We start from the raw sequence: 56,835 nt of genomic DNA on the forward strand, positions 1-56,835 counted from the left end.
GTATCGATCACTTTGATGCGGCTGGCTTTCTCAAAAAGTTCCTTGCCTGTTTTGTCATATGCGGAATCGGACAGATTACAGGCACCAAGCAGCCTGCCGATGTCTCTTTGCTTTCTGATGCCCCGCTTGAAGAAAAGCACGTGGGCTATAACGTCATTGTCAAAGCCTGATTCACGCATGGCGGTTCGGATGGCCTCCGGGCTTTTGCCTTTCCATAAAGAAGAGGAAACGGGGATATTCTCCTGCGGCGATTGCCCGGCAATAATCTCTGAAGTTTCTGCGGCTTTTATGACGGTTTCCACAAGTCGGCGGGTGATGCCTTTTACCTCTCTGCCGAACGGAAAATTTTTGTGAACAGACAAGTGGCGTATGGCTGCTTGTGTATCCACGGCAATCGTATCAGGATAAATTCTTAAAAGAATATTGGGAGCGGAGAGCTGGATGGAAATATCCTTTACCCGTTTTGTTCTTCTGTAATCGACTATTCTTCTTTCCGCCTGAATGAGACTGTAAAAAATATATTCTCTTTCATTGTCAGACAGATAAGATTTATCGTTGTAGCTTGCTTCGAGGATATAATCGAAGCCTTTTTCAAGTTCTTTGACGGGGACACGCCGGGCCATCTCAAAAAAGAAGTCTGTCATCAGTGTCGCATAGCTATCCACTGGAAAGAGAGCTGTGGAGGCGGGCGCATATTCCGGGAAAGGGGGATTCTCCGCTCCACACTGAACCGTACATTCAGCGGCGGGTTTTTTCCAGAAAAGGGAATAGGCTTCATGCCATACCGCACAGGGGAAGATGCCATGCGGTGAAAGCGCATTCAAAAGAGCCTGCGCCTCATGTTCATTCAGGTCATAGGCTTGTCTGACTCTGTACAGCGATATTTTTTGCGGCTCTGCCATGTTTTTTGGATATAATGGAAGACAGGGAGATGGCAAGAAGGAGAAGCGGTGAATTTTGTGGATCTGACACATTGCCTTGCCACAAAAATTCACCGCCTGTTCAATTCTTAATTATACCATGCATTGACCATATCAATGCCGTCATAGCCCTGATTCCGCATTTGTTCTCTTTGTGCCTCACTCCAGCCGGTATCCTTTTCCCGGACTTGGCTCTGTGCCGGGAGTTTCCCGACCACGATATTGACATTCATGCCATCAGAAAGCGAGTCCGCCTTGTTCCGTTCAGTTTGCTGCCCTGCTGCGGCAGCTTTCAGGCTGTCAAGATAGTTGGCCCATCTTGTCATCATCCGTCTGCGTTCATCCAGATGTTGCGTTCGGTTATAGGCGCGTCCGTTGGGGTCACGCACAGTATGGGCAAGCTGATGTTCAATGAGGTCATATCGCTCCTTCAGCACTTCCTCCAGAAGCGTTCGGGCTGTAGCCCTGAAACCATGAATGGACATTTCCTGCGGCGTGTAGCCCATACGCCGCAACGCTCCAATCATGGTGACTTCGCTGATATGATTCTGGTAATTACGCATGTTGGGAAAGAGAAGCTCTCCATTTCCCGTTCCAACATGCAACTTTTTTAAAATGTCAATAACCTGAGGAGCAAGAGGCACAATATGCGGCGTATCCGTCTTGCTTACAGTATATCTCCATTCACAATTTTCAAAATCAATATCCTTCCATTTCGCGGTGATAAGTTCCTGTGTTCTGACAAAAACATATGGCATAAGTTGTAATGCGTATTTGACGACGAAATAACCTCTGTCGTCTCCATAATGGTCAATTTTGAACAAAAGTTTTCCAAGCTCGTGAGGATCGAGTATAGTCGCTCTATGCGTTACTCTGTGTGATTTGAGCAGGAGTCTGATGGAAGGGACCGGATCTATTTCAATAAGTCCAAGGGCAATGGAATACTGCATTATCTGGCTGCAAAGCTGACAGGCTTTTTTACATGTTGCGGTGATATTCCTTTCTTCTATTTTTCGCATAATTCCAAGAATATCAGACGGCTTTACGTCCTTTATGTGCTTGTCGCCAAGTTCGGCAATGAGATAATCCTCCACAACCCAGCGGTAGGAGCGCATGGTCTGAGGTTTGACTTTTTTTGCCGCAAGCTCCATCCATTCATTGGCTATGGCACGGAATGAATGCCTCGTCAGAGATTGCCGTTCCTCTTTTTCCTGTCGTCTGACTTCACCGGGGTCGAATCCCGCCGCTTTTTGGGAGCGGGCCTCATCCCGCATTTTTCTTGCCCTTTCGAGAGTAACGGCGGGGTACGCGCCGAAAGAGAGCAGACTTTCCTTTCCATTGGCCTGACGGTACTTCATTTTCCAGTGTTTTCCCCCGGCGGGCGTAACCTGTAAGAAAAGCCCGCCTCCATCGAACAGCTTGTATGCTTTGTCCTTGGGCTTGGCATTCAAAACCTGGGTAGCGGTCAGGGGCTTTACACGTCTGGCCATGTCATTTCCTCCTTTCAATGGGCTTCGATAACTGCTTGCTTGCCCCCTAAAATGACCCCTAATAGGGGTAGATGTCAATGGTTTTTACTGGATTGTCTTGGAAGATGTTTTTATATAACTAATTGAAAATATAAAAAAATAATGAAAAATACTGTCCAATAAAATACTAATTATGATTCTTCATGAAAATTTTGATGGACGTATTTGCCACCATCTGCTGTGCGCCTTTCTTGTCAGCCTCCATGATGCCTGCATAGTCCTGGGAGGCTACAATGGCGGCGATGCCAAGACCGCGCCCTTGTGTCAGCACGACTTCAAAGCCGGGCGTCACGATAGCCGCGTACTCGTCCACGATGCACAGGTACGGCCCGATGCCTATGGCATCAGTAGGCAGGGCTTCCAGCACATCAGCGGCGTCTCCTTCGATATTCGCGCCGAGGCCAACGGCGCAGGCGTTGCGGATGGCGGAAAGACTGATTTTACCGAGGCTGGCGAGTTCGGCAGGGGCTTTTTCCAGAGAAGGCAATAAAACCACGAGGATACGTCGCTGCATGATAAAATTTAAAATGCGAAATAACTACTTAAAATAACAAACATTTTTAAAATAAAAAATCGACAGTACCCAGAAAAATACCCATTTTCATAAAAGCTGAAAAAAATTTTTTGAAGACGTGTATGGACGATCTTTGCAGGAAGGCAAAGGCGTGCCCTGCGGGCGGACAAATACATCTTTTATCCTTGACAAGATAAATAGCGATTTTATTTCTCAATAGAATTCTGGAATAGTGATACATCACTCTGAGACTAAGCGTTTACGCTAAAACGCCATGTGTGATGTATTCAAGAAAGCAAAGCGTTAGAGGAAATTTATGGCCAAAAATACAGGTGAAGGCTATCGTAAGGGTTCTGTTTGTGATCGTACACAGATTCAAAATCCCCGCACGGGAAACTGGACAAAGCGCGATACAAACAGTGGCAAGTTTATTGACGTTAAAAAAGGTGGAGAACCGTTCAAAGGCGTTGCCAAGGAAGAGGATGGCAGGCGCAGTTAAGGCCCATCAATAGCGGCAGGGCAGGAGAGCCAAAGCGCATTCCTGTCCTGCCCTCCTTTTTCCGTTCCTCCCTCTTCTGTTTTTCCGCATTCCCTTTCCGGGCGTTTTCGGGTATACTGATATGCCATCTTTTTTCAGGGAGAACGCCCCATGACCTTTCAGGATATTCTTGCCAAGTACCGCGCTGTTTCCTTTTCCGAACGCGACAAGGGCGACCGTTTCGAGCGGCTCATGCAGGCTTTTCTGCAAACGGTGCCGTGGTATGCGGGCACGTTCCGGCATGTCTGGCTCTGGCGGGAATTTCCGTACAAGCAGAACCTCGGCGGCAAGGATACGGGCATTGATCTGGTTGCGCAGACCGTGGAGGGGGATTTCTGGGCCATTCAATGCAAGTGCTATGCGGAAACAGCCAGCATAGACAAGCCCGCCGTGGACAGTTTTCTGGCCACGTCCAGCAAGCAGTTTGTCAACGACCAGCAGCAGACGACCTCCTTTGCGCTCCGGCTCTGGATATCCACCACCAACAAATGGGGCAGCGAGGCGGAAAACGCCATCCGCCATCAGGAACCGCCGGTGCGGCGCATCAGCCTTGCCGATCTGGAAAACGCGCCCGTGGACTGGGCCGCGCTGGAACAGGGCATCAGCGGCGCACAGGCCCGGCAGGAACGCAAGCAGCCGCGCCCGCATCAGCAGGCGGCCATAACCGCCTTTCACGAGCATTTTCAGACCGGGGATCGCGGCAAGCTGATCATGGCCTGCGGCACGGGCAAGACCTTCACTTCCCTGAAAATTGCGGAGAACGAAACCGGCGGCAGGGGGCTTGTGCTGTTTCTGGCTCCTTCCATTGCGCTGGTGGGTCAGACCCTGCGGGAATGGACGGCGGAAACATCGGCGGACATTTTCCCCATCTGCATCTGCTCCGATCCCGAAGTCAGCAAAAGCAGAAGCAAAAAGGACGAGGATCAGGACGGCTACAGCGTTACCGATCTGGCCTTTCCCGCGTCCACCAATGTGGATGACATCGTGCGTCAGTTCCGGCTGGCGGAAAAATTTCATGCGGACAGCCTGCTGGTTGTCTTTTCCACCTATCAGTCCATTGCCGTCATTGCGGAAGCGCAAAAGACCTTTCAGCAGCCCTTTGATCTGATTATCTGCGACGAGGCCCACAGAACCACCGGCGTCACGCTGAAGGACGCGGAAGATTCCGCCTTTGTAAAGGTGCATGACAACGCCTTTATTCAGGCAAAAAAACGCCTCTACATGACGGCCACCCCGCGCCTGTATGCGGAAGAAAGCAAGAAAAAGGCGCAGGATGCCGAAGCCTGGCTCTGCTCGATGGATGACGAAGCCCTGTACGGGCCGGAGGTCTTTCGCATCGGCTTTGGCGAGGCGGTCGATAAGAATCTGCTGGCGGATTACAAGGTGCTTGTGCTGACGCTCAGCGAAAGCCAGATTCCCGCCGCCCTGCAAGCCGCCGTGGCGGACAGCAGCAAGGAGATCGATACCGACGACGCAAGCAAGCTCATCGGCTGCATCAACGCCCTGTCAAAGCGGATGCTCATTGACGAGGGGCTGCTGAAGACCTCCGATCCCGCGCCCATGCGCAAGGCGGTCGCCTTCTGTCAGAACATCAGGATTTCCAAACGGATCAGCGCGGTCTTCAACGGTTTCAAGGAAAGCTATTACGACAGCCTGACGCAGGAGGAACGCGCGGAAACGGTCAGCGTGTCCGCGCAGCATGTGGACGGAACCATGCCCGCCACCACCCGCGACGAAAAGCTGTCATGGCTTAATGCCGCACCTGCCGACGGCAACGAATGCCGCATCCTGACCAATGTGCGCTGCCTTTCCGAAGGCGTGGACGTGCCCTCGCTGGACGCGGTGCTGTTTCTTTCGGCCCGCAATTCCCAGATCGACGTGGTGCAGTCCGTGGGGCGCGTCATGCGCACGGCTCCGGGGAAAAAATTCGGCTACATCATTATTCCTGTCCTCATTCCTTCCAATGTGACGCCGGAAGAAGCGCTCAACGACAACAAGCGCTTTGCCGTTGTCTGGACAGTCCTCAATGCCCTGCGGGCGCATGATGACCGATTCAGCGCCATGATCAACAAGCTGGAACTGAATCGCCGCAAGCCGAAGGACGGCGGCACGGTGCTGATCGGCGGCATTGGCGACGGACACGCGCCGGAGGAGGAAGGCAGCGCGCCCCCGACAGGCAAGGGACGCGGCGCAACAACGCAGCTTCCGCTGCCCCTGCCGCATCTTCAGGAGCTGCAAGGGGCCATTTATGCCCGCATGGTGCAGAAGGTCGGCAACAAACGCTACTGGGAACAGTGGGCGGCGGACGTTGCCCGGATTGCTCAGGGCTATATGGAACGCATCAACCGCCTGATTGCCGTTCCCGGCCCGCACAAGACCGCCTTTGACGACCTCCTGTCCGGGCTGCGCAAGAACATCAATCCCGCCGTCACGCCCGGCGAGGTGGTGGAAATGCTGGCCCAGCACCTGATCACAAAGCCGGTCTTTGAAGCCCTGTTCGAGAATTATTCCTTTGTACAGCACAATCCCGTTTCCCGCGCCCTGCAAGGCATGCTTGATCTGCTGGAAGCGCAGGCGCTGGAAAAGGATACGGTCGTGCTTTCGCGCTTTTACGAGTCCGTCAAAATGCGCGTTTCCGGCCTCGACAATGCCGAAGCCCGGCAGCGCGTCATCGTGGAGCTGTACGACAAATTTTTCCGCACGGCCTTTCCGCGCACGGTGGAAAAACTCGGCATCGTCTATACCCCCGTGGAAATCGTGGATTTCATCAACCGTTCCGTGGCCGATGTCCTGCAAGCGGCCTTCGGGCGCTCCCTGTCCGATGCCGACGTGCATGTGCTCGATCCCTTTACCGGTACGGGAACCTTCCTTGCCCGCATGGTGGAAAGCGGTCTCATCACGCCCGCAGCCCTGCCGCGTAAATACGCGGCGGAGCTGCACGCCAATGAAATAGTCCTGCTGGCCTACTATATCGCCTCCATCAATATCGAAAATGCCTATCATGCCACGCAGGGCGAAAGCGCCGCCTATACGCCCTTTAACGGCATCTGCCTGACGGATACCTTCCAGCTTGGCGAAACCAACGACGTAAACCCACTCGTTGTTGGGCATCATATTTAGAGGATGTCCGGCATGTTTTTTGATTTTAAAAGGTATGGTAATCTCGTCCCATGAAACAAACAGATTTTCGTGATGTGCCTGATGAGCTGTGGGAACGTATCGAGCCTCTCCTTGCCCCGTTCAAACGAAAAAGAAGCGGCGGCAGCAAACCGCTTGCGCAGCGCACGGTTCTGGCAGGAATCCTCTACAAATGCCGGACAGGATGCCAATGGGCCATGCTTCCCGCCTGCTATGGATCAAAAAGCTCTGTCCACGAGCACTTCCAGCGATGGAACAAAGCCGGCATCATGGCGGAGATTTTTCGCATCCTTCTTGCTGAATATGGGGAAAAGGTCGGCGTCGACGCCCAATGGCAGGCTATGGACGGCACCTTGCTGCAAGCCCCGACGCGCTCTCAAAAAATCAGCGACTGAGGGCCTTGGACGCAACCCGACGGACAGGGGCCGAAGCGGCGGCAAGATACATCTCCATGTGGATGGTCAGGGTATTCCTCTGGGAGTGACAGTCACAGGTGCCAATGTTCATGACAGCCGCCTGATAGAAGCGACGCTGAAGAACTCCCGGGAAATGGGCGGCTGGTTTCTGGGCTCTGCCGTACGCCATCTCTGTCTGGACAAGGGCTATGACTACCCGCGAGTCAGCGAAGAAGTCTACGTAAACGGATTTGAGGAGCATATCCGCAGCCGGGGGGAAGAAGTTCGGGACCGCTGGAGGACTCCTGCCCGCCGCTGGGTAGTAGAGCGGACATTCGCCTGGTTGAAGAGTTTTCGGAGCTTGCGCACTCGCTACTGTTGTTACCTCGTCAATTTTATGGGGCTACTTTACCTTGCTTTGGCCTGTATCCTTTGGAGAAAACTGGTATAGCAAGGTGTATGCCGGACATTCTCTTAACGGATTTTGCTTCATAAATTTGATACCTCATTTTTTTGATTATTTGATGTGTCCATATTATCCAGCCCTATACGATGGGCTGTTATCAAATTGTTATCGGTGGTGATAACGGGGGGTAGCAGGGTTGTTGTTTTCTCTGGTGGTTTACAACTACATTTTACCACGAAAGGCAGGGAAATGCAATAACCATCCTTGCTGTGGCGTATCAAGGAATCTTACTGAACATATGGCGCACCTTATCCAAACGGCTGTTTGGACGACGGGGCTGGATGATTGGCTCGCCGACAGTGGCCTGATACCCTTTCAGTTCCGTCAGGCACACACTCCGCCCGTTGGTGTAAAAGGCCAAATCAGTACGGTATGCCTGTATGCAACGGGCGGGAATCTCGCCAGTAAAGACAACTTCATCCTTTTTTATCTGGGCCGTTTCGATGGTGGCACAGTATTTCGGCGCATCATGATAAGCCCTGGAAAGGTATTCCTGGGGCGCATAGAGGGTGAAGGAGAGATAAGGTTCCAGCAACTGCGTCCCAGATTTCTTCAATGCCTGTTCCAATACAATCGGGGCCAATGAGCGGAAGTCCGCCGGCGTACTGACCGGGCTATAGTAAAGTCCGTATTCAAAGCAAATCTTACAGTCCGTTACGTTCCAGCCACACAAGCCTTGCCCCAAACCGTAACGGATACCATCCATGACAGCGTTTTGAAAACTCTGGTTCAGGTATCCCAGGGAAACCCGGCTCTCGTATTTTACACCGGAGCCAAGCGGGAGCGGTGTAACAGACAGTCCGATAGATGCCCAAAACGGGTTAGGCGGCACCTCGATATGGATGGTGTGACTGGCCACTTTGAGCGGCCGCTCTAAATAAATGACGGTGGGTTCCTTCACTGCTGTTTCAATCTTGTATTTTTCCGTCAGCAAAGCGGAAACAACCTCCAACTGCATCCGACCCAAAAAAGAAAGAATGATCTCATGGGTGGTGGAATCCACCTCGTAGTGCAAAAGCGGGTCAGTATCCGCAATTTGCGTAAGAGCGTCCAGCAACCGGTCTCTTTGCTCTGCCGTTTTTGGCGTAATCGTCGTCCGCAGCATAGGGAAGGGAACATCACTCCACATTTCACGAGGAAGTTGGGTTTTGTCCCCCAATATATCGTTTAATCTCAAGCTGTCGCTGGGAAGGATGACAATTTCGCCCTTATGGGCGGTATCTGTCCGAACAATCTCCCCTTTGGATGGAATACGCATCTCTGTGATTTTCAGCTTTTCTCTCCCGGCTAGGGCCACCGTATCCCGCAGACGCAGCGTTCCGCTGTATAGCCGCAGATAGACAAGCCTCTGGCCGCAATCTGTATACTCCACCTTAAAAACTCTACCGCACAGGGCGGCGCTCCCCTGTTCCTTGGTCGATTGGAACAGCCCTATCACCGCATCCATCAACTGTTGAATGCCAAGGCCGTTTTTGGCGCTACCATGATAGACCGGGAGCAGGGAGGCGTCTTGAACTCGCCGCTGTTCTTCTTGCGCAAGTTCTTTCTGACTGATTGATTCTCCTGCGATATACTTTGCCAATAACTCATCGTTATTTTCGATGACCGAATCCCACACCTCTGCACTAGTGTTTTCTGTCAGAGTTATTTTCGAGGACAGCGACACTGTCTGCTTGATGATAATATCAGCGGAGAGCTTATCCCGAACAGACTGATATACGCTCTCCAAATCAATGCCAACCTGGTCGATCTTGTTGATAAAGATAATGGTGGGGATGTTCAATTTCCGTAGGGCATGGAACAGAACACGGGTCTGGGCCTGCACGCCATCTTTAGCGGAGAGCACCAAGATGGCCCCGTCCAAAACAGCCAGAGAGCGGTATACCTCTGCCAAGAAATCCATGTGGCCGGGAGTATCCACAATATTGACTTTACAACTGTGCCACTGGAAAGAAGTGACTGCCGTTTGAATGGTAATTCCACGCTGCCGCTCCAAAAACATAGTGTCCGTTCTCGTTGTCCCTTTTTCGACGCTCCCCGGCTCTGAAATGGTTCCGCTGGCATACAGCAGGCTTTCTGTCAGTGTCGTCTTGCCCGCATCTACATGGGCAAGAATCCCGATATTGATAATGTTCATGTCTATCCTCCATACAAGGCCCAAAAGGGCGCAAAAATCCCCAGCGGCAAATACTTTTACCGCTGGGGATCATGACTTCGGATACATAGAAACGCATTCAGCTAACATGAGCCGTTATCCGTCACGATATTTGATAAAAAGGCAAAAGCATTCTTAAATTGGGTACAAAAACCAAGCCCCTGCAAGGGGCAATTATTTTTGTGCCCATTATCAAATTTTATTTAAGAATACCTTGCCGCATGTTGAATAGACTCCTCAAATCAGGATGACAGCAGTATAGCATAGCACACTCTAAAATGCAAGAAGTTTTTACCCGCTGTCCCAAATAAATCAGGAGGGCATTCACCGGGACACCCTCCGATTTGGGGCCTCATGCGCAAATAATTTCTGTGTCCACGATTTCCGCCGCACACGCCCGAATATTGTTAGTCCCTCTGCAACTCATACCACAGACCGTTGCCCTCGTCAAAGATGTACTTTTCCATGAAATTACCTCCATTTTTTGTGATTATCGTGCGCCTACCCTTATTTTTGACCTTGCACCCCATTTCTGCTCCTTTTCGACCTGTTCCTGCTGGTAAGCTGCCTCCAGTATCCTGTCCGCCTGTTCCGGGCCAATGGCCCGTCTGACCCGCTCATAGTCCCTGACTTGCCCTTTCAAGCCGTCCCTCTCGGCACAAACCTCATAAATCCTGGCTGACAGGGAGCCGTTCTTACTGACCTCACGATCATAGGCGCTCTATACGCCCGCCCTGCCGCAAAATTCCGAACGGGTACAGACCCAGCAGAACGCCCCCATTCAGGTCATCATCGGCAATCCGCCTTATTCCGTGGGCCAGAAATCCGCCAATGACGATGCACAGAACCAGTCCTATCCCCGCCTGGAACAGCGCATTGCCGATACCTACGCCGCGCAATCGTCAGCGGCGCTCAAAAACTCGCTCTACGATTCCTATATCAAGGCCTTCCGCTGGGCATCGGACAGGCTGGACAAACAGCACGGCGGTATCATTGCCTTTGTTTCCAATGGCTACTGGCTGGACGGCAACGCTATGGACGGTTTCCGCAAAAGCCTTGAGGCGGAGTTCAGCGCCATCTATGTCTTCAATTTGCGCGGCAACTGCCGCACGTCGGGAGAAGTTCGCCGCAAGGAATCCGGGAACGTCTTTGGTCTTGGCAGCCGCACGCCCATTGCCATCACCGTGCTGGTCAAAAAGCCCGGCCATACGGGCAAGGCCCTTATCCAGTATCACGACATCGGAGATTATCTGAGCAGGGAAGAAAAACTTGCCATCATTGCCGAAAAGCGCAGCATCCTCAATCCTGCCATGAACTGGACGCATATCCGCCCCAACGCACAGGGCGACTGGCTCAATCAGCGCAATGATATTTTCGGCAGCTTCATCCCTCTTGGAGACAAAAAGAATAAAGAAAATAAACAAACATTTTTTAATCCTTTTTATTCAAATGGGCTTGCAACAAGTCGTGACGCATGGTGCTACAGTTTTTCACAAACAAAATTGCATCAGAATATTCAAGCTACCATTGCCTATTATAATAGCATGGTGGAATCCGGCGATGAAAAACCGTTACTTGACCCCGCTAGAATAAGCTGGTCGGCCGCCTTTCAATCCGCATTTCAAAAAAAGATTAAGAAAAATTTTTCTGAGAAAGCGATTAGAAAAGCCTTATATAGACCTTTTAACAAAGAATCAGTTTATTTTAATGAATCGCTAAATGAAAGAGTCGGCTTAATGCCGAAACTCTTTCCTACACCGGAAACAAAAAATTTCATTATCTGTTTGCCGGGTATTGGGGAGCGAAAAGGATTCTGTACGCTTATTTCTTCCCAGATTTTCGACTTAAATGCCTTTGATGGTGGGATTCAATGCTTCCCGCTGTACTATTACGAAAAGAAACCCGTCTACCAGCCGACGCTTTTTGACAGCGAAAAAAGCGAGTACACGCGCAAGGACGGCATAACCAATTTCATTCTGGAACGCTGCCGGGCAAGCTACGGGCCGAAGGTCAGCAAGGAAGACATTTTCTATTATGTCTATGGCCTGCTGCATTCGCCGGACTACCGCCGGACGTTTGCCGCAGACTTGAAGAAGATGCTGCCGCGCCTGCCGCTGGTGGAGAAGCCTGCGGACTTCTGGGCGTTCAGCAAGGCGGGGCGCGCGCTGGCGGAACTGCATCTGAATTATGAGACGCAGCCCCCGCACCCGGACGTGGTTGTTACCGGCGCGGAACAGGGCAAGTTCCGCGTGGAGAAGATGCGCTTCCCGGACAAGCAGGACAAGACGACCATCGAGTATAACCCGTGGATAACGATCTCGCATATCCCGCAGGAAGCCTGCGAATATGTAGTGAATGGCCGATCCGCCGTGGAATGGATCATGGAGCGCTACCAGATCAAGACGGACAAGGCCAGCGGCATCACCAACGACCCCAACGACTGGGCCACAGAACAGGGCAAGCCGAGGTACATCCTCGACTTGCTCCTGAGCGTGATAACAGTCAGCGTGGAAACAGTGAAGATCGTGGACGAGCTTCCGGGGCTGGAAATTAAGGAGTAGGTGATGCAGGAAAGTCCTTATAAATACCTTAATCGGAAAGACCTCATTAACATTTTAATTGGAGCCAGAATAGATAAAAGAGTGGATATTGAAGGCATCACAATAGAAGTAACCATGCCATATCTTTCGGGACCTCAGATTTGTAATCTATCAGGCAAACTGGGAAATCCAATACAATATCCGCAGGATGGAGGGGGCCTAAGTCGATGGCAGTATTTTGCTAATTTATTAAATTTTTGTATCCAAAATAAAAAAGAAGAACTTCTCTTGCAAGAATTATTTAAACTTGAGAATTTCAACAATGTATTACAAAACTGCAACACAAAAAATATAAAATCTGCATACGAAACAGTAGTTGCCTGCATTCTAGAGCACGTCAATAAAGAGCTATATTTTTGCGGATATCAACTTAGAAAAGCTGGAAGCAATGTCTATATATGTATCCTTGATGCGCCCCTTGCTATCGAATCTAAGAAAATTAAGAACATTAACCATGACTACATTAAAGAATTAATAAATAGAACAGCTGATGACATGAACATGGGAAAGTACGACAGTGTATTAAAAACGTCTCGCACTCTCCTCGAAGAAGTCTTTTGCTCTGTTTTGGAAAAGAAAGGCGTCACGCCTTCAACGTCAGGAAAGATAACTGATTTATATGGTCAAGTTAAACAAGAATACGGAATGAAACAGAATCAGAACTTTGACAAAAGAGTAAACAATCTCCTGTCAGGTTTTGAAAAGATTCTTACTTCAATCTCTGACATGAGAAATGAACAAAGCGATGCTCATGGCGTTGGCTCAAAGAGAATACAAATTGCAGAGCATCATGCGCAACTCTTTGTCAATGCGGCCATAGTTATGGCGGACTTCATTCTTTCCGTTAGTGAAAAACAAAATAGTAATCCGGCATGAGCCTTCGCTCTGATTGTAGATTGTTGGCGCAATCAGACTGTTTAATTCTAGAGGGAATACAAATGGATATCGAAAAAATAAAAACTGTACATTCTTGGCTATGCAATACTATAAATAACTCTTTCCACATGCTAATAATACATCCGCAGGATATTTTAAATATTAACAATAAATTGTTTGAAATTATTTATGACATCAGGCAAGAATTCCCTTTTTTTAGTCAGGAACTTGCAACTATAAAGGATAACTTGTTTACAAATAATAAAATAAACCCAACAGTCTGCGGACAAGGTATAGAAATATTAAGAGTACTTCAAAACGTAGGAAATCAGGAAAAAGCCGACATATGGCGTCTTGTCCATCCAAGAATTATCTCCGTTTCCAAACAACTGTTTGAAGATGGTCACTACGCAAATGCAGCAGCAGATGCCTTTATAGAAATCAATGACAGAGTAAAGAAGCTCTTTTTAAAAGTGAAGCCTGATGAAACGAGAATTCCAGATGGCCATGCCTTGATGACTACGGTATTTTCTGAAAATAAGCCCTTGATAGAGATTTGTAATCAAACAACGGATAGCGGAAAGAACACACAAAAAGGATATATGCATATGCTGGCAGGCGCTCTATCTGCATTGAGAAATCCAAGAGTTCATGCAAATGTCAGCATATCGGCAGAAGATGCAATGCGAGAACTCATGTTTGCAAGTATGCTGATGTATAAAATTGATGAAGCAGTCCTTTATTCTAACATAAAGGAATAATAAAAATCTTCGAGGGTGTCAACTAAATAATGACGCAATATCTTTCCAGCTTCCATTGACATGGAATCTGGCAAAAAGTGCCATTGTCAGGTCTACCATTTCAAGAGTTTTAGATACGACTATTGATTTCCTCCTGAAACGCGCAAACCAATGTCTCTGTCTTCCGTTGTTCTGCTCAAGGTACACCGTTTGTGATTTGCTCTGATAGAGTTTATCGGCAACTATCACTTCAGGATATACTCCCCAGTTATCCGTGCAGAACAGCTCAACTTTCCACCTTGAAAGACGTTCCATCAATTTCGATAGCGTACCCTTATCCCTTCCTCCACATTCCCAGTCAATAAGCTCTCCAGTTTCTCTACGATAAGCTTTCCAGATCCATAGCTTGTTTTTTTTGACCCTAGATAATGCCACATTTCGTCGAGTTCAACAATGATGGCATCACCGGGCGCAGGTTTTTCATAGTGTGTTTTGGCGAATGTCTTTATCCACTTCAAAACAGCAGTCGGAGAAACCCCAATGAGCCTGGCTATAGCCCGTATGGAAAGCCCGAGCGTGTACAAGGTTACTGCCATGGCCTTTTCTTGTGCAGGCCGACCGCGAGGAGTTAGCCTGGTAAACTGCAAAGAACATGACTTGCACTTATATCTTTGTTTTCCTTGAACTTTTCCATTCTTGACGACTTCTATTGATTGACATTTAGGGCATGGCGGTTTTTCGTTCATGTAATCTTATCGCACATAAATGTCGCGAAGTCATTAGTTTATCAACACCCTCTTATATTCTTAACTACGCTACTTAGTTTTAGACTTCCTTTTTTGAAGAATGATCTTCCAATTTTTGCCCACCAAGACTATCAACAATATACGTTTAATGATATGCCAATGTTAAATTTCCTTTTAGAAAGGAAATTTATTGACTTTTCTTCACACGATTCTTTACCAATGGAAACAATATTACAATCTTATTAGGCTATTTTCAGTTTGAACCGATTTGTGTTTCAAACCATACGGCCTGCCGTCTCGCTAAAAAACGCAGTTTTTCCGCTCGCTTCAGGCCGTGCGGTGCTGTACCGCCGTCTCGCGTTTTACCTTTTTTAAAACTAAAACTCTCTAATATATTACACTCATAAGCAGCACAATTCCAACAATTACAAATAAAAACATGACTGCACAACTCTTTTTCCAAGCATCATCTTCATCAATAAAGAGCCGTGCGGTAATTACAAAAAGATAGATACCAGCAACGAAGCTCAAGCCTCCGCTCAGGATGCCGGACGGCATATTCAAAAGAGCAGCAGGCGGGAGAGAATGGCCGGAGCCGATGCAGAAGCCAGCCCAAAGCATCAGACTGCCAAAGACAAGAAGGCATATCAGGGCCGCAATGCCCAAAGGCACAAGGGTTGCATAGTGAATCTTGCCGGATAACCGTTCTGCCTGTTCCACGACGCTTTCGGTCAGGCGAGCCTGTGCGGCTGCTGTTTCGCTGGCGGCTGCTGCGCTGATACCGTCCATGATTTCCCGTGATGCGTCAGCAATCCTGTCCGGCAGGGCTTCGTAAAAAATTCTTTGGTACTCCAGAGCTGCCAAAAGCGACCAGAGAGCGTCGTCATCCCGCAAATGCAGCTGCCTGCCGATCTCCCGCAGGCGGGCGGATTCCTGTTCGGTAAACTTGCGCCCAAGGGCCTCCTCCAGATTGATAATGGCATCCATGCTCATGCGTTTTCTCCCAGAACCTGCGTAAACAGGGAAGCACACAGAGAGCGCCAGCGCTGCACTTCGGCGCGTGTCCCAAAGGGCATTTCCGCGCACGCTGCACGCAGGGACATCCGCCTGGAATAAAGCCAGTCGGCTACACGGTTGGCAACAGCCGGAAAATCCAGCGTACCGCCCTTTCTTTCCACGGCTTCACGCGCTTTTGAGGCGTTATAAAGGTCAAAACGCTGCGCCTCCCCAAAGTACAGATTACGACAGACATAAATCCGCACGTCGGCAAAGACTTCCTGAAAGGAATGCAGCAGTTCTATGGAATCCCGGTGGCGGTTGATAATCCAGAATACACACAGTTCACGCGCCATATCCTGCAAGGCCGCCTTCATGATTTCGCCATAACTGTTCGTGCTGGTCTTGGTACGGGCTGCCGCATTGATGACGACGGCGTATTCCGGGAATTTCTGCACCATGTCGAGAAGATCCGCCCAGCCGTCAGCATCATCGAGACTGTTCATGCGGCAATGCAGATTGGGCAGCTCCAGAGAGCTGTGCGCCTTGTAGACATCAGGATTGTCGGTGTCCGTATCCACCAGCAGGACGTTGGCTTCCCTGTTGAGCAGGTAGTCCACCAGCGCAAAGGAAAAAAGGCTTTTGCCCACGCCGCCCTTGCTGCCGCCAACATAAAAGACACTGTTCTGAATAGTCATTGCTACAACTCCGAATCCGGTATGTCCGGGGTATAATAAGAAGGCGTCTCTGCCGATGCCGGAGCGGCGTCTGCCGGGGCAGAAGCCGTATCCCGCGCTTTTGAGGGAGAGGAAGCCCGCTTGCGCGTTGTTTCCCCTTTGGGAAGCAGCCTTGCCCGAATGACTGGTGGTGGAATGCTGACATTGCCGTCGGCCATGATCTCGGACAATTCCCTTACGGTATAGCCCTTTTCCAAAGCCTTGCGTATCTGGGCGTCGAGCAGCTCAACGGCTTCTTCCCTTGTTTTGCCAAGGTTCTTGTCCGGCAGGTCATCCAGCGTTTTCTGCATGGCCTTGATGTCTTTCATTGCAATGCGCTTGAACTTTCCCATGCGTCCGCCTCATCGCATCCGTATGCGCGGGCTGCTGCGCTCCCGCTCCTGCGCTATGCGCCGTTTTTCAATCTCAGCAACAAGGTCTGCAAGTTGCTGTACACCGCTTCGACATCGCTGAACAATTTTTTCAAACTGCGCACTTCCGCCACAAGAAGCATCTGGCGCTCCTCCAGCTCTTCCAGACGTGTGCCGCACTCCTTCAGCCGCGTCTCGTAATTTTCCTCCATACGTTTCAGCGTCTGAAGCAGCATCTGCTCTGTTTCGCTCATGGCAAACTTCCTTCTGTTTTTCCGGCAAATGCAGGGAAACGGCAGGTCTTGCCTCTTTCCATTTCAGCGGATAACGCTTCCTGTTCTGCCGTGTGCGTTTTGCCAGAACGCGCCCCAGTTCGGCCTCAAGGCGGGCGATGGTATGCGCCGCCTGTTCCGGTACATGAGCCCTGCCTTCCCTGTCCGCAGCTTTCCAGTCCTGAGAAAACATGCCGCCCTTCAGACGCAGTTTCATGCCCGTTTCCGGTTCGATGACGCTGACGTAGTCCTTGCCCTGACGGTTGATAGTCAATCCCAGCTCTTTCAGCGCCTTCAGAATGTCCGTGCGTTCCCTAATCTCTCCTGCCGCTCTCCTTTCCCCAAGGTGGGCCAGAATGGCGTCTCTTACCTTGTCGCGTTCTCCTGCCCGGAGTTCCTTTCCCCATCTGGCCAGACGCGCCCTGAACAAATCAGCCTTTTTCGGCAGAACCTCCCGGCGTCTGGCAGGATCATCCGGGCGGGCCCAGCCTTCACGCCAGTTGAACAGATCTCGAAAAACATCAAAGTCCTTCTGCCAGCCGGGCGGACAGGCGTTAAAATCCTTTCCGCTGGAAAGCTCCAGACGCGGAATCAGAAAATGCAGCTCATGATGCCCCGCATGGGTATGACGAACCCAGAGAATATTGCGCTGATCTTCTTCAAGCCCGGCAAAGGCCACATGTTCAAAAGCGTCCATCACAGCGTTTTCCTGCTGCTCGCTGACGCAGTCATCAGGATGCCATGCCAGTACGCCGGACGTGAATTTCCATCGCCGCTCTATGCTGTCGATAAGCGCACGGGTCATGGCAGGATCGCCGCGCAATACCTGCGGGGGGCGTGTGTCTCTTCCCGGATAATCCGTGCGCACAAGATAGCGGCTGGGCTTGTCTCCTGATCCGGTTCCATGCGGAAATACCTTCATCATCATGACGCCTCCCCCGTACTGCTATCCTCCGGGGCTGCCGTGGCAAACTCTCTGATATGCCTTTCAAGCTCCTTCAGGGCCAGCAGGACTTCCACGGCCTCAGCTGCCTGCTTGTAAGTATTGGCCCAGCGTGCAAGCTGATTGATATTAACGCCAATACGCGCCAGCTCACGCACGCGGCGTCTTTCTTCGGGAGTTCTTCGCAGTCGTATGCCAAGGCAGGTCTGCCGCACATAATCCGACATGCTCATGCCATGCAGCCCGGCATTGAAGCGAAGAATGTCGCGTTCTTCCGGGTAAAGGCGTATGATAACAGCCGCAGTGCGAACCGGTTTGACGCGCTTCATCGCCTTGCCTGCCTTTTGCCTTTTCGGGGTTCGAAGGGGCAGCGCCCCTCGCCAGCCGTGAAGTATGACGCGAAGCGTCTATACGAAACGTAGGCTGGCCCTCGGAAATACCGCCGGACAAATACGCAGACATGAGCAGAAGAACAACATGGTGACAGATCAGCATCCGGGTAATATCGGAAACGCATATGCCGCATAACCGGATCGCATGTGGCACGCGACATGATGACAGGAAGCGTTTGCCGGATCGGTATAACTCCGATAACGGATTCGCTTTCTGCCGCAGACGGATCACTATCCGTCTTCCGGGAAGTCAGTATCCGCCTATGCCAGAGACAGGCACCGGGCATAGACGGGCCTTTTTCTGGGGCGGTATTCCATGAACAGGCAGCAGGTAACGCCTGCTGTTGCTGCTCGGTATCCTGCGTACCGCTGTTCTTTATGCGACCACTGCAAAGAACGTCTGCGCAGCTTTCCTGAAATGTATGTGCGGCCTTGCTGGTATGTGACCTTCCTTTGACAGAGCCCCCGCCGGAGGCTTCCTCGTCCGTCGCCCGCATGTATTTTTTGCCGGAAGCAAGGGCATAAGCGTCAAGGCCCGCGAAGCGGCCCGCAAGGGCCTGGCCTTGACGCGCTGCCCGCTTTCGGCAGATTTGCGGGAGTGACGGACGACGAGCCGGGAACAGGGTCATGCCTATTCTTCTTCCTTTTGCGAAGAGGAGAGCTTGTCCAGCAGGGCATAAATATCCGCTGCTTTCCAAACAGCGGTACGCGGGCCGAGTTTGATAGGCTTGGGGTAGCGTCCGCTCTTGCATCCCGCCCACCATGCACTGCGGCTGATGGGGATGAGTTCCAGAATCTGGCGCAATCGCAACAGGCCTTTAGTGTGCTCAGGTGTCGGCATAATTTCCCCTCCTCGGTATTTTGCGCAGCATATCATGCCTTTTCCGGCGTCCCCTTTTTTTCTCCTGATTGCGCCATTGCACATGTCCCATATTGTCCCATGAAATACCTGTTATATTCTCAAAAATATATTTTTTTATCTTGACAACTTTTTGCAATTCTTTGCACAGCAGTAAAACTTTTTGGAATAATTAGTTTTCTTATTTTTCTTGTTCCCCATGCTTTCCTTGTCTGTATTTGGGTCTCATAGACATAAAAATATCCGGGAAAGCCTCTTGCGTACTGTGTATACTTTTGGACTTTTTGATACATAAAGGCCGGTGCGTGCCACTGAGGGGCATACACCGGCCTTACCGTTTTCTGTCCGGGAAAGACAATGCTCAATCCAGAGGAACTGCCTGTTCCTCACAAGCCGGGGAAGGAGCCTGCCTTATCAGGGCTGCAATGTCTGTACTTCTCCATGCCGTCGTGCGCGGCCCCAGCTTGACGGGCTTGGGAAACCTGCCATCCCTGCATCCACGCCACCATGCGCTTTTGCTTACAGGGATCAGTTCAAGAACCTGCGGTAGGCGCAGCAAAGAATCTCCTGCCGGGTATGTCATGGCTTTCCTCCTGCTGTTTCAGCATGTTTCACTGCATTGGCGGGCCTTTTCCCTCAAGTCATCAAGAAAGTCAGACCATGTCTGCATCATATTGCGCCGTTCCGGCAGATACTGCGCATGGTTGTAGGCAGCCCGGACGGCGTCTCTGTGATCATGCGAAAGCTGCCGCTCTATCCAGTCGCTATTGAAACCCATTTCATTGAGCAGCGTCGAGGCCATTGAACGGAAGCCATGAATGCACATTTCGCTCCCGGAGTATCCCTTGCGCCGGAGTGCGGCCAGCATGGTTGACTTCTGGATCGGTTTTTCCATGTAGCGTGCAGATGGAAAAAGGTAACGGCCATTGCCTGAAAACCGGTGTAACTCCCGCAGAATTTGCAGTACCTGCCGGGAAAGGGGGACTATGTGCATTTCGCGCTTTTTCATCCTCTCCGCAGGGATGCGCCATTCTGCCCGCTCCAGATCGAATTCTGTCCACTCTGCCCAGATCAGCTCTTTTTCTCTCACAAAAACATGCGGCATGATCCGCAGGGCGCAGGTAACGGGATAGTATCCGGGGTGTTCATCAAACTCCAAAAGGAGTTTACCGATCCTGTTCTTGTCCAGAATTGTTGGATGATGCTTCGGCCTCTTGGTACGGATTGCGCCTCTGAGGTCTGCGGTTACGTCATGTCTGGCGCGTGAGGTGGCAATGGCATAACGGAAGACGCGCCCGCAGAGCTGAATGAGCAGATGGGCTTGATTCAGCCTGTCCTGCTTTTCAAAGGGCTTTACGAACGCCAGAATGTCTGCCGCCTCAATCTGGGTTATCGGCATGGAACCGATATGAGGAAAAATATGCTGCTCCAGACAATGCAGCAGATGGGCCCTTCCTGCCGGCAAAATGTGGACTGTCTGCGTTTCCTGCCATTCCAGCGCAATATTTTTGAAGGAATTGGCTTCTTCCGCTTCTCTGGCGGCTCTGGCCGCCTTTTTATGCTGCGCTGGGTCTATGCCGTCCGCAAGGAGCTTTTTAGCCTCGTCGCGCTTTTCACGGGCCTTCTTCAACGTGACCGTTGGGTACTCCCCGAAACTGAGGAGCTTGCTCTTCTTGTTGAAGCGATAGGCCATGCGCCACAGCTTGCTGCCGCTGGTCGGAATATAGAGAAACAGGCCGCCTCCATCCGCGTATTTTCTGGCCTTTTCTGCGGGCTTCAGGCTCTTGATGTAGGTATCGGTAAGCATGGACAGACCTCCCTGAAGGACGTTGCAGGAGCCTTTTGGGGCTTTTATCCGCTTATTTGTACAATTTCAAAGTGTTATGCGATTTCCCTTTTGGGGCATCCCAAGTTTTGATACCCACATATATACCCACAAAAATGCAGGCTGCAAGCGGACTTCTCTGGACTATCCAGACTACCGCTCAAGAATATTTTACAATAAAAATAATATATTATGGAAAAATAAAGACTACTGTGAATCTCAATCCACTGTTGCATGATGGCGTCTGCAAAGTCCACTTCGCCATCTTCCGCGCCGTAGATGTGGCTGTAGGTATCGGTCAGACTGGAAAGAGCCTTGCCGAAATAGGATTGCGCGTAACCGAACTGTTCCGCGAAGGATTCCGGCTGGTCTTTCAGGTCGCGCCCGGCAATCCAGCCGGAGGTGGCAAGAGCCGCCTGGATGGACGCGCGGGATTCCTCATCCAGTTCGGGATGCAGGGCCAGAGCCACGCATTTTTCCAGAGCCAGGGCATCACGGATGATTGAGGTGGAGAGCTTGAGCAGTCCCTTGTCCCGCAAGTCCACCAGAGCGTACATGACGCCGGAAATCAGGGCTTGCGCCTTGTCCGCGAAAATGGAATTGGCTCCATCCGAAGCGGGCATGAGAGAAACAAGAAGCTGCGTCAGGGCTTCCGCCGAGCCGAATGTGAACGGGTTGTTGGTGTTGGAAAGACGGCGCGGGGACTTGCCCTTGACCTTGCCTGACGTGCCGTAGTTCAACACGCGGAAGTCGTCATCCCGGCCAAGGAATCGGGCCATCTGCCATATCTGCACAGCCAGCTTGGGGCTGGCCTTGGGATCGATGTAGAACAGCCCGCTTGCCGTTGCCAGAGCGTTGTAGGACAGGGAAACAAGCGTTTCCGTCTTGCCGGAACCTGTCGTGCCGAAGAGCAGGCAATGGGTGAGAATATCCTTGGCTTTCAGCCAAAGCTCCTGTTTGTCCTGAAGTCGATTGCCGAGGAAGAAAATGCCCTCCGGTCTGGCAAAACCGCCCCGTCCGGGCAGGGGATCGCCTCTGTCCGTACCGGAGAGGCCCATCGGCATACGGAACGGCAGGCGTTCGCCGTTCACGCAGACGCAGCGGGCAAGGAACAGAGCGATGCCAACCAAAAACAACGGCGTCGCCAGAACGGGAAAGAGGAACAGACACACCCCCGCGCCGAACATTCCACCGATTTGTACCTGGCCGAGCTTGAGCGCGTCCGCGAGACGTTGCGAGGGGGAGCGTACATCACGGTGCAGGCGTTTACGTTCCTGTGTTTCGTGGTCTTCCAGACCTCTGATGGTTCTGTTCATAAGTGGAACCTCTAGTAGTATTCGTCAGCTAAATGTTCATCTTCATTGGCGTCGTATTCGGGGTTTTCTTCCGGGGGGCAGAGAACCACATCCGCGTCCGGCGGCGATTCAATGGAAGGAGTTTCAGTCTCGGAGTTTGAAGTTTCGGCGGCGTCAGCGGGCGGAACCGGGATTGTTTCCGGCATGGGCGGCACAAAGATTTCCGTCAGCCAGCCCTGGGCGGAAAGGGCTTCTTTGAGACTTGCCACAGCGGGAGCCACATGCGGTTCAGTCAGAGCCTTCCCTTCCTGTTCTTCCGCCGTATAGTGCGCCCATGCCGCAAAGCCTTCGGCCCATGCCGCCCGTCCGCCGCATTGATTGAGCGTGTACCAGAGCGGCCTGTCCATCGGGCGAAGCCACAGGAACTGCGAACCGGCCAGTACGCCTTTTTGCCGCGCCCGGTACAGCAGCGCCATGAACCAGGGCAGCTCATAGGCGGCATGACTGGCCATGTTCTTCTCGGACAGAACATCCTTGTGCCGCGCCCATGCTTTTTTCAGACGCTTCTCAAAGGCGGTGTCCGTCAGCACGGGACAATCCGCGTTCCCGTCAATTTCGTTGTAGGAACTGGAAACCATGTCCAGCATGCTGACGCAGCCCTTCTTGTCTCCATTGGCGTAGGCCAGAAAAGCGACGGCCAGAGCGCGGCGGCAGGGCGAGAAGCCCTCATAGCCCTCAAAGGATTTGCCGAGCTGTTCCGTCAGCACGGCAAGGGCCTTTTTTTCATCCAGCCGGGCGTTGCCCCATGCGGACAGTTCCGTGGACGGCAGGCCGTTTTTCAGGGCCTGTTCCGGCGTGAACGGTTTTCCCTGTGCATCGAGCAGTAATTCATTCTCCAGCGCGAACTGCACCGGCGTCCGGGCGATTTTCCACGGCCCGGAATCATGGGATTCCGGCGAGAGCAGATACTTGCCGCGCCCTACCACAGGCCGCAGGCAAGGGAAGGACTCCGCGTTGTTCCGGAGCAGACTTTCCATATTGAAGCGGCGGACAAGACCACCCACGCGCCCCATGAAGATGGCGGCCACGCCGAACAGAACGAGCAGCAGCGCAAAAGGCCAGCGAATCCACGAGCCGGTGTAGTGGAGGACTTTTTGCATGGTTTCCCATGACAGAGAGGCCGGATCAGCTTCCGCAATGCGTGTCCAGGCTGTTTGCGCTTCATCAAAGAAGGGCGTGAAGACCTGAATCTGGGCTTTGGCCAGGGCAAGCAGCGGCCTGTTCACGCTATCGGCATGAGCGATATACAGGGCGGGCAGCACCACAAAGACAAGAATCAGGAAGGCGCACCACAAAAAAAGGTGGTCATCCCTGTTATCCCGACCGTTCATTGTCCCGCCTCCCGCTCAAGAACAGAGAGCGAGAAAATCCCTTCCCGGCTCAGACGTTCCAGATTGGCTTGTACTCGCCGGATATAGGCATCCCGGCGATGCGGCGTCCGGGAGTGATACGCGCCGATGGCCTGCCAGAGACTGCCCGTGCGCTGATATTCCTTCCGCAGCAGCCAGGCGGCGGCATACGCATTGATGCGGCCATCACGGAGTACGGCGTCAGGTGCAATGCCCATCGCGGCCAACTCGTTAAGATGAATGGTGTTGACCTGAAACGGCCCGATGTCCCATGTGCCGTTCCTGTTGCTCAGGGCTTCCCCGGTTTTTCCGCCTTCCGTGGCGAGAATGGCGAAGAGCGCGGCGACGGGCATTCCGCTGATGCGGGCGGCGTCCAGAACACAGTCAGCCGTCAGCGGACGCAGGGGCGGGAAAACGACTCTTGCCCGTTCAGCGGCAAAGGCCGCATCCGGCAGCAGCCACAGAGCGGCGAGAAGAAAGAACGCCGCTCTCATTTGAGTTTCCCCGTAATTTTGACGATATAATCCCCGCCGGTGCCGTAGACCTTGAAGGGATTGTTGCCGCCCATGCCGTTGACGGCGTTGTTGACCTGATTGTGAGCCTCGTTGATTTTTCGGTTGATGTAGGAATTGACCTGACTGCACATGCCCGCGACAATCTGATCCATACTCGGCAGGGTCACGCCGAGAGAGAAGGCGTCGCCAATGGCATTGACGGAACCGAGACAGCCGGAAAGCGCGTCCCGTTCGGTTTCCGGGTCGGGCATGAGAATATCGTGCGTATCCGATACCCGTCCGTTGCGTTCCTGAATCGCACCGCCCACGGCGTCCTGCATATCCTGACAGGAACCCGCGAAACACGGCGCGGCCAGAACCATGCACAAGAGAAACATGGCAATATATTTCATGTCGCTATCTCCATGAGGGGCAAGGGGCATGATGCCCCTTGCGGGGGAGTGGGGGCAGCGCCCCCACATCTTCCCTCCTATTTTCCTCTTTTCTTTGCGTTGAAATCAGGAGCGCCGTTCGGAGCTACGGGCCAGGTCTTTTTGCATCCGGGATAGCCGGAGCAGCCGTAGAACTCGCCTTTCGCACCGGAGCGTTTGACGAGCGGCTTGCCGCAAGCCTTGCAAGCGTACTCGGAAAGTGCGGGTTTGGGCCTGGCCTTGCCGGGCTTGCCGTTGTCATCGGGCAGGATGACCGGGCAATCAGGGTACGCTGTACAGCCCCAGAACCACGAGCCGTCCTGCTTACGTTTGCGGCGGTTCAGGGCCGCACCGCAGGCCGGGCAGGGAAAGGTGGGCCTGCCGTCTCCCAGAATGGGGGCAAGCAAATCCGGCAGAATCTTTTTTTGCTCCGCAAGAAAGGCATCGAGTGTTTCCCTGCCCTGGGCAATGGCCTCAAGCCGGGATTCCCATTCCGCCGTGGTGATGGGGTCTTTGAGCGCGGACGGGGTAAGGTCGATGATTTCCCGCCCCAGGGGCGTGGAGACGATGGACTTTTTGTCAAGCTCCAGATAGCCGCGTTCTTTTAGGGTTTCGAGAACCCCGGCACGGGTGGCTTCGGTGCCGATGCCCCTGGCCTCCTTGAGCGCGGCCTTGGCGTCGGCATCGGCCACAAAACGATGGACATTGGCCATTGCCTCGATGAGCGTGCCCTCGGAAAAACGGGAAGGCGGGGAAGTCTTTTTCTTTACGCTTTCCACTGTGCGGCAGGTCACGGCATCGCCCTGTTCAATCGGCGGCAGGGATTCCTCTTCCTGCCTGTCGTCTTCCTCATCATCTTTGAAAAAGGCCGTCCATCCGGCGTCCACCATGCGTCGTCCGGCGATTTCCCAACGGGTATCGGCAAGGTTGACCGTGATTTTTCGCGCTTCATAACGCATGGGCGGGTGGAATTGCAGACAGAACGCCGTGGCAATCATGGTATAGAGAGAGCGTTCCTCCGGCTTGAGATTGTCCGGGGGCAGTTCACCCGTAGGCGCGATGGCATGGTGTGCGGTGACTTTCCGCGTGTTCCAGGCTGCGCTTTTGAGCGAGGCGTCAGCCTTTCCCGCGATCTGTTCCAGACCGGAAAGCGAGGAAAGCGCGGCCAGTACAGCGGCGGCTTCCTGATACTGCTCGACCGGCAGATAGCGGCAGTCCGTCCGGGGATAGGTGGTCAGTTTGCGCTCATAGAGGGATTGCGCGATGTCCAGCACTTCCTGCGCCGACATGCCAAGTCTGGTGGAAGCGGCTTTTTGCAGGGATGAAAGGCTGTACGGTAGAGGAGCGGCCTTAGTTTTGTTCTCCCGCAAGGATTCCGTGACAACACCCTCCACGCCGTTGACCCGTTCAAGAACGGCGGCAACCTGGGTGAAATCCACGAGCCGCCCGGAAGCGTCCAGACCGGCCTGCATCTCGGAGGGCACGAAGTTCGCCGTAAATTCTCCGGCGGTATGAACGAGAGAGGCCCGCAGTACGAAATAATCCACGGGGTTGAAGTTGGTAATCTCTCTGTCGCGGGCAACGACCAGAGCGAGGGTGGGAGTCTGGACGCGGCCCAGAGACAGCACTTCAGAGCGTCCGCTATCCCTTCCCTTGATGGTCAGGGCGCGCGTGGCGTTGATGCCCACCAGCCAGTCGGCCAGACTTCTGGCGCGGGCGGCGTCGCGCAGCGGCGCATAGGGCGCGTTGTCCCTGATGTCGTTCAGGGCGATGTGGACGGATTTGTCATCCAGGGAAGGAAGCCAGATGCGGGCTACAGGGCCGCGATAGCCGAAATGTTCCAGCACCTCATCGACGAGTAACTGGCCTTCGCGGTCGGGATCGCCCGCGTTGACCACGGAATCGGCCTCACGCAGCAGGGAACCGATGACGGCAAGCTGCTTCGCGGCTTCCTTTTTGACCTTGTATTTCCATTCAGAGGGAATAATGGGCAGATGTTCGCGTCGCCATTGCGAATATTCGGGCTTGTAGTCCTGCGGCCAGGCAAGTTCGAGCATGTGCCCGAAGCACCATGTCACCACATCGCTGCCGCAGCGGATGCACCCGCTCTCCGTGCGACCGTTGCCCAGGCCGTTGGCGATGGCTTTTGCAAGATTGGGTTTTTCGGCAATGAAAAGTCGCATATTACATCCTCATACGCCGCGCGGAAGCGGCTTTCTGTTCGTTCAGGGGAAGGGGATTTTCCACAGCGCCCGGCGCGGACTGGAGTCGTGCGTCCAGTTCCATGTGCAGCGTCTGAGACACCTGATCGCAGAGCGCGGCCAGTTCTCTGGTGGCGGAAGGGTCGAGCCTGAGCGCCATGTTCAGGAAGTCGGGATTCTGGAGAATCAGGCGGGCCTTGACGGTCAGGTCGTCCGTTTTGTCAAAGGCCCTCGCTGATTTTGCCAGAGACTGCGGCGCGGCCCCGCCGGGCACGGGACGAGGCGTTCCGGAAAAGGCGTTTTCACGGAAGGAGACGCCCGTCACGGCATCCCGCTGCTTTTGCATGGCCTCTAGTTCCGGCCATGCTTCGGGTCTGGGGAACCACCAGTCACGCGGCTTTTCTCCGGCCTCGAACTGACGCAGGGAAGTCAGCGTTCTGGCCGCGTCAGCAGCCGCCTTGAACAGCTCCGCAACATCGCCGCCGGAAAACTTTTGGTTCCAGTTGGCCACTTGCGCGGACGCGCTGTTGTCGGGCATGGGCAGATTGAATTTCGCCCCGGCCAGCAGGGAGAACAGTTCCGCCCGCATCTCCTCAAAAGCGCGGCTTTTGAGGGTTTCTGGCTCTGCTTGCCTATTTTCCCGCGAGCTGTGGCCGGTTGCTTCATAAAAGCCGCGCAACTTGGCGGCATAGTAGGCGTCCGAACTGGTGAACGTGTCCGGGAACGGCATCTTCATCACATCTTCGGCATGACTGTAGGCAGCCGGGCCTTCGTGGTGTTCGACAGTAACGCCGGAATCAGCGATAAATTTCTCCAGAAAGGCGTTGCGTTCCTGTTCCGTGAGTGCCGGAGCCTCTTTTTCCTTGGCGGGCAGGCCGGAAATTTGCTCCGCATTGAAGACCGTGAACGGATAAAACAGCGTCTTGTGCTGGACAGGCGGAAGTTTTGCGCCCTGCCTGCGTTGCGCTTCAATGGCTCTTGCTTCCTCCTGAGAGTGGAATGTCCACTTTTTGTCTTCCCCGATGGTGAAAAAGACTTCTTCGGGTCGCAGGAGCTTGACGCCGCGTTCGCCCTTTTTGATGCCTACTTTCAGATTCGGATGCTCGCTCTGGTATTGCCGCACCTGCTTGAAGGTCAGCCAGCGGTCGTCGGAATAGCCTTTTTCCATGCCCGCCAGCATAAGACGCAGCATGTTGGGGCCGCCGTATTCCCTGCCGCTTGTGGGACAAAACGGCGTCCCTGTTGGAGTGTCAGCCACATGGGGCTTCCCGGCGGCTTTGGAAGTCAGGGCGAGCATGGCTTCGGCAATGCCGTTGACAAACTCCTCCTGCACCTCGCGGCTGACCTGAAAGCGGCTTTTTTTCTCCTGTGTCTGGCTCATGCGTCCTCCCGTGCGATGTCCACAAGAATGGTATCCGGTTCTTCCAGAGGATTGAGGAATCCGGCGGCAATGGCTTCCTCGCGGCTCATGAGAAACGCGCCCGCGTCAAGCTGACGTTCAATGTCCGCCTGGGTGAGTGTGACGCGCTCCTTTTCAGGGAAGCGAACAGGCATATCGAACAGGCCAAAATCATTTCTTTTTTGTGTCGTCATATTCTCATTACTTCCTATTCGTTCGGGTCAAGCAGGGCACTGATGAAAAGGGACAGTTCCACTACCGCTTCTTCAGGAAGGTTGTATCTGCTGCAAAAGTCCACGGCGCTGGAATGTCCGGGGAGAGAGTAAAGAGTGGGTTTCTTCTCATCGTCGATGTCATACAGCCAGAGATGACGCAGAGCTTTTTTCCCTGAACTGTTTTTCAAAATACAATCAGCTCCAAATTTGCATTCATAGGTTTTCAACATTCCGTTATCCTGGAGAGTATGGAACGCATCCATCATGGCTGCATATTCAGTCTGTCCGTGCCCAAGCAGGATTGAGCGCTCCAGTGTGCCCTGAATATCCTTTTCAAAGAGGTCATCATGTTGCAGACAATAGGAAGCGGCATCCTCAAGGTTCAAAATTGCAGCGTAATGATTCATGGTCACTCCTTTTTGTTGTTACCAGCGGCAGCGTTTGCGCCACAGGGTTTCAGTGTTTCTTGTTTCCCGCCTCCGTCCCATGCAGGCCACGCGGATGGCGCGGAAACAGGCAATGGGCGTCATGCCGGTGCGCTGCACCAGATAGAGCGCGACAATGGCGGCAAGCGCCAGCCCCGCCGTCCACCAGGCCCAATGAAAGAGCCACAGGGCCAGGGGAAAAACGGCGCGGGCGTCCAGAATGAAGATTTTGGGCGTGAGTGCGGTATCGCGCCAGAGAACGTCAGCCATTGTCCACCTCCTCCGCAAAGCGGACATCCAGAGCGGAGACGCTGGAATCCTTGAAACGCCTTCTGTTTTCGGGCAGCCAGGATTCCATAATGAGCATCCGCTGCCACAGGTCAGGGAAGTAGCTGCGAAGTGTCCGCAGTTCATCAAGAGGCTGCAAAGGACAGCAGAAGCAACTGACACGGTTGAAGAAATGGTACAGTCCGCCCCAGGTGAAGCCGCGTTTGTAGCAGTAAGCCAGCGCGTCGGCCTCAGTGACGCCCCATTCCACCAGCGGATACCGCTGCACATAATAGGTACTGTCCCTTTTGGTGGGGCCAGCCAGCCGATGCCGTTCATCGGCGGCAAAGCCGATACACTTGTACAGGGGCAGCTCAAGGCCGCTCTGATGTGTGAGTGCCAGCAGGTGGGCTTTCAGAGCATCCTGCTTGCGCCCCGTACACCAGCGAACGGGAGCATTAGGCCAGCCGCGCCCGACCATATGCACCTGGCGTGTTTCCCGCCTGACTACCGGATATTCGGAAAACATCCAGTCAAACGGCGACTTGTCCGTTTCCACATCTACCGGCAGTCTGGGACGCAGGCGTGTAATTTTCAGGCCGGTGAAGGTTTCAAGTTTTTCCAGATGTTCGTACATTTCGGGAAATTCCCATCCGGTATCAAAAAACATGACATCGGCCACGGATTCGCCGCGTTCAAGGAGCATGAGCAGCATGGCCGTGCTGTCCTTTCCACCCGACAGGGAAACGACATTAGATGTTTGCTTCATGGTTATTTCCTCCCTTGCCCTTGCGTTCCGCCAGAATCGCCAGGTAGCTGTCTCTGGTGATGTTCCCGTTTTGATAGGCGGCTTGAGCGGCATCCTGAATCCGTTGACCGGAAGCAGCCAGCAGGTCTTCGGTTTTCAGAATCAGACGTTCCAGCGGAGTTTCCAGCAGCGTTTCCCGGATGTCCGGCGTAAAGGCCAGATATTCGCGCAGGGCGATGCGTCCGCTGTTGTCCGGCAAGGGGAGCAGGCGTTGGGAAATGACCAGCCGCAGACAGGAAAGCAGCGTGGCCGTCACCTGTAGCCGTTCCGCAAAGGGAAAGACGTTGATGATGCGGGAAAGCGTTTCCGGCACGGAGCGGGTATGCACGGTGGAATAGGCGGCGACGCCGATTTCCGCGCTCTCCATCATGCCACGAAGGGTGTCGGGATCGCGGCTTTCCCCGATAAGCACCACGTCCGGGGCCGTGCGTGTGCTGTTGCGCGTAGCCGTAAGGAAGGACTTCAGGTGTTCGGGAATCGTGCTTTGTGAAACAGGCCCGCCGGGATTGGGCACGGCATCGAAATCAAACTCAATGGGCGCTTCGTAGGTACTGACGTTACGCCCGCCGCTTTCGATGATACGCCGCAGAATGGCGGCCAGCAGCGTGGACTTGCCCGAACCCATCACGCCCGTGACCAGCACCAGACCGTTGGACGGCATGGCGTGGTCAAGGATGCCCTGTTCCACGTTCAGGTCTTCCAGAGCGGGCGGCGTGGAAGGAATGGTGCGGAAGACGATTTTGACGCCGGTTGAATACCCGTCCGCCACCGGCGTGGCGTTGCCGCGAAAACGGCGGCGAACACCGCGTGATTCCTCGATTTCGTGGGCAAAGTCATAATCCGATTGGCCGGATTTGATGAGCGCGGATACGGAGTTGTTTTTGGTCAGCCGTTCCAGCGCGGCCAGCAGTTCATCCGTGGTGATAGGTCGTTGCGTGACCTTCCGCCATAAGCCGTTCAAGCGCATCCATGCGGGCAGACCGGAGCGCAGATTGAGGTCGGACATGCCGCAATGGGTTCCCCAGAGCAGCAGGTCGTTGAGTTCCGTATGCGTCCAGCGGATACGGGGTTCATGAGGGTAGAAATCGCTGGCCCCATGCTATTTTCCTCCTTTCTTTCGGGACGCGGCGGGCGCGACCGTGAACGCGGAAGGCGCGGTAATCCGATATACCTTCTGGCCGATGTTCAGCTTGTTGCCATTGTCGGATCGGCGTGTCCCCAGGTCGGAGGACGCGGTATTGACCCGACTCAGAAGGTGCTGCGCGGTGAGCAGGTGATAGAGCATGACGCCGCGATAGCTCCGCGCCATGCGGGACACGTTGTCGGCATAGAGCTGGTCGGCCTCGGCCAGCCCCTGTGCCCATGCCTCGCGCACGGCGGCTCGCCAGATGGCGCGTTCTTCCGTGTTTTTCGGCAACAGGGCGGGATTAGGTTCTTCCGGCGAGGGAAATTCATCCGCCATGAGAAATTCCCGCCAGTTGGGTACGACCGCGACGTATCGCGCCGGTTCCAGCAATTCATAAGTGGTTTTCGCTGCCGTGGCCGTGGCGTCATCTTCAATACGCATGGACGCGCCCGCCCGCGCGATTTGCGGCGGCATGATCAGGGCTTCACCCTGAGTGAGCATGAGGGGCGCAAAGTTGAAAGCCGTATCCATGATGGCGCTGTAGCGTTCCGTTTCCTCCAGGAGTTGGCCGTAACGCCAGGACATGGCTGTCTGGAAGGTGACAAGCCGCGCCGCTTCCCGGATGGCTTTGGGGCGCATAAGCTGAACGGCGGTTTTCTCTTTGCCGGTCGCCGTACCTGTCATTTCCAGCAGTCCCGCAAGTTCGGCGGGATCGCCGTGACGCGGCCCGGAGGCCGGGTCTGCGGGAATATGGACGGCAAGGTACTGCCCGGAACCGTCTTCCCGGTACGATGCGTCATAGGGAGTGAAGGCTCCTTCTTTGGTTACACCATCGGCAGGCTTCGGCGCATTGGCTATTTCCGGCGACACGGGCGCGGGATTGACGGCTTCACCCTGTCTGACGGCGCAGCCGGTCAAACCGGCGCAGAGCAGAAACGGCAAAACAAGTACAGCCAGCTTTTGCGATGCGTTTTTTGGGGACAGCTCAACTTGCTGAAAACGCTGACAAAGGATATTCACCACGCGCGAGGCGTGACGCATGACCACGATGCAGGCAATCAGCAATGCCAGGATACCGCTTCCACAGAGAACGATGCCGGGCGTGGACAAGTCGGCGGCGGCAAAGCCGTCCTGAAAACCTTCCCGAAATCCTTTTTGATAACTTTCCATGTGGATGGGAGCCTCACGCAAATCAGGTAAAGGCTCGTTGGGGAGAAGGATGGCGGGAGCTTTCATGACCGTGCCTCCGCGCCGGAAGTTCTGGCCAGCGTGAGTACCCGGTTGACGGAATCGACGCGCACTACGGCCTGCGGCTGAATCTGCCATGCGATGTCTTCCAGCAGTTCATGCGCCGGGCGGTTCAAACCGCGCACCACGACCGTCAAAGCCTGCGCGGAAGGACTCCCCGCCTCTTTATAGCGGTAGCCGAGTTGCAGGCAGATTTCCTTGAGCGCCCCGGACGCTTCACCCGTCCAGGCAAGAGAAACGGGCAGGTTCAGCGAGGGATCGGCGGGCGGCAGCAAGGGTTGCATCCCCTGCCCGCGCAGTCTGGCGAGCATGGCGAGTTCGCCGTGGGCCTGTTCCGCAGCCTGCCCAAGCGTAGCTGATACGAAATCGACTTCATGAGGAACCGGAGGTACGGTTTTCTCCGCGCAGGCCGCAAGAGCCAGACAGGGCAGTATCAATAGGGTTCTGGGAAACACGAAGCTACTCCTTTCATAATTAAGGTTAAGAGAGACACACCCCGCCCGTTACGGACGCTTGCGGAACTGCAACAGCCAGCGGCACAGCGGCGTAAAGCGACGGTGACGTAGAATGGAAATGCGCCAGAGCGTCGTGACCATGCCGAGCAGACAGGGCGGTGCAATGCAGGCCAATGACAGGAAGGAAACCGGACTGTGCGACCATGCCGCCGTAATGAGGCAGGCCAGCACCGGAACGGCGAACACCGGCAGACGCAGGCGCAAGGCCGAGATGACGCCGGGAATATCCGCGTCGGCAATACCCCAGGCCGCAAGCACGAGGTTAAAATCTTCTTCCAGCGCGGCCTGTTCCGAGGCCGCGCGGTTCCGCCGGAAAGCGGCCAGCCGGGAACGGAAACCGGAACGGAGTTCCGCCAGGTGCTGACGGGATTCGCCAGCGACAGCCAGAAGGCTTGAAAGGGAAACGGGCGTTTTCATGCACACCTCCAATCGGGGCAGTTCGCCTCAAACACGGCGCGGGCAAAGCCCATCGGCGTGGCGCTGCGGAGGTTCACTCTTTCCGGTGAAGGAGGAAGCCGGTGCATCCTGCTGCCCTGTACCGGCTCAAGCCGTTTGGGTGGCGGCATGATGAAGCCGCCCCCTGTCCAGAGGCAGGTTTTCTTGGTGTACAGGTCGTTTTCACCGCCTGGATAACCCGCGTAATCACAGGGATCGAAGGTGAAATCGGGTTTGCGCCAGTAGGTTGAGATGGTGGAAACGGGGTTTTCGATGAGGTACGGCGCATGTGTCCATTCCGCGAGGCGGATGGAGGCATAGAACAGGCGTATGGACTGGAACAGGGCGAACAGGCCCTTGTCCCTGAACCACCGTGCCCCGGAAACGGCCACATCCGTGCAGGGCGGGAAGAAGGCGGCAAAGGTGATGGGTCTGAACGGCGGCAGCCAGTCGCGCATGTCCGCGCCGACACGGATAATGTTTCCCTGTCTCGTTTCTCCCTGCGGATGCTGTATATCGACGCAGTAACAGAGGTATCCCGCTTCCGCCCAGGGGCGTATCATGTTGCCGGTCAAGTCAAAGCAACTGATGACGGTTTTTTCCTTGTCGAAAATATCCATATCAGCTCCTGAAATTCTGTTGCGTCAGTCCCGGCCTGGGGCTGGACGCAGGGGCCTGCGGCGTTGAAGTCCGGGCGTTGCCCGCGCCGGGGTTGTTCCATTGCCGCGAAATGTCGCCGCGCAGTTCCCGCGCTCCATGAGCGCCGGAGGAAACCGCATTGGTGGAACCGACAAAAACGTTTTTCACGCCCGCCTGGTCTTCCTTTTCTCCCAACCCGTGGAACTGCTGGCCTATCCAGTTGGTGACGTGTTCGGGCAGATAGTGAATAAGGGAAAAGAATTTGTTGACCGTCATAATGACCACGATGCCGAGGATGACCAGCATGGCGAATGTACCGGTGATGCCGATGATTTTTGTCTGCATGGTTCCGCCGACAAATATCTCGAAACCCGCGCCGAGCAGTCTGCCCACCACGTTCATGAGGATGACGGCGGCGAAGAATCCGCAGACCATGAGCGGCGGACGGATGAGGATTCCGAGCAGGAGGAAATAGCCCCGTTTTCCGTGCTGGCCCGCAGCGCCGTCCCCTTCGGGCAGGGCATGGGCGCAGAGCCAGAGCGGGGCCGCGACCAGAGCTTCCACCACCAGAATAATCCAGCCGACGAGAGCTGAAATCCAGCGGATAAAGGGAATGGCGGGCAGATAATAAGCCAGCGCTAGGCCATAGAGCAGGAGCGGCAGAAAGACCGTGAACAGAGCGAAACTGATGTACTTGTCCAGATTGGGAATGGCCTTGCCCACAAACGGCAGCGCCTTGCCCATCGAGTGGGCCACGTCCACAACGCCGAGCACCGAGGCCAGCCCCCAGGCCGAGCCGATGAGGTAATCCCCCACATCGGATACGGCCATAATGGGATCGCTGGAGGACAATTTTTCGATGGCTATGGGCAGGATATTTCCGGCCACAAGCTGATTCAGCGTTGCCCGCAGCCAGTTGCAGATTTCATCAAAGGCGCGTCCTTCATCGGTTACGGACGGTGTGGCCGTGGTGTCGGAAATGCCGCGCCGACTGGCGTAGGCAGTCTTGATGTAGTTGGCTACCCTTTCTTTGGCGGCTTCATAATCCCGCAGACCGTGCATCAGCGCCTGAAGTTCCGATACCGTGTACTCGTGCGGACTGTAGGAAATGCCGGAATACATGGCCTCGCGGACTTCCTGGTTTATCCACGAAATAGACCAGTACGACGATCCGGCGATAAACCAGCCGTATTGCGCGGCGTTTTCCTTGAACTCGTTGAGCTTGCCCTGAAGCTGCCCCTGCTGCGCGTAGCTTTGTACATCGGCCAGAATGGTCTGGTTGACCGTATTGGCCGCATCGTACAGGGCGCGAGGGTCAACGGAAGAAGCCGGAGTATCGGGATCGGCAAGCTGTTGCGCCAGGGGCGAGAGTGCGGAAATGGCCGCGCCCACGGCATTGACCTTGCCCCGGCACAGGGCGTCACTTTCGTCCACGCAGGAAACCGTGATGCTTCCCGCATTGCCGTTGAAGATGAATTTGTATTCGCCCCCGGACTGGAACCAGTTGCCGCTGTATTTCCATTCTCCGCCCGGCGTGATGTTCAGACCGCGCCTCTCGTTCAGGTAATACTGGAGCGTCAGCGATTCCAGCGCACCATTGGTGATGGACGCATACTGAGTGACGTTCTGATCCGGAGCCTGGGGGGAGAGCTGGCCGCCATGCTCCACAAAATAGTCCGTACCCAGTTCCCAGACATAGTTGCCGAGGTTGATGGAAAAGCCGATGCAGGCCAGAATCGCCACCTGAAACAGACTCAATCCCTTGAAAATGGGAGCCAGAGCGCCCATTGCGCCCACAAAGCGCAAGGGCATCCACAAGGAACTGTATCGCTTGCCGAAAGGCGTTCCCTCGTGCGCTGTTCCGGCCACGGCGACAGCCAGAATCCACAGGAACAGCGCGGAAATGACGGCCAGCGCAATCAGGTTGAAGGCGCTGAACATTTCAAGCATCAATTCCGATGCCTGCGAACCGCCGAGACTCGTGCCCCAGGTATCCCATCCCTGGCCGAGAAAGGTATCAAGGACATGTTTACTGGCATCGGTCTGGAGCAGGACTTCCGAAGTCGCGGGGAGGTCAGATGCCATAATCTTCCCTCCCTACTGCTGTGCGCCGACCATGCGCGTGTAGAGGTCATCCATTTCCCTGCCGGTAGTGCCTTCCATGCGAGTGAGGTAGTCCAGCGAGGCAATGACGGTCAGCCTGTCGAGCAAATCCGTATTCTTGCGCGTCAGTTCCAACTGGAACGCCTGCATGATGACCAGCTCCCGCAAAAGTCCCGCATCAGTCGCGGAAGCGACTTGCGCGAACCAATTCGGATTGCCCACGCGCATTTGTGAGAGGAGCTTGTACAGCCCGGCTTCCGAGAGCTTGCCGTCCACTATGCCGGGCGGCGTGCCGCTCCCGCCCGCTTCCGACCACTGGCTTTCCGCCCAGGCAGTCACATCATCCGGCAGCGTGGGCGCGTGATACACCACATGATTGTTCAGGGATTCCATGACGGCTGCCACCCGCTCCTCATGGATTTTTCGTGCCGCCGCGTAGGTCTGCCCGGCGGGCGTTTCCTTCTGTTCCTCCGTCACCACCGGAAGCGGGCGGGGATTGGCCAGCGTCTTGACGGCTTCATGGGCCTGCGCCACCTGGTCTTCCGTGAGCGTGCCGCCCAGCGGAAAGAGCGCGTCCAGACTTTCCTGCTCCGAAGGCTGCTCATCGGCCAGTACACGCTGCAGAAATTCCACCGGTTTTTTGCCCGGCGTGTTGGCATGGGCAAGCTGTTTCTCACGCATGGTTGCGTGGATTTCCTGCCCGGCCTGAGCGCCGAGCTGGATGCCCGCGCCCAGAGAACTGCTTCCGCACAGCCCGGCGGGTTGCGCGGCCTTGCCGTACATATCCTCGGTTTTCATGGCTTCGCCCGCCACAGCCTGCCCCTTGAGCGTGGCGGCATTGCTTTCCTTGAGTGCGACCAGCGCCCGCACGATGGTGGCCGATTCCGTTTTGATGGTGCCGATGATGTTCTGCGCGGCCAGCAGAATTTCCGAACGGATGGCTTGTGCTTCCGTCGCTGTGTAGGCATTGACCGCCTGAATGGTTTCGGACTTCGCCGCCGTGACGATGGCCCTGACGGAGCCGCAGCCGCAGCCTCCGGCCCAGACCTGAGCCGGAAAAACCGTTATCAGCAAAGCCAAAAGAACTTTTTTCATAGTTCCCTCGCTATTTCGTTGGCAATTTCCAGAATGACGTTGACGACTTCCCCATCGGCGTCGCTCTGGTCTTCGACATTGCGCCTGCGGCGTTCCACTTCGGCCTTGGCCGAACCGCCCGGAAAACGAGCGGCCAGCCGCCGCAGGGTTTCGGACGGCCCCAGGCGCTGATAGAGATTGTTGCGGATAGCCACGTCTTCCGTGGTGGTGGAAAAGGCCCACAGGGATTGAGGGCCTATGGTCAGACTGAGGACAAGCTGTGACATGCCCGAACCTGTCCTGAACAGGGCAATGAGATTGGAACCGGCCTTGCCGGGCTTGCCCAACCGTGAGAGCGCATGACGGCAGGCCCCGTTCAGGCCGAAGCGTTCCGAGATATTGTCGATACTTTTTTCCGTGCCGGAACCGAGGATGACGACCGTAGTAGCCAGTTCGTCGGTGATGATTTTGGGAATATCGTCAATGGACTGCGTATACAGCCCGATGGACAGGTTCCACTTGCGGCTTTCGCGGGCCATTGTGGTCATATCGGCCTGAAGCTGGCCCGCCACCGAGACGTTGTTGGTCACGCGATGCGCTTCATCGTAGCTCAGGCGTTTTTGTGATTTATCTTACTGAAAAAAATAGAATAAAAATATTTTGAAAAAAATTTTACCCCGTCAGATACCCCGAAACTTCGGGGATTTCATCTGACGGGGTGAGATGTCTCTGGATAATCAGGAAAAAGAAGGAGATGGACGAAACAGCGCGGGAACGGGGTAGAGGGCTGTTCCAATGAAGACGGCGGACTTCTGCCTGGTGGCGTTTCCCCGCCGCTGTTAAGCCAAGAATACCCATCCGCATGGGAAATGGCAAATCATATATGTCCATAGTGGGAACATCACGTTATGCCATATTTCCTTGCGCGGGAGAGAGGAGGGAAATCCCCGGCTCTTCGTCCGTCACACCCGCATGGGTGCCGGAAGCGGGCATTCCGTCAAGGCCAAGCCCTGCCGGGCCGCTTCGCGGGCCTTGACGTTCATGCCCTGGCTTACGGCCTTATATACTCGCGGGCGACGGACGAGGAAGCCTCCGGCGGGGGCTCGGTCAAAGGAAACTCGCAGGTCGGAAGCACAAAGACAAAGGCACAAAAAAGCGTTTCCCGCCTCCCGCAGTTTCCCCACATATCGACACGGCGGACACGATACGTGCAAATCTGTCTCGGCGTATGCTCCACAGAGTTTCCCCGATACATACGGCGTGGCCTCTCGCCCGGAGTTCAGATGTCCGTGCCGTCATGCGCGTTATGCCGACCTTGCCTTGCGTCGGATACTGACTACACGGTTTGCGCATAGCGTTCAGGCATTCGCCGTATACCGTCTCCTTATATGCCGGATGCTTGCCCGGCACTGTCGTCATGCCCACCAGCGACACGCCGGATACACACCTGCCGCATTCCCGATACCCGCATCATGCGTACATGCTTTCGCACAGATGCCTGTTTATTCGTCCGGCCTTGTCTCCGAGGGCCAGCCTACGTTTCGTCTATACGCCGTACGTATAGCCTCACGGCTGGCAAGGGGCCATGCCCCTTTGAACCCCGGGAAGCCCAAAGACAGGGAAAACGGTGAGCGCATTCATGAAGTCAAAAAAAGAATCCTTATTTCAAAAAAATCCCTCACCATAATATTGACCTCTACAATGATTTAGGCGATAGTCTAGCCATCGGGAGGTTCCATGAGAGAACAAACAGTAAAACCGACATGCGCGGGTACAATCAATAAAAAAGTGCTCGTTACACTTGGTGCCAAAAAACAAATAGTCGGCAAGACGATTTTCAGACTTTCCCCCCAATGGGAGGATTTTCTCCGTCAGCTTGCCAAAACGTCTAACCTGACAATTCGAAATTTTTTGGATTCACTTGCGGCAATTGCCATGCAAGCCTATTCAAAAGGTATGTTGCCAGTTTTTTCCGATCCAACGGAAGGAAACAGGATGAGCTATGCCATTAGCAAAGACGCGAAAGAAACATTTACAAAACTTGCAAAAGAATGTGGTGTCTCCAGAGATAACATAGTACAGAGTGCTCTTGCTTATATTTCGAAGGAATTTGAAAAAAATGCACTAAGCGCACAACAAAAAATCGAATATGCAGGTATATTAGATGAAGCTTTTGGAAAAATGCTTGATATCTACTACTCGGATATTGTCTCAACGGCAAGAGAAAGACTTTGTGCTTCTGGGGATCCAGATTTTGTAGAATGTGAAGAAAAGCTTGCTTATATCGAGCAATTGAATGAAGTTGATCTTCAAACTTATATTACGAGGAAGCAGCATGAAATTGACAAAACGTCTAGTTAAGTTAGTTTATAAAAGCTATATTAACATAATTTAATATCGCCAAATAAAGGAGTATTTTATGATTCAGAATGAAGTTATGGAATTTATAAATATAACACACGCAATTCCGAAAAAATTAAAAGGATATAATGGAAGTTTATTTATTAAAGATGGTATTATATTAATAATTAAAGTAAGTAGAACAGATAAAAAATTTTATGGAGCAAATGGTAATATTCTTGACACGCTAATTTATGCTTTAGAGGAAAACAGTATACATTTTGGTATAGTTTTATTGAATAATGAGCAGGGAGGGTGGTTTTACCCTGATAATATCATATTCAATAAAATCCAGCGAGGAATATGGCGAAAGGCTAATGATGGGGACTATAAAATAAATTTTCCATTTATGGATTCATTTTACTTTAACTCATATGATGACTTTGAAGGAATATTTAAAATGTTAATATAAAAATAATTTACTAAATCAAAGAGATAGACCATTTTAGAGGGATGCATACATGATAATTATGATAACATTAGATTCAAATTATCAAAAAATATGGGAAAAAAGTGGCACCGCGACTTTTGACTCATATTATGAAGGCACGGACAAAATACAAATTATCCAAAAAGATATACCTAAAACTTTATACGCTATTGGTGTATATCGATCAAGAAAATCATTGCCGCAAGAATTTTCTCCCTCTTTGCTTCAGATAACACGAGTTAATGTATTATCAGAAAATACCAAACGACATGATATAGAAATTGATTTTGATTTTTTAAAAAAATTACCGATGTCGGTGAATTCCACTTTACACAAAATGATACCAGAATCAACACCATTGATACGTTATATTAATGACAGTCACTTTTTTAAATTGCAAAAAATAAAAAATTTCGATGAGTTATAATATTACACATACAGTTTTTCTTATCTCAATTTCCAAAAGGAAATTTTGAAGTTCTTCTTTATGGGGAATAATGGCGTCAATGTCGATGTTTTCCGTTTGCGGGCCGGGCGTGTCTGGGATTTCGTTACTGCTTCCCGAAATGCGGATGCCTGGCGAGATGCCCATCACTCGTAAAAAAACTCGAAGTTTCCGCTTGTCTCTCTTACCTGATGTTTCCTTGGCATTGTCTGTCCCGTTGCCTTTTTGAAGTGTGAGAAGCGAAGCGCCGAACACTTGTCGGAGTCCAGAGGCGCAGCCTTTGGCAGGAGAGTAGCTGTTGTCAGACAGCTACCATCCTGTAAAGAAAAACTCCCGGCGCTTTCCGGCAGGGCATTTTTTCATACGGATTGCCATGTAGGCACTGTGTCCCCGCTTTGGGTATGCGTCTCCACCCAGATTAATTTCATGCCGTGAGGAGTGAAAAGACACACCCCCGCCGCGCAGTAACGCACGGAAAGGGCAATCTGAAAATTCGGGCATGGCGTGGGGCAAAAGGAAAGCGGCGCGGACAGGGGTCAAGCCCTGGTCGCGCCGCCTTGCGGAAAAGGATTGGACGGGGTATTTTAGTTATGTGCTTCGGTTGTATGCTCTGCTCCGTTTTGGCCGGAAAGACGCCTGACAAGGGCAAAAATGTCCGCTGACCGCCAGACGGTTGTGCGCGGCCCCAGTTTTATGGGCTTGGGGTAACGTCCGTCTTTGCAACCCTGCCACCACGCGCTTTTGCTGATGGGGATAATTGTTAAAACCTGCGGCAGACGCAGAAAATGTTCATTGCTGTTTTCCGGGAACATGGTTACTCCTTATGGACAGTCAAGCGACTGTTGTTCTCTGGTTTTTCTTCGTAATTCGTCTAAAAAGTCGGCCCACTCTTGCATCATCTTTCGGCGTTCGGGCAGGTATTCCGCCCTGTTGTATATTCCACGAATGATATTGCGCGGAACATGGGCAAGCTGTCTCTCTATCCAGTCTCCATTATATCCAAGTTCGTTGAGCATAGTGGAAGCCATAGACCTGAATCCATGCGGACACATCTCATCATTTTCAAAGCCAAGCCTGCGGATTGCTCCAAGCAGAGCGCTTTTGCTCATGCTCCTTTTTTCCGTCTTGTAGTTGGGGAAGACATAAACATCCTTGCCTGAATACGCCTGCAATTTCCTCAAGATGGCGACGGACTGCCTGCTGAGAGGGATAAGATGATCGCGCGACATCTTCATCCGTTCGGCGGGGATTCGCCACAGTCCGTCCTCAAAGTCGATTTCCCGCCACTCGGCGTTTCTCAGTTCTCCTGTCCGGCAAAAGGTCAGAGCCATAAGCTGGAGGGCGCTCCTGACAACAAAGGTGCCGGGATAGTTGTCGATGGCAATCATCAGATGCCCCACGGCTTCGGGCGTTGTCTGCGAGGGAAGGTTCCTTCTGACGCGCGGGGCCAGTGCCCCCTTGAGGTCAGCCGCCGGATCGCGTTCCGCCCGTCCTGTGGCAATGGCGTAGCGGAACACACTTGAGCAGATGGAGCGCACGATATGGGGTATGTCTTTGGCTCCCCTTGCCTCAATTTTTCGTAAAAGGGCCAGAAGTTCGGGGGCGGATACAAGATGGACGGGCTTTGAGCCAATCTGTGGGAAAAGGTTGCGCTCCATTCGATGTATAATGCTTGTGGCATAGTTTGCACTCCATTTGTCTTTGTTCTGCTCGTACCATTCAAGGGCAACGGCCTCAAAGCTGTTTTGACAGGCCGCTTTTTCAAGTTTCCGCTTTTCGGAAGGGTCAATGCCGTTGGCAATGTCCTTTCGGGCTGTCGCGGCGCGTTCCCGCGCTTCCTTAAGGGATACGGTCGGGTACAGTCCCAGAGAAATCAGCTTTTCCTTTCCCTGAAAGCTGTATTTGAGCCGCCATGCTTTCGTTCCGCTGGGAGCAATCAGCAGAAATAGTCCATGTCCGTCAAATAACTTGATTTGTTTTTCTCCCGGCTTCGCATTTCGTAGGGTGGTGTCGGTCAGGGGCATATGGGGTAATCCTCCGTTTCAAGAATAATTTACCCCGATTGTTACCCCGAATAATCCGGGGTGTCCACATGTCCTAAAAAATCCATGAAAGTCCATGTCAAAAATATATTCAATTTTTTCAGGATAATAAAAATAAAATAGACGTGAAAATTTTGCGATGGGAGTTTTCATAGCACAATCTTTTGGGGTCTTCCCTGATGGCCTCAATGCGTCCGGCATGGTAGTCCTGATAGTATTCGGGCATAAGCTGCACATCGGCGGGCATCAAAAAGAAGCGCGAACCAAGGACATGCCGTGCAAGCATATACATGACCGCTGATTGTCTGTCCGCCGTGGCTCCTCCGCGCGGAGCCACTTCGTCCAGGTCGAGACTGACGATCTGCGCGTCGCCCAAATCGAACCGGGTAGGTTCCTTCAGAATGACATACGCTTCAATGGCGTCTAGTAATGAGCGCCAGACATTGTTGATGGTGTGTTCCTCATAGGTGTTCTGGATGCCCTTGTTCTGCCGAATCTGCGCCCCCACATCGGCCAGCAGCGGCACGGCGTATCTCTGCGCCTGCAATGCCTCATGCACATACCCCCGCTCAAAAAGCCCATCGACCACTTCCCACCAGGAGGTGGAAGCGTCGCGGCTGATGCCTTCATGGACAATGAGGTCATGCAATTCCGGCAACACATTGGGTTGATAGAGCCGGGGATGATTGCCGTCGGAGAGTTCCTCGTAGGCAAGGTCAATGGCCCGGCCTATCAGACCCGGCACGCCGTCCGCCGGAGCCGTGACATCCAGCGGCGTGGCCAGCAGCGACAGCAGGTTGACCAGAAACGCCTTGTGCGAGGGCAGGGGCTTGCGGCACCCCAACGGCGTGTCAAAGGGATTGACGGCATAGTCCGGTGTCATCCTCAGCCGGTGATAGGCGGCAAGGTGTTTTTTCCCTTCGGGCAGGTTTTCTTTCAGGAGCGTGATAAGGCCGGAGGAAGACGGCCCCACGTCCACGATGGACAGCCAGGGCAGACGGGACAGTCCGGCCTGTGTGACAAAGGCAAAATTGAAGGCGTTGAGAAAAACGGACTTGCCGCCGCCCATCGGTGCAACGCCGAGGTCTATCCAGGCGGCCTGTTCCGAAGAGTTGGCCGCATACGGCATGATTTTACCGTCCTGGGTTCGGAACAGCAGGCTTCCTTCCCGCCACGGCGACGCCGGACGCAGCGGCAACATGCCAAGAGCGTCCTGCAAGGGCGCGGCGGTGACGGGAGCCGGACTTGCGGGCATCATGGCGGGAAGCGTCGCGGTAAAACCGAGAAGAGGGTCGCCTGTGGCTTCGGAAACATCCGCCGTTCCCCATCCCTGAACGGTTTTGGAAAGTTCCGCGACGCGCCGCCGGAGCAGCAGATGGGCTTCCTGCTCGGAATCCGTCACACAGGCCCAGGTGCAGAAGCAAATGCGGAACCGGATGCAGCATACGCCTTCAAGGTCCAGCTCTTTCAGGGCATCAACGGCCTTATTGAACTTTTTGTTGTCCGAAGAGCTGAAGGCCAGAATGGCCGCAAGCAGGGGCCGGAGACCCATGTTCAGGCCGCCGTCTTCCAGCAGGAAGGAAATGCGGTACGGCAGTCGTTCATCACGCCTGGCAAGTACCCGGAAGAGTTCCTGAAACGGTTTCGGCGTCTGGGGCATGAGCGTCATGATGAGAGGCCCGAATATTCTGTCGCCGATGCGTATGGCGTTGCGGGAAATCAGTTCTCCCTCACGGGGCCAGAGCTGTGTCTTGAAATCCGGGTACAGCATGTTATGCAGTCTGTCCGTCCTGCTTGTGTCGGGATCAGGCAGACGCAGCGGCAAGGGATCGCCGGGGATGAGAGGCCGCCAGTCCCGACCGGTCATATCCGGGGAAATGCACAAGCGGATGTCCCGCAGAGCCTCATGGGCCGAAAGAGGATGTACCAGCAGGTCAACCTGACGGAAGGCGTCCATCACGCCGGTCAGAAAACCGTTATGAGCGTCATGCAGCGCGACCACGGCGCGGGACACCTGCTGACAGCCCGGAATCGTCGGCACCTTGGACATGGAGGCATTGCGTTCCTTCAGAGCCGTTTTCCGCAGGGTGTCAGGCAACACGGCGGGCCGTGTCCACAGTACAATCCAGCATTTTTCAAGGGCGCAGTAGCGTTGCAGCGCATGGCCCCAATCCTCCAGCAGAGGGCCGATATGCAGGCCGAGGTTGTGCGCCGTCAGGCGCGACGGCTGGAGCAGTTCGGCAATCCGTTCCCCGCTGCTTTCCGGGTCATATTCAAAGACCACCTGAAGGGCGTGCCCCGGTTTGGAAAGCGTGGCCTGGAGCTTTTCCGCCAGGCCGGAGACGATGGCCGTGTATTCTTCCACCCCCACATGCTTCAGCGAACCTTCCAGATGAAGAAGGCTGATGAGGCTCCCGTCATCGGCCACCAGTACGCCATTGTCCACGGTTTCCAGCCTGCAATAGCTGTGAACCGGCCCGGCGAACGCTTCCGAGAGAGCGCGGATGCCGCGATCCACGCCGTTGACAAGTATATCAAGCATCACGCATCCCTCTTGAGTACGACTTGCTGAATGACCACGCCGCGCGGCGTCTTTGCCGTGGACGCGCGGCAGACAAGAACTGTGGCAAGGAGTTTTTGCGTGCTTTCCACACCCTGACTGGATTCGTAGGAAACAATCAGGGGGAACTCGACTTTCCATGTGGCCTTGCCGCTCACCAGACCGGAAGCGATGATGACCGGGGCGCGTGTGGCCACGGCGGAAGCGGAAAGCCGCTTGTCCCGAATCATGTCCAGAACGCCCGAACTTTGCAGGGAAGCCAAAAAGGACTTGTAGGCCGCGTCATCGAAGTGCGGCCTGATGCTTTCCAGTTTTTTCCGCCACTCCAGAAAGTTAAGCGACATGGCTCCGGCAATGGTGTCGGAAACCCAGGTCAGCAGCCCCTCCTGTGTGAGCAGCGGCTGATCCAGCGGAATCATGGGTGCAAGCCGCAAGTCCGGTGTGGCCGCGAAGTATTGCGGTTTCGGCTGATTCAATAACAGGAGGGCGACGACGCCCGTACTGGCGCACAAGGTCACAGTCAGGCCCAGAGCCAGCTTCATGGCCCGGCGGAACTGCGCCCTGTACCAGTTCAGTCCCCCAATGACGGCGGCGGCATCCGGGGCGGGCGAAGAGGCATGAACTTCCTTCATGCTTTGAGCCTGTTCCTGAGACTTCGGGGCGTCTTTTTGTTTTTTGAAGATGTTCATGCCTCATTGCCTCACGCTTACAGGCCCAATTCGCTCATGCCGGAAGTCTGGTCGCTTCCGAACAGCGTAGCGGAACCGGAACCGAGGAGTTCTCCCAGGCCGAGTGCCAGAGCGCCGATAACCACCTTGGTCAGTCCGCCCGCGTAGGTGCTTTGTCCCTGATTTTTCGTGGCCTTATACATGTCCACAGTGCCCCATGCGCCCATGCCCAGCCCACCAGCATACCCCAGGAGTGTGATGCCTTTGGCCACGCCCTTGGCGTTTTCCGCCACGTTTTCACCCATTTCGCCAAACGTGACTGCGGCATGGACTATTTCGGGAGTGAACAGCCAGATGGTGGCCATGCCCATGAAAACGGCGGTGAAACGAAGGGGAGAGATGGAAAACGTATTCTTGACGATGTTCATAGTTTTCTCCATTAGCCAAGAATCTTGGCGATATATGTTTGCACGTCCCCTCCTATGGTGGCTCCGATGCCGCGCAGGAAGGTGACGAGGTTGACGGCGAGTATTCCGCCGAACAGATGAACGAGGCCCCGGCTGAGATTCATGGGTTGATTGGGTGTGTCGCGCATGAGACACAGCCCCCGCGCAATACCGATGAGGCCCACTGTGGCGATGGCATACACCGCGAACTGGATGTAGACCTCACCGGGTGAGGACGGCGGGCTGTAGCTCAATGACTGTTCCGAGCTTTGGTTGAAGACCGTCATGGACAGGGAGTCCATGAGCGCGGGCAGATTGAGCAGCAAAACCGCGCAGACGAACGTCCATACCGCCGTGGAGCGGTTGAAGCGGTGCTTGTGACTGATGGCCTGCCCAAGCGAAACCACGGCGAAGGCGACGCCCACCAGGTAGGCCAGCCGGACAAGCACGGGCCACCATTGCTGCAAATGCGGGATGACGTTGGCGACGTAGTTGTCCATGCCGTCACCTGCCCTTGACGTTCAGAACGAGAACGCCCACGGGAGTGCCGCTTTCCAGTCGGACGGTGGGAGGTCTGTCGAAATTTTTCTCAAAGATTTTTCCGGCCTTTTCGCCCACCTTTCCGGCGGCTATCCATGCCTGGTCTTCCACGCTGTAGGTATTCCAGACCATCTGGTCGGTCACGTCATTGCCGTAGCCGTAGATGGTGCTTTGGGAGCCGCTATAGCGTTTGGCCGTGCCCAGCCCTTCCAGGAACGCTGACGCGACAAGCCCGCCCCATCGTGAGAAAAAATGGGTGTTCACGGAGCTGGCTACCGAGGCTTCCGAAGTGGAGGGGTCAACGGCATAGGCTTCAAGCTGGACGGTTTCGCCGGTAGGCAGTACGGCCCGGTTGAAAGCCAGAACAAGGCGTTCGTCATACCTTTGGAAACTGCCCATCAGACGGGCATTTCTGTATTCTCCGGACGTAACTGTCGCCAGCACAGCGGACGGCACATCCGAGTTCACTCCCACATCTACGATGGCATAAAGCAGATCGCCCGGCTTGAGCGTCACGGAAGGAGGAGTGTTCCCTGACCGTGCTGTCTCTGACGTTGCCGCAACGGGTGCGGCAATCGGAGTAGTTTCATCCGAAAAATCGTGCAGATAGACAATCTTGCCTTCGCCCACGGCAACGGAGGACAGTTTCGTATCCAATGCCGTCAGGTCATCCATCATGCGTTTCAGCATGGTATTGTCCGTGCGCGGCGTCTGGACGGGCACGGTTCGCACCGGTGCGACCGGCGGCGGGGCCGGGGGCGTGTCTTCCTTCTTTCCCACCACGGGTTTTCTTTGTCCCACAGGCGTGGGAACGAAACTTTCTCCCGCCTTGAGAGCTTCATTGGCCTGTCGCGTATCGTGTTCCTTCAGTTTCTGATTGTATTCCTCCGAGCCTTCGCCTCCCGCCTTGCCGCTGATGGCGTCCGTCCTTGCCGAAGTCAGTCTGGCCGTTGCGGACGGTTTTTCCGGGGTAAACAGGAAAAAGGACGCAAGGAGTATGGAGACGACAAGGGCAACTCCCAGAAGACTGAACAAGATGAGACGCCGCTTTTTTTCCGTGCTTGTCATATCGCTCATAGCGTGCCCTCATTGGGAAACTTGCAGGCGAATCGTCTGAATTTGCCCGTTTCTGGAAAGCATCAACCGCGACGTGACCGGTATTTCATAGCATTTGGTGTTGCCCGCTCCGTTGATCACGGCTGTCCAGGCAGGCCACATCAGCGTATGAGTCGTTCTCAGGTAGTGCTTGCCGTTGTGGTTCCAGACAAGCACGTCATCGGAACCCGGCTCCACGCGGACACGCACGGCTTTTTCCGGCGGAACGCGGTCAAGAAAGGCCAGCATGGAGGAATCCGCCGTTTCCTTGATGTCCCTGATGATGGGGAGGGCGGCTTTCGGGCCGTGATGGGCAAGCTGGAAAAGGACAAGCGCGTCCGCCTTGCGCCTGGGGGTGCGGACGGAATCCGACTCAAGCCTGATGACCAGCGGTATGTCCCGGTCTTGCAGCGTGACTACAAGGGTGGACGTGGCGTAACCCTGCGTGGGCATGACGTTGAGCAGGTTTCCGTCCGGCAGTTCCGGGCGCAATACCTGAAAGAAGGACGGCCCGCCGTTGGTCACAGAAGTGACAGGCCAGGGCTGGCCGGTTGAATCATGAAAAACCAGAGACGTGGCGATATTGGCCGTGGTGAACACAGGCACGGGAGAACGGCCCGGCTCCAGTGTCACGCGCACCGTGCGCGTGTTCAATGTCGGAGACACGGGCAGCAGGGCGCGGTCGCGTTCATCCGAGCGCGAGCGATATTCCTGTATCTGGTTCTCATCCAGCGGCATCATCTGCCGCAGACTCTCTTCAAACAGGGCTTGGGTGTCCCGCGCTTTTTTGTCCGCCGTGTCCTGGGCGGCTTTCTTTTCCGTCTGTCCGAGAACTGTGTTTTGTTTTTCGGGCGGCGTGGCGGGCGTTTCATCCGCAAACGCCGGTCGCCCGGCGAGGATGGTCAACGCCAGAAGGCAGTATATTTTCTTCACGATGAACCCCTTATGTGTAAGCGGTTATGGGAAAATCAGGCGCACCGAAGACGCTTTCCCTACGGAACGTCGCGCCCATGCCTTTCAGGATTTCTCCCACTGAACGACACGGATTTCCGGCTTCCTTTCGGCCATTCAGCGGCGTTTCCCGCTGTCTCCGGTATTCGGCAGTCTGGCGGCGTTGCTTGTAGTCGCGGAGAAATTCGACAATCCCCAGGGTATTTCCTGGTGGCACCTCATCCGCTGATGGCGCGCGTTTTTGGGAATGCAGGTGCAGCCAGATGCCGAACGGCATGGCATCGTTGGCGACGGGTGGAAATTTTGCCGCGAACGCTTCAAACATGGGGCGTAGCCGAGTTTTGTTTGCAAGCCATGCCTCATGCTGACTCCGTTCCCGTTCCTCCCGCATCCGCATTGCCTGCCGCACGTCCTGAGTGTGCTTTTGTCCTATCTGTTCCGCAGACTGCACCGGATCGAGCCAGCGTTGTCCGCGCAGCCAGTTGCCCATTTGCGGTACAAAGCGTCCCTGTTCGCGTTGCCAGCTTTCCGAGTTTGTGAATCTGTGAATTGCAGCATGAAGTTCAGCCAAAGGGGGCAGTTCCCCGCTTCGCAGGAGCTGGAGCCAGGCCAGGCGCGCGAAGCCCTTGGCCTCCTTTTTGGGGTACATGGCCCAGGTGGATTCAAAATCGGGAAGAGAAGAAGACACACCCCCCGCCGCAGGCGTTCTGGCCATGCGGCGAACGGGACTGGCCGTTGCTTCACCCGGCGTATGGGGGGAAAGGGGGGAGTATTTTTCTTTTCTTTGTTTGCTAAGATTGGTTAAGTAGCCAAAATTTGCCTCATGGCAGCCAACTTCTGTCTGCTTGTTGGAAAAAGATGTCTCTTGCTTTTCAGCAAGCTCTTCAGGGCGCAAAAGGTAATAGACGGAAGAGCGATATTGCTCACGCCTTATAAAAATGAGCTTTTCTCTGACAAGCTCGGCAAGGTAGTTTTTGACGCTGCTGATGCTGCATGAAAGTCTTTTGGCAAGCGTTGCCTGCGAAGGCCAGCAATGGTCTTTCTCTGAGGCGTAGTCACATAAAAGTGCGTACATGGCTTTTGCTCCAAACGTAATGGACTTTTGCAAAACAAACTGTGGAAGAATTGGGCCGTAAATATTTCCCTTTGGGGTAAACGTCTCCATTTTTTCTTTCTCCCGGCCCGAAAAAAGACAAAAACAGCAGATTCGTTGTTGACAACGAGGAACCTTACGGTTACTGTTGTTCTTACGTTACGTGCGTAAGAACTTAGTTCTGCAAGAAGCCGTTGAGTTACCGCTCGACGGCTTTTTTGTTTTTTGGGGCTTGGCGTTATTTCCTCAATGGAATGTCCTCTTGAGGCGAGTTGACGAACTGTTCAAAACGTGGGCATCACGCATAACCGCAAGGGCAACGCCGGGGGAGGCTTCCGGCATCTGCCCGGAGTACGGCGCGGCCAGTGGAGGCGCTCGTATGCGTGGGAGGGCGTCTGGAAGCGAAGAAAGAAGGATGTGGTCGTATATGAAAAAAACTCCCGCCGACCATGTGGGGCACATGGTCAGAAGGAGTTCTGTACGGAGAACAAAAAGGAACACATCCGAAAAAAGTGAAATTTTTTCGGAAAAATTTTTGTTCTCGATAACTACGGTATATTCTTGGGGAAATAAAAGACGATTGGCGAAAAAGGGATAAGAAAACGGATAAGCAACCAAGGAAGAAAGCCGGTAAAACCTGTCAGGCTCCGGTTCCGGTATCTTCCTATAAATATAGGAAATTAAAGAAAAACTATCCGCATTGGACGTATTAGTCCGATATGTGAGGGACTCTCTCTCTCTCTCTCTCTCTCTCTCTCTCTCTCTCTCTCTCTCTCTCGGTTTGATTCCGTACTGGCGCAGTTTCAGGTATAGGGTGGAGCGTTTCATGCCGAGCAGTTTTTCCGCACCGTTTTCGCCGCTGATGCGGCCCCCGGTTTTATTGAGGATGTATTGGATATACCGCCGCTGGAGCTCCTGAAGCGTGGGGGTGTCCGCGTAGAGGGAGGTTTCGGCGTGCGGGGAGGGCTCCTGCGTTTCGCGCTGCCCCCCGACGGCCAGATCAAAGGGGCCGCCCGTGTACAGGATGACGGCGCGTTCCACCGCATTGCGCAGTTCCCGGATATTGCCGGGCCACTGGTACTCGGAGAGGCGGCGCAAGGATTCCTTGTCCGGGCAGGGGATCTTTTTGCCGTAGCGACGGGAAAAATGGTCGGTGAACGCCATGATGAGCTCTTCCAGATCCTCAAGGCGTTCGCGCAGCGGCGGGATGGTCACGGGGATGACCGAGATGCGGTAATAGAGATCCTCGCGGAAGGTTCCCTCACGCACGGCGCGGGGCAGGTCGCGGTTGGTGGCGGCGATGAGCCGGAAGGAGGAATGGATCTCCTTGGTTCCGCCAACGCGCATGAAGCGGTGCTCCTGCAGCACGCGCAGGAGCTTGATCTGCATGTTCATGGGGATGTCGCCCACTTCGTCGATGAACAGCGTACCGTTGTCCGCCAGCTCAAAAAAGCCGATTTTCTGCCCCGTGGCGCCGGTGAAGGCGCCTTTTTCGTGCCCGAAGAACTCGTTCTCGAAGAGGTTTTCGGAAACCGAGGCCGGGTGGACGGCGACGAACGGCCCTTTGCAGCCGCTGTGCCGATGCACGTAGTTGGCCATGACCTCCTTGCCCACGCCCGTTTCCCCCAGCAGGAGGACGGCGGCGTCCGTGGCCGAGACGACCTTGGCGCGTTCAAGGCACATGCGGAACGAGGGGCTTTTGCCCCACAGTTCAAGCCGCTCCTCCTGCGCCATCTTGGTGACGGCGTGGATCTGCCGCACTTCGGCGCGCATGCTGCGGGCTTCGAGCAGGCGGAGGGCATTCTTGAGCTCCGAAGCGCAGAACAGCCCGATACGGCCCAGATCCTCTTGGGCGCAATGGGGTATCCGGCTGGAGTGCGCGGAACTGTCCGCATAGAGCAGCCACGGGTTCCCGCCGGGAAGCCTGAAAGGGAGGCAGAGGATATCCAGCCCGTTCCGCTGGGACGCGAAAGGGGTTTTTTCGCGGATGCGCTCCCGGATCAGATCGCGGCCCGGAGCGAACATCCCGGAGGCGATTTCCGAACCGGAGAGGTTGCAGGAGCCGCAGCGGAGCAGGGTTTCCCCATCCATGCGGAAAAGGGCGGTGCGCTCGGCGCGGAAGACCTTACGCAGGCAGGCCGCGAGCTGGTAACAATATTCCTCAAGGGTTTCCCACTCATGGATGGAGCCCGCTTCACGGCAGCAGGCATCGAAGAGGGCCTCTTTCTGATCCGGCGAGGCCCATGTGGGGCGCTGCCTGTCGATGCCGATCCGGCTGAGGTGCTTGAGGGCTTCCTCCCTGGCCTCCTGCGCTTCCTCCTCACGTCCGAGGACGCTCAGGATCTCGGATCGCCGCCGCTGCCCAAACCCATACTCGATGGGCATGGCGGCGTCTTTGAGGGTTGCGAGGCTCGCGTCGAGCAGCTTGAGGGCTTCCTGCGGCGACGTGTTGCGGAGGAGGATGGCCTTAAGCCGCAGGGCATGCCCGCGCATCATCGGGCTGGGGCTCGTTTCGGCCTCGCGGAGCAGGGTATCGAGATCGATGCCCGGCAGCGGCGGGAAGCCGTGCTCGGCGTAAAAGGCCGCGAGCTCAAGGATCCAAAGGTAGTTGTAGGACAGGGAGAAGGAGGGGTGGCGTTTGGCCTGCCGCAGGGCGTCGGCGAGCAGGTTGTAGGACATTTCGGCCCGATCCATGCGGGAATAGCAGAGCGCGATGGTGGCGAAGGCCCTGAGCATGAGCTTGGGGTTGGCGGCCATCGTCGTGCGGGAAACGACGGACTGGAGCGTTTCCAGCGCGTCGTCCTCGCGGCGCATGTAGGCGTAGAGGACGCCGAGGTGCTGGCGGCAGACCTGCGCGGACATGGCGTTCCCTTCCAGCTCCGCCGTGCTGATGGCGGATTTGATCATGCCGAGGGCATGGGCGAAGTGCCCGAGGTAGGTGGCGGAAGAGGCCGCCTGAAGCACAAGCTGCGACTCGAAGAAGGGCAGCACGGGCCTGTGGGTGCTCTTTTGGAGCATCTCGTAACATTCGAGCGCCTTCTGGAAGTTCCCGCGGATGAAGTGCATCACGATGAGGAAAGGGGTGATCCGGGTGTACAGCTCCTTGTCGTCCAGCGCCTTGAGCAGCTCCATGGCGGAATGGAAAATCTCGTGGGCCCGCTCGAAATGGATGGTGCCCGCAAAGAATGTGGCGGAAGCCTGCGCGAACCGGATAAGGACGAGGGTGCGCTTGTCCCCTGCGGAGGCGGCGTATCCGGAGGCCTTTTTCAGGAGGGCGGAGGAACGGGCCGCGTTCTTCATATAATAGAAGGAGGCGTCATGGGCGGCGAAGCTGTATTGGATGAAGGAGCGGGCTTCCGGGGCGGTGAGCCGGCGGCCCTGCCACTGTTCGAGCTGGTTGAGGAGCAGTTCGAGGTATCCTGCGCTTCCGGCTATGTCCGCCTTGCGCATGAGGGCGCGCATGCGCTTCGTGCATATCTCGCAGGCGGTTTCCGGCATTTGGGATTCACAGGCGGAGATGAGCTCTTCGAGGGGCGAGCCCGTGTCGCGGAACAGGAAGCCCGGCAGGGTTTCCCGCAGGTATTCGGCCCCGGCTTGCGTCAGGCTCCATGTCTCGTCCCGCTGTTCCGCAAGGCCGTCGCTGGTCACTCTGTGCAGGGCTATTTCCGCCTGAGCCGCCGGGCACTCGAGCATCTGGATAAGGCATAATGTCGAGCGCTCCTGCTTCAGGGACGACAAAAGCCAGAGAATCAAGAGTGATGTGGATTCTTGCATACCCGTGCGCTCCCCCTGTGGCGATTTGTCCCAAGGTAGCGTGCCGCCTACGGTGCGTCAATGGCGCCGGGGCTTGTCTATTATAAATTCTGGACAAAACAAGTCCAAAAATTGGACGTATCCAAAAACTGGATATCCCCTCCCCCTCCCTTTTCCCGTGCCGCGCGCCAACAAGTCCATTCTTTCACTAACAAAATCCTTTTTCCTATAACGTGGCATGGAGCTTGCTCTTTGTAAGGCATCACTCGTTGAGGAGGCTCCGCGTGTTCTACGGATGGAAGTTGGCGACCATAGGTTCCTGCGGGAATCTGCTCCTTCAGGGAAGCGTGTTCTATACCATGAACGCCTTTATCGAACCCTTGGTCGATCTGCACGGCTGGAGCCGGGCCGGGATCGGCCTGAGCATGACGTTCGCGTCAGCCATGATGACGCTGAGCATGCCGATAGGGATTATGCTCACAAACAAGGTGAGCATCCGGCTCCTGATGACGCTGGGGGCCTTCATCGGCGGGCTCGGCTATATCGGGCTGGGCCATGTCGACGACATCCGGCTGTTTGCGGCGCTGTTCTCCATCGTGTGGGTGTGCGGGCAGATCTGCGGCGGCGTGGTCGCCACCATGCTGATGAACCGCTGGTTCGCCGCCTGCCGGGGCCGGGCCTTCGGGCTGGTCGCCATGGGGACATCCCTTTCCGGGGCGTTCCTGCCGTTCATAGCCCTCGTGCTTGTGGACACGTTTGGCGTCTCGTGGGCCTTCTCGGTGCTCGGCGGCCTCGCCTTCCTGCTTTTCCCCATCTGCTGGCGGCTTATCCGCGATACGCCCGAAGAGATCGGGCTGACCGTGGACGGGCTGGCTGCGGGGGCCTTCCAGCCCGGCGCGGAAGAGGGGAAGGTTGTCCCCATCGGTTGGCGCGAGCTCATCAGGGGCCGCCGGATGTGGATCATCGGCGTGTCGTTCGGCATCGGCCTGATGGCCGTCGGCGGGGTGCTGAGCCAGCTCAAGCCGCGCTTCGTGGACAGCGGCATGGGTTCGTATGCGGCTATGGGCTTCATGTGCCTGACCGCCCTGCTTGGGGCCTTGGGCAAATACGCCTGGGGCTGGGTATGCGACCGCACCACCCCGCTGTTCACCGCGAAGCTGCTGTTCCTGTGCAACGCGCTGTCGCTGGCCTGCATCTTCCTCCCCCAGAACCTGTTCAACGTGATCCTGTTCGTCGTGGGCTACGGCCTGTGCATGGGCGGCATCTGGACGGTGTTCCCCGTCGTGGTCGCCTACCTCTACGGCAAGAAGCAGTTCCCCCATGTCTATAAATATATTTCCTTATTTGTGGCGGTAAAGTCCCTTGGCTATGCGGTTGTCGGCCTCTCGCATGGCCTGACGGGGAGTTACAATACGGCGTACATCATGCTGATCGTGCTGCTGTTGGCGGCGTTCGCCGCGACGTCGACCATCCGGGAACATGAGGCCGCGGAAGGAAACGTATTTGCAACTTGTAACTGAGAGAGGAGATTTTCAGATGGCATCTGCAACACACGTATATCGCAACGGGACCATCCTGACTATGGATTCTGGAGGGAGTCAGGCGCAGGCGCTCGCGGTACGCGGGGGAACCATCCTCGCCGTCGGCACCGACGCGGAAGTCATGGCCCTTGCCGATCAGCATACGGTGGTTACGGATTTACGCGGGCGGACGATGCTCCCCGGCTTCATCGACGGGCACAGCCACTTTGTTTCCGCCGGCCTCATGGCTGCCACGCAGATCGATCTCTCCTCGCCTCCGGTGGGCGGCGTGAAGAACATCGCCGAGATCAAGGAACTGATCCGCGCGAAGGCCGCCGAAACGCCGAAGGGCGAATGGATCCTCGGCTTCGGCTACGACGATACGGGCCTTGAGGACAAGCGCCACCCGCTTGCCTCGGATATTGATGAGGCCGCCCCCGAACATCCCGTGCTCCTGCGCCATGTGTCCGGCCACCTTTCCTCCTGCAACAGCCTCGCTCTGGCGAAGGCCAACTATACGAAGGATACCCCCGACCCGGTGGGCGGCGTGATCCGCCGTGACGAGCACGGCAACCCCAACGGCGTTCTGGAAGAGCCCCCGGCGCGCGAACCCGTGTTCCGCCATATCCCGGCCCCCACGGAAGCCGACTGGATGGAAGGCATCAAGGCCGCCTGCGCCGCGTATACGGCGAAGGGCGTGACCACGGCGCAGGACGGCTTTACCGCCACGGGCGACTGGAACGCGCTGAAGCGGGCGCACGAGCTCGGCCTGCTCCGCAACCGCGTGCAGATCCTGCCCGGCGTGTCGCGCATGGACATCGACACGTTCAACACGCGCGTTTCCGGCACGCCGCTCACCGCCGACGGCAAGATCAGCCTCGGCGCGGCGAAGCTCCTCGCGGACGGCAGCCTCCAGTGCTACACCGGCTACCTGAGCAACCCGTACCACAAGGTCATCTATGATCTGCCCGAAGGCCCCATGTGGCGCGGCTATCCGATTGAACCGGAACAGCAGTTCATCGAAAAGGTCGTGGGCCTGCACCGGCAGGGCTGGCAGCTCGCCATCCACGGCAACGGCGACGACGCCATCCAGATGATCCTCAACGCCTATGAAGAGGCGCAGAAGCGCTATCCCCGCGCCGACGCCCGGCACATCGTCATCCACTGCCAGACCGTGCGCGAGGATCAGCTCGACCGCATCAAGCGCCTCGGCGTGGTGCCCTCGTTCTTCGTCGTCCACACCTATTTCTGGGGCGACCGCCATTATGGGACGTTCCTCGGCCCGGATCGCGCCGAGCGCATCAGCCCGCTCCGCAGCGCCCTGAAGCGCGGCATCCCGTTCAGCAACCACAACGATACGTTCGTGACGCCCATCGATCCCCTGCTTTCCGTCTGGTCGGCCGTCAACAGGCGCACCAGCGGCGGGCGCATCCTCGGTGAAAACCAGACCATCCCGGTCATGGATGCGCTGCGCAGCGTGACCTCGTGGGCCGCTTACCAGGCCTGCGAAGAGCGCATCAAGGGCAGCCTTGAGCCCGGCAAGCTGGCCGACTTCGTGATCCTCGAAGACAACCCCCTGACGGTTGCCAAGGAAGCCATCAAGGATATCGGGATCTCCGCGACCATCGTGGGCGACGAAGTCGTCTACGGCTCGCTGGATTAAGACGCTCCTCCCTCGCCGCCGGGGTGGGGGGCAGCCCTTCCTCCCCTCCGCCCCGGCGTTTCCATAAACCGCAAGCCTTGACGGGCATACTGCAACAAAAAGCAAGGAACGAGTATGGAAAGCACGTTTTATCCTTATCTGGGCGCACTTGGCT

55 protein-coding genes (1 of these 55 only partly in view) are annotated in these 56,835 nt (G+C 55.0%); 13 read left to right on the forward strand and 42 right to left on the reverse strand.

Annotated features, from left to right (window positions below):
- The 3 genes from AC6I1V_RS14210 to AC6I1V_RS14220 all read right to left on the reverse strand — a co-directional run.
- Positions 1-974, reverse strand: a 974-nt coding sequence (locus AC6I1V_RS14210) for a hypothetical protein (protein ID WP_497737108.1), incomplete at its 3' end; no start/stop codon positions are given.
- 35 nt (positions 975-1,009) lie between these two features.
- Positions 1,010-2,410 (reverse strand): tyrosine-type recombinase/integrase, encoded by a 1,401-nt coding sequence (locus tag AC6I1V_RS14215; RefSeq protein WP_497737109.1) that lies wholly within the window; start codon positions 2,408-2,410, stop codon positions 1,010-1,012.
- A gap of 166 nt (positions 2,411-2,576) precedes the next feature.
- Positions 2,577-2,963, reverse strand: coding sequence for a TraM recognition domain-containing protein (locus tag AC6I1V_RS14220; RefSeq protein ID WP_497737110.1), 387 nt, complete (start codon positions 2,961-2,963; stop codon positions 2,577-2,579).
- A gap of 316 nt (positions 2,964-3,279) precedes the next feature.
- Between AC6I1V_RS14220 and AC6I1V_RS14225 the strand changes: the two genes are divergently transcribed.
- The 4 genes from AC6I1V_RS14225 to AC6I1V_RS14240 all read left to right on the forward strand — a co-directional run bounded on the left by AC6I1V_RS14225 (position 3,280) and on the right by AC6I1V_RS14240 (position 7,485).
- Positions 3,280-3,462 carry a hypothetical protein gene (locus AC6I1V_RS14225; RefSeq protein WP_497737111.1) on the forward strand — a complete coding sequence of 61 codons (183 nt, stop codon included), beginning with the start codon at positions 3,280-3,282 and terminating at the stop codon, positions 3,460-3,462.
- A gap of 150 nt (positions 3,463-3,612) precedes the next feature.
- Positions 3,613-6,621 (forward strand): restriction endonuclease, encoded by a 3,009-nt coding sequence (locus AC6I1V_RS14230; protein WP_497737112.1) that lies wholly within the window; start codon positions 3,613-3,615, stop codon positions 6,619-6,621.
- A gap of 50 nt (positions 6,622-6,671) precedes the next feature.
- Entirely contained in the window at positions 6,672-7,034 is a 363-nt protein-coding gene (locus AC6I1V_RS14235; RefSeq protein WP_083575399.1) for a transposase, read from the forward strand.
- Positions 6,943-7,485 carry an IS5 family transposase gene (locus tag AC6I1V_RS14240; protein ID WP_368492477.1) on the forward strand — a complete coding sequence of 181 codons (543 nt, stop codon included), beginning with the start codon at positions 6,943-6,945 and terminating at the stop codon, positions 7,483-7,485. Before AC6I1V_RS14235 ends, AC6I1V_RS14240 begins: the two co-directional genes overlap by 92 nt.
- 232 nt (positions 7,486-7,717) lie before the next feature.
- On the opposite strand, the gene AC6I1V_RS14245 is transcribed toward AC6I1V_RS14240, so the two are convergent.
- Positions 7,718-9,637 (reverse strand): tetracycline resistance ribosomal protection protein Tet(W), encoded by a 1,920-nt coding sequence (locus AC6I1V_RS14245; RefSeq protein WP_011526261.1) that lies wholly within the window; start codon positions 9,635-9,637, stop codon positions 7,718-7,720.
- A gap of 830 nt (positions 9,638-10,467) precedes the next feature.
- Here AC6I1V_RS14245 and AC6I1V_RS14250 point away from each other — a divergent pair.
- From AC6I1V_RS14250 to AC6I1V_RS14260, 3 genes are all read left to right on the forward strand, one after another.
- Positions 10,468-12,216, forward strand: coding sequence for a type ISP restriction/modification enzyme (locus AC6I1V_RS14250; RefSeq protein ID WP_497737113.1), 1,749 nt, complete (start codon positions 10,468-10,470; stop codon positions 12,214-12,216).
- Between the two features lie 3 nt (positions 12,217-12,219).
- Positions 12,220-13,131, forward strand: a complete 912-nt coding sequence (locus AC6I1V_RS14255; protein ID WP_497737114.1) for an abortive infection family protein — start codon at positions 12,220-12,222, stop codon at positions 13,129-13,131.
- 62 nt (positions 13,132-13,193) lie between these two features.
- Positions 13,194-13,892 (forward strand): TIGR02391 family protein, encoded by a 699-nt coding sequence (locus tag AC6I1V_RS14260; RefSeq protein WP_497737115.1) that lies wholly within the window; start codon positions 13,194-13,196, stop codon positions 13,890-13,892.
- Positions 13,893-13,910: 18 nt separating this feature from the next.
- On the opposite strand, the gene AC6I1V_RS14265 is transcribed toward AC6I1V_RS14260, so the two are convergent.
- The 27 genes from AC6I1V_RS14265 to AC6I1V_RS14395 form a co-directional block, all read right to left on the reverse strand.
- A protein-coding gene (locus AC6I1V_RS14265; protein WP_483986431.1) for an IS1 family transposase occupies positions 13,911-14,617 on the reverse strand; the annotation gives its coding sequence in 2 pieces (ribosomal slippage) (positions 13,911-14,293 and positions 14,293-14,617; 708 coding nt in all).
- Between the two features lie 387 nt (positions 14,618-15,004).
- A complete protein-coding gene (locus tag AC6I1V_RS14270; RefSeq protein ID WP_483986432.1) occupies positions 15,005-15,610 on the reverse strand; it encodes a hypothetical protein in 606 nt (201 codons plus the stop codon).
- Complete coding sequence (locus tag AC6I1V_RS14275; protein ID WP_291486704.1) at positions 15,607-16,311, reverse strand: nucleotide-binding protein; 705 nt, start codon at positions 16,309-16,311, stop codon at positions 15,607-15,609. Before AC6I1V_RS14275 ends, AC6I1V_RS14270 begins: the two co-directional genes overlap by 4 nt.
- A 2-nt stretch (positions 16,312-16,313) precedes the next feature.
- Positions 16,314-16,682: a hypothetical protein gene (locus tag AC6I1V_RS14280; RefSeq protein ID WP_291486707.1), complete on the reverse strand. Its 369-nt coding sequence runs from the start codon at positions 16,680-16,682 to the stop codon at positions 16,314-16,316.
- 9 nt (positions 16,683-16,691) lie between these two features.
- Positions 16,692-17,900, reverse strand: coding sequence for a relaxase family protein (locus tag AC6I1V_RS14285; protein ID WP_291486708.1), 1,209 nt, complete (start codon positions 17,898-17,900; stop codon positions 16,692-16,694).
- Positions 17,897-18,244 (reverse strand): plasmid mobilization protein, encoded by a 348-nt coding sequence (locus tag AC6I1V_RS14290; protein ID WP_291486711.1) that lies wholly within the window; start codon positions 18,242-18,244, stop codon positions 17,897-17,899. The genes AC6I1V_RS14285 and AC6I1V_RS14290 overlap by 4 nt, the downstream gene beginning before the upstream one ends.
- 694 nt (positions 18,245-18,938) lie before the next feature.
- The gene (locus tag AC6I1V_RS14295; RefSeq protein WP_154511382.1) at positions 18,939-19,148 is read right to left on the reverse strand and encodes a helix-turn-helix transcriptional regulator; all 210 of its coding nucleotides are present in this window, start codon (positions 19,146-19,148) and stop codon (positions 18,939-18,941) included.
- Between the two features lie 379 nt (positions 19,149-19,527).
- Positions 19,528-19,749 carry a helix-turn-helix transcriptional regulator gene (locus tag AC6I1V_RS14300; RefSeq protein WP_154511384.1) on the reverse strand — a complete coding sequence of 74 codons (222 nt, stop codon included), beginning with the start codon at positions 19,747-19,749 and terminating at the stop codon, positions 19,528-19,530.
- A gap of 18 nt (positions 19,750-19,767) precedes the next feature.
- A complete protein-coding gene (locus AC6I1V_RS14305) occupies positions 19,768-20,973 on the reverse strand; it encodes a tyrosine-type recombinase/integrase (protein WP_291486715.1) in 1,206 nt (401 codons plus the stop codon).
- Positions 20,974-21,047: 74 nt separating this feature from the next.
- A complete protein-coding gene (locus AC6I1V_RS14310) occupies positions 21,048-22,307 on the reverse strand; it encodes a type IV secretory system conjugative DNA transfer family protein (RefSeq protein ID WP_497737116.1) in 1,260 nt (419 codons plus the stop codon).
- Between the two features lie 11 nt (positions 22,308-22,318).
- The gene (locus tag AC6I1V_RS14315; protein WP_294621601.1) at positions 22,319-23,677 is read right to left on the reverse strand and encodes a secretion/conjugation apparatus DotM-related subunit; all 1,359 of its coding nucleotides are present in this window, start codon (positions 23,675-23,677) and stop codon (positions 22,319-22,321) included.
- On the reverse strand, positions 23,674-24,189 hold the full coding sequence (locus AC6I1V_RS14320; RefSeq protein ID WP_294621608.1) for a lytic transglycosylase domain-containing protein: 516 nt from the start codon (positions 24,187-24,189) through the stop codon (positions 23,674-23,676). The genes AC6I1V_RS14315 and AC6I1V_RS14320 overlap by 4 nt, the downstream gene beginning before the upstream one ends.
- Positions 24,186-24,602 carry a hypothetical protein gene (locus tag AC6I1V_RS14325; RefSeq protein ID WP_294621613.1) on the reverse strand — a complete coding sequence of 139 codons (417 nt, stop codon included), beginning with the start codon at positions 24,600-24,602 and terminating at the stop codon, positions 24,186-24,188. Before AC6I1V_RS14325 ends, AC6I1V_RS14320 begins: the two co-directional genes overlap by 4 nt.
- Positions 24,603-24,679: 77 nt before the next feature.
- Positions 24,680-26,803, reverse strand: a complete 2,124-nt coding sequence (locus AC6I1V_RS14330; protein WP_294621619.1) for a DNA topoisomerase 3 — start codon at positions 26,801-26,803, stop codon at positions 24,680-24,682.
- Position 26,804: 1 nt separating this feature from the next.
- On the reverse strand, positions 26,805-28,202 hold the full coding sequence (locus AC6I1V_RS14335; RefSeq protein ID WP_294621635.1) for a zincin-like metallopeptidase domain-containing protein: 1,398 nt from the start codon (positions 28,200-28,202) through the stop codon (positions 26,805-26,807).
- Entirely contained in the window at positions 28,199-28,414 is a 216-nt protein-coding gene (locus AC6I1V_RS14340; protein ID WP_294621642.1) for a hypothetical protein, read from the reverse strand. The genes AC6I1V_RS14335 and AC6I1V_RS14340 overlap by 4 nt, the downstream gene beginning before the upstream one ends.
- 14 nt (positions 28,415-28,428) lie before the next feature.
- Positions 28,429-28,842: a hypothetical protein gene (locus tag AC6I1V_RS14345; protein WP_294621648.1), complete on the reverse strand. Its 414-nt coding sequence runs from the start codon at positions 28,840-28,842 to the stop codon at positions 28,429-28,431.
- Positions 28,843-28,860: 18 nt separating this feature from the next.
- The gene (gene icmT, locus AC6I1V_RS14350; protein WP_294621663.1) at positions 28,861-29,130 is read right to left on the reverse strand and encodes an IcmT/TraK family protein; all 270 of its coding nucleotides are present in this window, start codon (positions 29,128-29,130) and stop codon (positions 28,861-28,863) included.
- Positions 29,123-29,896 carry a phosphoadenosine phosphosulfate reductase domain-containing protein gene (locus AC6I1V_RS14355; RefSeq protein ID WP_294621677.1) on the reverse strand — a complete coding sequence of 258 codons (774 nt, stop codon included), beginning with the start codon at positions 29,894-29,896 and terminating at the stop codon, positions 29,123-29,125. Before AC6I1V_RS14355 ends, icmT begins: the two co-directional genes overlap by 8 nt.
- The gene (locus tag AC6I1V_RS14360; protein ID WP_294621683.1) at positions 29,880-30,941 is read right to left on the reverse strand and encodes a type IV pilus twitching motility protein PilT; all 1,062 of its coding nucleotides are present in this window, start codon (positions 30,939-30,941) and stop codon (positions 29,880-29,882) included. The genes AC6I1V_RS14355 and AC6I1V_RS14360 overlap by 17 nt, the downstream gene beginning before the upstream one ends.
- Positions 30,942-31,034: 93 nt before the next feature.
- Complete coding sequence (locus tag AC6I1V_RS14365; protein WP_294621690.1) at positions 31,035-32,297, reverse strand: type IV secretory system conjugative DNA transfer family protein; 1,263 nt, start codon at positions 32,295-32,297, stop codon at positions 31,035-31,037.
- Positions 32,294-32,764: a DotD/TraH family lipoprotein gene (locus AC6I1V_RS14370; protein ID WP_294621697.1), complete on the reverse strand. Its 471-nt coding sequence runs from the start codon at positions 32,762-32,764 to the stop codon at positions 32,294-32,296. Before AC6I1V_RS14370 ends, AC6I1V_RS14365 begins: the two co-directional genes overlap by 4 nt.
- A 48-nt stretch (positions 32,765-32,812) precedes the next feature.
- Positions 32,813-33,241 carry a hypothetical protein gene (locus AC6I1V_RS14375; protein WP_294621699.1) on the reverse strand — a complete coding sequence of 143 codons (429 nt, stop codon included), beginning with the start codon at positions 33,239-33,241 and terminating at the stop codon, positions 32,813-32,815.
- A complete protein-coding gene (locus AC6I1V_RS14380) occupies positions 33,238-33,879 on the reverse strand; it encodes a hypothetical protein (protein ID WP_294621701.1) in 642 nt (213 codons plus the stop codon). Before AC6I1V_RS14380 ends, AC6I1V_RS14375 begins: the two co-directional genes overlap by 4 nt.
- A 1-nt stretch (position 33,880) precedes the next feature.
- The gene (locus AC6I1V_RS14385) at positions 33,881-35,983 is read right to left on the reverse strand and encodes a DotA/TraY family protein (RefSeq protein ID WP_300682650.1); all 2,103 of its coding nucleotides are present in this window, start codon (positions 35,981-35,983) and stop codon (positions 33,881-33,883) included.
- Positions 35,984-35,995: 12 nt separating this feature from the next.
- Entirely contained in the window at positions 35,996-37,096 is a 1,101-nt protein-coding gene (locus AC6I1V_RS14390; RefSeq protein WP_294625641.1) for a conjugal transfer protein TraW family protein, read from the reverse strand.
- Positions 37,093-37,665 (reverse strand): hypothetical protein, encoded by a 573-nt coding sequence (locus AC6I1V_RS14395; RefSeq protein WP_497737117.1) that lies wholly within the window; start codon positions 37,663-37,665, stop codon positions 37,093-37,095. Before AC6I1V_RS14395 ends, AC6I1V_RS14390 begins: the two co-directional genes overlap by 4 nt.
- Positions 37,666-38,812: 1,147 nt before the next feature.
- Between AC6I1V_RS14395 and AC6I1V_RS14400 the strand changes: the two genes are divergently transcribed.
- From AC6I1V_RS14400 to AC6I1V_RS14410, 3 genes are read left to right on the forward strand one after another with little or no spacing between them, the layout of a single operon-like run.
- Complete coding sequence (locus AC6I1V_RS14400) at positions 38,813-39,436, forward strand: hypothetical protein (protein ID WP_279060906.1); 624 nt, start codon at positions 38,813-38,815, stop codon at positions 39,434-39,436.
- Positions 39,437-39,494: 58 nt separating this feature from the next.
- Positions 39,495-39,887, forward strand: a complete 393-nt coding sequence (locus AC6I1V_RS14405; RefSeq protein ID WP_483986450.1) for a hypothetical protein — start codon at positions 39,495-39,497, stop codon at positions 39,885-39,887.
- Positions 39,888-39,936: 49 nt separating this feature from the next.
- Complete coding sequence (locus AC6I1V_RS14410; RefSeq protein ID WP_483986451.1) at positions 39,937-40,332, forward strand: hypothetical protein; 396 nt, start codon at positions 39,937-39,939, stop codon at positions 40,330-40,332.
- Here the strand turns inward: AC6I1V_RS14410 and AC6I1V_RS14415 are convergent.
- The 11 genes from AC6I1V_RS14415 to AC6I1V_RS14465 all read right to left on the reverse strand — a co-directional run bounded on the left by AC6I1V_RS14415 (position 40,327) and on the right by AC6I1V_RS14465 (position 53,519).
- A complete protein-coding gene (locus AC6I1V_RS14415; RefSeq protein WP_497737118.1) occupies positions 40,327-40,605 on the reverse strand; it encodes a hypothetical protein in 279 nt (92 codons plus the stop codon). The two genes, AC6I1V_RS14410 and AC6I1V_RS14415, sit on opposite strands and share 6 nt — an antisense overlap.
- A gap of 329 nt (positions 40,606-40,934) precedes the next feature.
- Positions 40,935-41,162 carry a helix-turn-helix transcriptional regulator gene (locus tag AC6I1V_RS14420; RefSeq protein ID WP_279060913.1) on the reverse strand — a complete coding sequence of 76 codons (228 nt, stop codon included), beginning with the start codon at positions 41,160-41,162 and terminating at the stop codon, positions 40,935-40,937.
- 9 nt (positions 41,163-41,171) lie between these two features.
- Positions 41,172-42,374 carry a tyrosine-type recombinase/integrase gene (locus AC6I1V_RS14425; RefSeq protein ID WP_279060915.1) on the reverse strand — a complete coding sequence of 401 codons (1,203 nt, stop codon included), beginning with the start codon at positions 42,372-42,374 and terminating at the stop codon, positions 41,172-41,174.
- Between the two features lie 118 nt (positions 42,375-42,492).
- Complete coding sequence (locus tag AC6I1V_RS14430) at positions 42,493-44,934, reverse strand: putative type IV secretion/conjugal transfer ATPase (RefSeq protein WP_497737119.1); 2,442 nt, start codon at positions 44,932-44,934, stop codon at positions 42,493-42,495.
- On the reverse strand, positions 44,934-45,641 hold the full coding sequence (locus AC6I1V_RS14435; RefSeq protein WP_294625645.1) for a DotI/IcmL/TraM family protein: 708 nt from the start codon (positions 45,639-45,641) through the stop codon (positions 44,934-44,936). Before AC6I1V_RS14435 ends, AC6I1V_RS14430 begins: the two co-directional genes overlap by 1 nt.
- A 17-nt stretch (positions 45,642-45,658) precedes the next feature.
- Positions 45,659-46,048 (reverse strand): hypothetical protein, encoded by a 390-nt coding sequence (locus AC6I1V_RS14440; RefSeq protein WP_300682645.1) that lies wholly within the window; start codon positions 46,046-46,048, stop codon positions 45,659-45,661.
- 11 nt (positions 46,049-46,059) lie between these two features.
- Positions 46,060-46,566 carry a hypothetical protein gene (locus AC6I1V_RS14445; RefSeq protein WP_294626054.1) on the reverse strand — a complete coding sequence of 169 codons (507 nt, stop codon included), beginning with the start codon at positions 46,564-46,566 and terminating at the stop codon, positions 46,060-46,062.
- Between the two features lie 4 nt (positions 46,567-46,570).
- Positions 46,571-47,683 carry a DotG/IcmE/VirB10 family type IV secretion system protein gene (locus AC6I1V_RS14450; RefSeq protein ID WP_294626056.1) on the reverse strand — a complete coding sequence of 371 codons (1,113 nt, stop codon included), beginning with the start codon at positions 47,681-47,683 and terminating at the stop codon, positions 46,571-46,573.
- A gap of 9 nt (positions 47,684-47,692) precedes the next feature.
- Positions 47,693-48,634, reverse strand: coding sequence for a DotH/IcmK family type IV secretion protein (locus tag AC6I1V_RS14455; protein ID WP_294626057.1), 942 nt, complete (start codon positions 48,632-48,634; stop codon positions 47,693-47,695).
- A gap of 10 nt (positions 48,635-48,644) precedes the next feature.
- Complete coding sequence (locus AC6I1V_RS14460; RefSeq protein WP_294626059.1) at positions 48,645-49,817, reverse strand: helix-turn-helix domain-containing protein; 1,173 nt, start codon at positions 49,815-49,817, stop codon at positions 48,645-48,647.
- A gap of 174 nt (positions 49,818-49,991) precedes the next feature.
- Positions 49,992-53,519, reverse strand: coding sequence for a sigma 54-interacting transcriptional regulator (locus AC6I1V_RS14465; RefSeq protein ID WP_497737120.1), 3,528 nt, complete (start codon positions 53,517-53,519; stop codon positions 49,992-49,994).
- A 263-nt stretch (positions 53,520-53,782) separates the two neighbouring features.
- Between AC6I1V_RS14465 and AC6I1V_RS14470 the strand changes: the two genes are divergently transcribed.
- From AC6I1V_RS14470 to AC6I1V_RS14480, 3 genes are all read left to right on the forward strand, one after another.
- On the forward strand, positions 53,783-55,018 hold the full coding sequence (locus AC6I1V_RS14470) for an MFS transporter (RefSeq protein WP_302554482.1): 1,236 nt from the start codon (positions 53,783-53,785) through the stop codon (positions 55,016-55,018).
- Between the two features lie 16 nt (positions 55,019-55,034).
- Positions 55,035-56,681 (forward strand): amidohydrolase, encoded by a 1,647-nt coding sequence (locus tag AC6I1V_RS14475; protein WP_302554483.1) that lies wholly within the window; start codon positions 55,035-55,037, stop codon positions 56,679-56,681.
- Positions 56,682-56,795: 114 nt separating this feature from the next.
- A protein-coding gene (locus tag AC6I1V_RS14480; protein WP_497737121.1) for a sodium/glutamate symporter crosses the window boundary here: on the forward strand, positions 56,796-56,835 show its 5' end (the start). The gene runs 1,331 nt beyond the window's last position; only the first 40 of its 1,371 coding nucleotides appear in the window; it begins with the start codon at positions 56,796-56,798; its stop codon lies beyond the right edge, outside the window.

Source organism: Bilophila sp. T19-St14 (genome assembly GCF_059728385.1).

What these genes read in the sequence shown, in the direction of transcription:
- AC6I1V_RS14215 (WP_497737109.1), bottom strand. Translation starts at nt 2,410, where the DNA reads ATGGCCAGACGTGTAAAGCCCCTGACCGCTACCCAGGTTTTGAATGCC.
- AC6I1V_RS14220 (WP_497737110.1), bottom strand. Translation starts at nt 2,963, where the DNA reads ATGCAGCGACGTATCCTCGTGGTTTTATTGCCTTCTCTGGAAAAAGCC.
- AC6I1V_RS14225 (WP_497737111.1), top strand. Translation starts at nt 3,280, where the DNA reads ATGGCCAAAAATACAGGTGAAGGCTATCGTAAGGGTTCTGTTTGTGAT.
- AC6I1V_RS14230 (WP_497737112.1), top strand. Translation starts at nt 3,613, where the DNA reads ATGACCTTTCAGGATATTCTTGCCAAGTACCGCGCTGTTTCCTTTTCC.
- AC6I1V_RS14235 (WP_083575399.1), top strand. Translation starts at nt 6,672, where the DNA reads ATGAAACAAACAGATTTTCGTGATGTGCCTGATGAGCTGTGGGAACGT.
- AC6I1V_RS14240 (WP_368492477.1), top strand. Translation starts at nt 6,943, where the DNA reads ATGGGGAAAAGGTCGGCGTCGACGCCCAATGGCAGGCTATGGACGGCA.
- AC6I1V_RS14245 (WP_011526261.1), bottom strand. Translation starts at nt 9,637, where the DNA reads ATGAACATTATCAATATCGGGATTCTTGCCCATGTAGATGCGGGCAAG.
- AC6I1V_RS14255 (WP_497737114.1), top strand. Translation starts at nt 12,220, where the DNA reads ATGCAGGAAAGTCCTTATAAATACCTTAATCGGAAAGACCTCATTAAC.
- AC6I1V_RS14260 (WP_497737115.1), top strand. Translation starts at nt 13,194, where the DNA reads ATGGATATCGAAAAAATAAAAACTGTACATTCTTGGCTATGCAATACT.
- AC6I1V_RS14270 (WP_483986432.1), bottom strand. Translation starts at nt 15,610, where the DNA reads ATGAGCATGGATGCCATTATCAATCTGGAGGAGGCCCTTGGGCGCAAG.
- AC6I1V_RS14275 (WP_291486704.1), bottom strand. Translation starts at nt 16,311, where the DNA reads ATGACTATTCAGAACAGTGTCTTTTATGTTGGCGGCAGCAAGGGCGGC.
- AC6I1V_RS14280 (WP_291486707.1), bottom strand. Translation starts at nt 16,682, where the DNA reads ATGGGAAAGTTCAAGCGCATTGCAATGAAAGACATCAAGGCCATGCAG.
- AC6I1V_RS14285 (WP_291486708.1), bottom strand. Translation starts at nt 17,900, where the DNA reads ATGATGATGAAGGTATTTCCGCATGGAACCGGATCAGGAGACAAGCCC.
- AC6I1V_RS14290 (WP_291486711.1), bottom strand. Translation starts at nt 18,244, where the DNA reads ATGAAGCGCGTCAAACCGGTTCGCACTGCGGCTGTTATCATACGCCTT.
- AC6I1V_RS14295 (WP_154511382.1), bottom strand. Translation starts at nt 19,148, where the DNA reads ATGCCGACACCTGAGCACACTAAAGGCCTGTTGCGATTGCGCCAGATT.
- AC6I1V_RS14300 (WP_154511384.1), bottom strand. Translation starts at nt 19,749, where the DNA reads ATGACATACCCGGCAGGAGATTCTTTGCTGCGCCTACCGCAGGTTCTT.
- AC6I1V_RS14305 (WP_291486715.1), bottom strand. Translation starts at nt 20,973, where the DNA reads ATGCTTACCGATACCTACATCAAGAGCCTGAAGCCCGCAGAAAAGGCC.
- AC6I1V_RS14310 (WP_497737116.1), bottom strand. Translation starts at nt 22,307, where the DNA reads ATGAACAGAACCATCAGAGGTCTGGAAGACCACGAAACACAGGAACGT.
- AC6I1V_RS14315 (WP_294621601.1), bottom strand. Translation starts at nt 23,677, where the DNA reads ATGAACGGTCGGGATAACAGGGATGACCACCTTTTTTTGTGGTGCGCC.
- AC6I1V_RS14320 (WP_294621608.1), bottom strand. Translation starts at nt 24,189, where the DNA reads ATGAGAGCGGCGTTCTTTCTTCTCGCCGCTCTGTGGCTGCTGCCGGAT.
- AC6I1V_RS14325 (WP_294621613.1), bottom strand. Translation starts at nt 24,602, where the DNA reads ATGAAATATATTGCCATGTTTCTCTTGTGCATGGTTCTGGCCGCGCCG.
- AC6I1V_RS14330 (WP_294621619.1), bottom strand. Translation starts at nt 26,803, where the DNA reads ATGCGACTTTTCATTGCCGAAAAACCCAATCTTGCAAAAGCCATCGCC.
- AC6I1V_RS14335 (WP_294621635.1), bottom strand. Translation starts at nt 28,202, where the DNA reads ATGAGCCAGACACAGGAGAAAAAAAGCCGCTTTCAGGTCAGCCGCGAG.
- AC6I1V_RS14340 (WP_294621642.1), bottom strand. Translation starts at nt 28,414, where the DNA reads ATGACGACACAAAAAAGAAATGATTTTGGCCTGTTCGATATGCCTGTT.
- AC6I1V_RS14345 (WP_294621648.1), bottom strand. Translation starts at nt 28,842, where the DNA reads ATGAATCATTACGCTGCAATTTTGAACCTTGAGGATGCCGCTTCCTAT.
- icmT (WP_294621663.1), bottom strand. Translation starts at nt 29,130, where the DNA reads ATGGCTGACGTTCTCTGGCGCGATACCGCACTCACGCCCAAAATCTTC.
- AC6I1V_RS14355 (WP_294621677.1), bottom strand. Translation starts at nt 29,896, where the DNA reads ATGAAGCAAACATCTAATGTCGTTTCCCTGTCGGGTGGAAAGGACAGC.
- AC6I1V_RS14360 (WP_294621683.1), bottom strand. Translation starts at nt 30,941, where the DNA reads ATGTCCGACCTCAATCTGCGCTCCGGTCTGCCCGCATGGATGCGCTTG.
- AC6I1V_RS14365 (WP_294621690.1), bottom strand. Translation starts at nt 32,297, where the DNA reads ATGAAAGCTCCCGCCATCCTTCTCCCCAACGAGCCTTTACCTGATTTG.
- AC6I1V_RS14375 (WP_294621699.1), bottom strand. Translation starts at nt 33,241, where the DNA reads ATGAAAACGCCCGTTTCCCTTTCAAGCCTTCTGGCTGTCGCTGGCGAA.
- AC6I1V_RS14380 (WP_294621701.1), bottom strand. Translation starts at nt 33,879, where the DNA reads ATGGATATTTTCGACAAGGAAAAAACCGTCATCAGTTGCTTTGACTTG.
- AC6I1V_RS14385 (WP_300682650.1), bottom strand. Translation starts at nt 35,983, where the DNA reads ATGGCATCTGACCTCCCCGCGACTTCGGAAGTCCTGCTCCAGACCGAT.
- AC6I1V_RS14390 (WP_294625641.1), bottom strand. Translation starts at nt 37,096, where the DNA reads ATGAAAAAAGTTCTTTTGGCTTTGCTGATAACGGTTTTTCCGGCTCAG.
- AC6I1V_RS14400 (WP_279060906.1), top strand. Translation starts at nt 38,813, where the DNA reads ATGAGAGAACAAACAGTAAAACCGACATGCGCGGGTACAATCAATAAA.
- AC6I1V_RS14405 (WP_483986450.1), top strand. Translation starts at nt 39,495, where the DNA reads ATGATTCAGAATGAAGTTATGGAATTTATAAATATAACACACGCAATT.
- AC6I1V_RS14410 (WP_483986451.1), top strand. Translation starts at nt 39,937, where the DNA reads ATGATAATTATGATAACATTAGATTCAAATTATCAAAAAATATGGGAA.
- AC6I1V_RS14420 (WP_279060913.1), bottom strand. Translation starts at nt 41,162, where the DNA reads ATGTTCCCGGAAAACAGCAATGAACATTTTCTGCGTCTGCCGCAGGTT.
- AC6I1V_RS14425 (WP_279060915.1), bottom strand. Translation starts at nt 42,374, where the DNA reads ATGCCCCTGACCGACACCACCCTACGAAATGCGAAGCCGGGAGAAAAA.
- AC6I1V_RS14430 (WP_497737119.1), bottom strand. Translation starts at nt 44,934, where the DNA reads ATGCTTGATATACTTGTCAACGGCGTGGATCGCGGCATCCGCGCTCTC.
- AC6I1V_RS14435 (WP_294625645.1), bottom strand. Translation starts at nt 45,641, where the DNA reads ATGAACATCTTCAAAAAACAAAAAGACGCCCCGAAGTCTCAGGAACAG.
- AC6I1V_RS14440 (WP_300682645.1), bottom strand. Translation starts at nt 46,048, where the DNA reads ATGAACATCGTCAAGAATACGTTTTCCATCTCTCCCCTTCGTTTCACC.
- AC6I1V_RS14445 (WP_294626054.1), bottom strand. Translation starts at nt 46,566, where the DNA reads ATGGACAACTACGTCGCCAACGTCATCCCGCATTTGCAGCAATGGTGG.
- AC6I1V_RS14450 (WP_294626056.1), bottom strand. Translation starts at nt 47,683, where the DNA reads ATGAGCGATATGACAAGCACGGAAAAAAAGCGGCGTCTCATCTTGTTC.
- AC6I1V_RS14460 (WP_294626059.1), bottom strand. Translation starts at nt 49,817, where the DNA reads ATGGAGACGTTTACCCCAAAGGGAAATATTTACGGCCCAATTCTTCCA.
- AC6I1V_RS14465 (WP_497737120.1), bottom strand. Translation starts at nt 53,519, where the DNA reads ATGCAAGAATCCACATCACTCTTGATTCTCTGGCTTTTGTCGTCCCTG.
- AC6I1V_RS14475 (WP_302554483.1), top strand. Translation starts at nt 55,035, where the DNA reads ATGGCATCTGCAACACACGTATATCGCAACGGGACCATCCTGACTATG.